Origin of the sequence: Candidatus Phyllobacterium onerii (assembly GCF_028331445.1) — a bacterium.
GTDB classification, from domain to species: Bacteria; Pseudomonadota; Alphaproteobacteria; order Rhizobiales; family Rhizobiaceae; genus Phyllobacterium; species Phyllobacterium onerii.
Genome location: NZ_JAQMHX010000018.1, coordinates 1 through 57,165 on the forward strand (window position 1 = coordinate 1; position 57,165 = coordinate 57,165).

56 protein-coding genes and 1 pseudogene (1 of these 57 only partly in view) are annotated in these 57,165 nt (G+C 56.1%); 30 read left to right on the plus strand and 27 right to left on the minus strand.

The features are described 5' to 3' along the window. From PHA01_RS25720 to PHA01_RS25735, 4 genes are all read left to right on the plus strand, one after another. The coding region (locus PHA01_RS25720) for a type I secretion system permease/ATPase (protein WP_271897418.1) at nt 1–1,150 on the plus strand (1,150 nt) is incomplete at its 5' end. After that, on the plus strand, nt 1,147–3,783 hold the full coding sequence (locus tag PHA01_RS25725; RefSeq protein WP_271899130.1) for a cadherin-like domain-containing protein: 2,637 nt from the start codon (nt 1,147–1,149) through the stop codon (nt 3,781–3,783). The genes PHA01_RS25720 and PHA01_RS25725, both read left to right, overlap by 4 nt. A gap of 37 nt (nt 3,784–3,820) precedes the next feature. Beyond that, nucleotides 3,821–5,158 (plus strand): HlyD family type I secretion periplasmic adaptor subunit, encoded by a 1,338-nt coding sequence (locus PHA01_RS25730; RefSeq protein WP_271899131.1) that lies wholly within the window; start codon nt 3,821–3,823, stop codon nt 5,156–5,158. Between the two features lie 324 nt (nt 5,159–5,482). Beyond that, a complete protein-coding gene (locus tag PHA01_RS25735; RefSeq protein WP_271899132.1) occupies nt 5,483–6,196 on the plus strand; it encodes a response regulator in 714 nt (237 codons plus the stop codon). A 558-nt stretch (nt 6,197–6,754) separates the two neighbouring features. Here PHA01_RS25735 and PHA01_RS25740 read toward each other — a convergent pair. The 3 genes from PHA01_RS25740 to PHA01_RS25750 are packed head-to-tail and all read right to left on the minus strand — an operon-like array spanning nt 6,755 to nt 8,708. Further along, entirely contained in the window at nt 6,755–7,198 is a 444-nt protein-coding gene (locus tag PHA01_RS25740; protein ID WP_271899133.1) for a DoxX family protein, read from the minus strand. Between the two features lie 53 nt (nt 7,199–7,251). After that, nucleotides 7,252–7,713 (minus strand): tetratricopeptide repeat protein, encoded by a 462-nt coding sequence (locus tag PHA01_RS25745; protein ID WP_271899134.1) that lies wholly within the window; start codon nt 7,711–7,713, stop codon nt 7,252–7,254. 20 nt (nt 7,714–7,733) lie between these two features. Next, nucleotides 7,734–8,708 carry an MBL fold metallo-hydrolase gene (locus PHA01_RS25750; protein WP_271899135.1) on the minus strand — a complete coding sequence of 325 codons (975 nt, stop codon included), beginning with the start codon at nt 8,706–8,708 and terminating at the stop codon, nt 7,734–7,736. Between the two features lie 530 nt (nt 8,709–9,238). Between PHA01_RS25750 and PHA01_RS25755 the strand changes: the two genes are divergently transcribed. From PHA01_RS25755 to PHA01_RS25785, 7 genes and pseudogenes are all read left to right on the plus strand, one after another. Further along, a complete protein-coding gene (locus PHA01_RS25755) occupies nt 9,239–9,838 on the plus strand; it encodes a sigma-70 family RNA polymerase sigma factor (protein ID WP_271899208.1) in 600 nt (199 codons plus the stop codon). A 5-nt stretch (nt 9,839–9,843) separates the two neighbouring features. Then, nucleotides 9,844–10,632, plus strand: a complete 789-nt coding sequence (locus tag PHA01_RS25760; protein ID WP_271899136.1) for an anti-sigma factor family protein — start codon at nt 9,844–9,846, stop codon at nt 10,630–10,632. A 207-nt stretch (nt 10,633–10,839) separates the two neighbouring features. After that, a pseudogene (locus tag PHA01_RS25765) lies at nt 10,840–11,118 on the plus strand (anti-sigma factor family protein); the annotation flags it as partial. A gap of 479 nt (nt 11,119–11,597) precedes the next feature. After that, complete coding sequence (locus tag PHA01_RS25770; RefSeq protein ID WP_271899138.1) at nt 11,598–12,635, plus strand: IS110 family RNA-guided transposase; 1,038 nt, start codon at nt 11,598–11,600, stop codon at nt 12,633–12,635. Between the two features lie 654 nt (nt 12,636–13,289). Beyond that, nucleotides 13,290–13,820 carry a biliverdin-producing heme oxygenase gene (locus PHA01_RS25775; RefSeq protein WP_417021038.1) on the plus strand — a complete coding sequence of 177 codons (531 nt, stop codon included), beginning with the start codon at nt 13,290–13,292 and terminating at the stop codon, nt 13,818–13,820. After that, on the plus strand, nt 13,817–15,403 hold the full coding sequence (locus tag PHA01_RS25780) for a GAF domain-containing protein (protein ID WP_271899140.1): 1,587 nt from the start codon (nt 13,817–13,819) through the stop codon (nt 15,401–15,403). The genes PHA01_RS25775 and PHA01_RS25780 overlap by 4 nt, the downstream gene beginning before the upstream one ends. Continuing rightward, a complete protein-coding gene (locus PHA01_RS25785; protein ID WP_271899141.1) occupies nt 15,372–15,947 on the plus strand; it encodes a sensor histidine kinase in 576 nt (191 codons plus the stop codon). The genes PHA01_RS25780 and PHA01_RS25785 overlap by 32 nt, the downstream gene beginning before the upstream one ends. A gap of 261 nt (nt 15,948–16,208) precedes the next feature. Here the strand turns inward: PHA01_RS25785 and PHA01_RS25790 are convergent, their stop codons facing one another. Next, nucleotides 16,209–17,105 (minus strand): LysR family transcriptional regulator, encoded by an 897-nt coding sequence (locus tag PHA01_RS25790; protein ID WP_271899142.1) that lies wholly within the window; start codon nt 17,103–17,105, stop codon nt 16,209–16,211. A 225-nt stretch (nt 17,106–17,330) separates the two neighbouring features. Here PHA01_RS25790 and PHA01_RS25795 point away from each other — a divergent pair, with 225 nt between their 5' ends. The 5 genes from PHA01_RS25795 to PHA01_RS25815 all read left to right on the plus strand — a co-directional run bounded on the left by PHA01_RS25795 (nt 17,331) and on the right by PHA01_RS25815 (nt 20,712). Continuing rightward, complete coding sequence (locus PHA01_RS25795; RefSeq protein WP_271899209.1) at nt 17,331–18,065, plus strand: SDR family NAD(P)-dependent oxidoreductase; 735 nt, start codon at nt 17,331–17,333, stop codon at nt 18,063–18,065. Between the two features lie 50 nt (nt 18,066–18,115). After that, the gene (locus PHA01_RS25800; RefSeq protein WP_271899143.1) at nt 18,116–18,868 is read left to right on the plus strand and encodes an SDR family NAD(P)-dependent oxidoreductase; all 753 of its coding nucleotides are present in this window, start codon (nt 18,116–18,118) and stop codon (nt 18,866–18,868) included. Then, nucleotides 18,846–19,502, plus strand: coding sequence for an NADPH-dependent F420 reductase (locus tag PHA01_RS25805; RefSeq protein ID WP_271899144.1), 657 nt, complete (start codon nt 18,846–18,848; stop codon nt 19,500–19,502). The genes PHA01_RS25800 and PHA01_RS25805 overlap by 23 nt, the downstream gene beginning before the upstream one ends. Before the next feature lie 62 nt (nt 19,503–19,564). Then, nucleotides 19,565–19,978 (plus strand): nuclear transport factor 2 family protein, encoded by a 414-nt coding sequence (locus PHA01_RS25810; RefSeq protein ID WP_174207567.1) that lies wholly within the window; start codon nt 19,565–19,567, stop codon nt 19,976–19,978. A 101-nt stretch (nt 19,979–20,079) separates the two neighbouring features. Continuing rightward, entirely contained in the window at nt 20,080–20,712 is a 633-nt protein-coding gene (locus PHA01_RS25815) for a class I SAM-dependent methyltransferase (RefSeq protein ID WP_271899145.1), read from the plus strand. A 207-nt stretch (nt 20,713–20,919) separates the two neighbouring features. Here the strand turns inward: PHA01_RS25815 and PHA01_RS25820 are convergent, their stop codons facing one another. Then, nucleotides 20,920–21,552 (minus strand): tyrosine-type recombinase/integrase, encoded by a 633-nt coding sequence (locus tag PHA01_RS25820; protein ID WP_271899146.1) that lies wholly within the window; start codon nt 21,550–21,552, stop codon nt 20,920–20,922. A gap of 166 nt (nt 21,553–21,718) precedes the next feature. Continuing rightward, the gene (locus PHA01_RS25825) at nt 21,719–22,612 is read right to left on the minus strand and encodes a LysR family transcriptional regulator (RefSeq protein WP_271899147.1); all 894 of its coding nucleotides are present in this window, start codon (nt 22,610–22,612) and stop codon (nt 21,719–21,721) included. 163 nt (nt 22,613–22,775) lie between these two features. Between PHA01_RS25825 and PHA01_RS25830 the strand changes: the two genes are divergently transcribed. The 3 genes from PHA01_RS25830 (at nt 22,776) to PHA01_RS25840 (ending at nt 25,675) form a co-directional block, all read left to right on the plus strand. After that, nucleotides 22,776–23,831, plus strand: a complete 1,056-nt coding sequence (locus PHA01_RS25830; RefSeq protein WP_271899148.1) for an alpha/beta hydrolase — start codon at nt 22,776–22,778, stop codon at nt 23,829–23,831. Nucleotides 23,832–23,909: 78 nt separating this feature from the next. Next, a complete protein-coding gene (locus PHA01_RS25835) occupies nt 23,910–25,139 on the plus strand; it encodes an MFS transporter (RefSeq protein ID WP_271899149.1) in 1,230 nt (409 codons plus the stop codon). A gap of 35 nt (nt 25,140–25,174) precedes the next feature. Further along, the gene (locus PHA01_RS25840) at nt 25,175–25,675 is read left to right on the plus strand and encodes a cyclophilin-like fold protein (RefSeq protein ID WP_112531630.1); all 501 of its coding nucleotides are present in this window, start codon (nt 25,175–25,177) and stop codon (nt 25,673–25,675) included. A gap of 460 nt (nt 25,676–26,135) precedes the next feature. Here PHA01_RS25840 and PHA01_RS25845 read toward each other — a convergent pair whose 3' ends face one another. From PHA01_RS25845 to PHA01_RS25880, 8 genes are read right to left on the minus strand one after another with little or no spacing between them, the layout of a single operon-like run. After that, entirely contained in the window at nt 26,136–27,263 is a 1,128-nt protein-coding gene (locus PHA01_RS25845; RefSeq protein ID WP_271899150.1) for a mandelate racemase/muconate lactonizing enzyme family protein, read from the minus strand. After that, a complete protein-coding gene (locus PHA01_RS25850) occupies nt 27,260–28,159 on the minus strand; it encodes an SMP-30/gluconolactonase/LRE family protein (RefSeq protein WP_271899151.1) in 900 nt (299 codons plus the stop codon). Before PHA01_RS25850 ends, PHA01_RS25845 begins: the two co-directional genes overlap by 4 nt. Then, on the minus strand, nt 28,156–29,175 hold the full coding sequence (locus PHA01_RS25855; protein WP_271899152.1) for an aldo/keto reductase: 1,020 nt from the start codon (nt 29,173–29,175) through the stop codon (nt 28,156–28,158). Before PHA01_RS25855 ends, PHA01_RS25850 begins: the two co-directional genes overlap by 4 nt. Beyond that, nucleotides 29,168–30,070 (minus strand): NAD(P)-dependent oxidoreductase, encoded by a 903-nt coding sequence (locus PHA01_RS25860; protein WP_417021039.1) that lies wholly within the window; start codon nt 30,068–30,070, stop codon nt 29,168–29,170. The genes PHA01_RS25855 and PHA01_RS25860 overlap by 8 nt, the downstream gene beginning before the upstream one ends. A 37-nt stretch (nt 30,071–30,107) precedes the next feature. Beyond that, nucleotides 30,108–31,331: an ABC transporter substrate-binding protein gene (locus PHA01_RS25865; protein WP_271899154.1), complete on the minus strand. Its 1,224-nt coding sequence runs from the start codon at nt 31,329–31,331 to the stop codon at nt 30,108–30,110. Between the two features lie 47 nt (nt 31,332–31,378). Then, complete coding sequence (locus PHA01_RS25870; protein ID WP_271899155.1) at nt 31,379–32,230, minus strand: ABC transporter ATP-binding protein; 852 nt, start codon at nt 32,228–32,230, stop codon at nt 31,379–31,381. Further along, entirely contained in the window at nt 32,218–32,988 is a 771-nt protein-coding gene (locus PHA01_RS25875; RefSeq protein WP_271899157.1) for an ABC transporter permease, read from the minus strand. Before PHA01_RS25875 ends, PHA01_RS25870 begins: the two co-directional genes overlap by 13 nt. Continuing rightward, nucleotides 32,988–33,812, minus strand: coding sequence for an ABC transporter permease (locus tag PHA01_RS25880; protein WP_271899158.1), 825 nt, complete (start codon nt 33,810–33,812; stop codon nt 32,988–32,990). The genes PHA01_RS25875 and PHA01_RS25880 overlap by 1 nt, the downstream gene beginning before the upstream one ends. Before the next feature lie 75 nt (nt 33,813–33,887). Here PHA01_RS25880 and PHA01_RS25885 point away from each other — a divergent pair, with 75 nt between their 5' ends. Genes PHA01_RS25885 through PHA01_RS25895 form a run of 3 tightly spaced genes read left to right on the plus strand, consistent with a single transcriptional unit; the run spans nt 33,888 to nt 36,438 of the window. After that, entirely contained in the window at nt 33,888–34,973 is a 1,086-nt protein-coding gene (locus PHA01_RS25885) for a LacI family DNA-binding transcriptional regulator (protein WP_271899159.1), read from the plus strand. Continuing rightward, nucleotides 34,970–36,139, plus strand: coding sequence for a UxaA family hydrolase (locus PHA01_RS25890; RefSeq protein ID WP_271899160.1), 1,170 nt, complete (start codon nt 34,970–34,972; stop codon nt 36,137–36,139). Before PHA01_RS25885 ends, PHA01_RS25890 begins: the two co-directional genes overlap by 4 nt. After that, entirely contained in the window at nt 36,139–36,438 is a 300-nt protein-coding gene (locus PHA01_RS25895; RefSeq protein WP_271899161.1) for a UxaA family hydrolase, read from the plus strand. Before PHA01_RS25890 ends, PHA01_RS25895 begins: the two co-directional genes overlap by 1 nt. Before the next feature lie 96 nt (nt 36,439–36,534). On the opposite strand, the gene PHA01_RS29510 is transcribed toward PHA01_RS25895, so the two are convergent. From PHA01_RS29510 to PHA01_RS25930, 8 genes are all read right to left on the minus strand, one after another. Then, the gene (locus PHA01_RS29510; RefSeq protein WP_417021042.1) at nt 36,535–36,792 is read right to left on the minus strand and encodes an isoprenylcysteine carboxylmethyltransferase family protein; all 258 of its coding nucleotides are present in this window, start codon (nt 36,790–36,792) and stop codon (nt 36,535–36,537) included. 236 nt (nt 36,793–37,028) lie between these two features. Further along, complete coding sequence (locus tag PHA01_RS25900; RefSeq protein ID WP_271899162.1) at nt 37,029–37,757, minus strand: gamma-glutamyl-gamma-aminobutyrate hydrolase family protein; 729 nt, start codon at nt 37,755–37,757, stop codon at nt 37,029–37,031. A gap of 12 nt (nt 37,758–37,769) precedes the next feature. Further along, on the minus strand, nt 37,770–38,567 hold the full coding sequence (locus tag PHA01_RS25905) for a M55 family metallopeptidase (protein WP_271899163.1): 798 nt from the start codon (nt 38,565–38,567) through the stop codon (nt 37,770–37,772). 20 nt (nt 38,568–38,587) lie between these two features. Further along, entirely contained in the window at nt 38,588–39,664 is a 1,077-nt protein-coding gene (locus tag PHA01_RS25910) for an aminotransferase class I/II-fold pyridoxal phosphate-dependent enzyme (protein ID WP_271899164.1), read from the minus strand. A 32-nt stretch (nt 39,665–39,696) separates the two neighbouring features. Next, nucleotides 39,697–41,373, minus strand: coding sequence for a serine hydrolase domain-containing protein (locus PHA01_RS25915; protein WP_271899165.1), 1,677 nt, complete (start codon nt 41,371–41,373; stop codon nt 39,697–39,699). Nucleotides 41,374–41,390: 17 nt separating this feature from the next. Further along, nucleotides 41,391–42,263: an ABC transporter permease gene (locus PHA01_RS25920; RefSeq protein WP_271899166.1), complete on the minus strand. Its 873-nt coding sequence runs from the start codon at nt 42,261–42,263 to the stop codon at nt 41,391–41,393. Further along, nucleotides 42,260–43,297: an ABC transporter permease gene (locus tag PHA01_RS25925; RefSeq protein WP_271899167.1), complete on the minus strand. Its 1,038-nt coding sequence runs from the start codon at nt 43,295–43,297 to the stop codon at nt 42,260–42,262. The genes PHA01_RS25920 and PHA01_RS25925 overlap by 4 nt, the downstream gene beginning before the upstream one ends. A 66-nt stretch (nt 43,298–43,363) precedes the next feature. Next, nucleotides 43,364–45,292 (minus strand): ABC transporter substrate-binding protein, encoded by a 1,929-nt coding sequence (locus tag PHA01_RS25930; protein ID WP_271899168.1) that lies wholly within the window; start codon nt 45,290–45,292, stop codon nt 43,364–43,366. Between the two features lie 124 nt (nt 45,293–45,416). On the opposite strand from PHA01_RS25930, the gene PHA01_RS25935 reads away from it, so the two are divergent. The 3 genes from PHA01_RS25935 (at nt 45,417) to PHA01_RS29620 (ending at nt 48,469) form a co-directional block, all read left to right on the plus strand. Continuing rightward, nucleotides 45,417–46,358 (plus strand): LysR family transcriptional regulator, encoded by a 942-nt coding sequence (locus PHA01_RS25935; RefSeq protein ID WP_271899169.1) that lies wholly within the window; start codon nt 45,417–45,419, stop codon nt 46,356–46,358. A gap of 249 nt (nt 46,359–46,607) precedes the next feature. Next, the gene (locus tag PHA01_RS29615; RefSeq protein WP_271899170.1) at nt 46,608–47,528 is read left to right on the plus strand and encodes an ABC transporter ATP-binding protein; all 921 of its coding nucleotides are present in this window, start codon (nt 46,608–46,610) and stop codon (nt 47,526–47,528) included. After that, nucleotides 47,525–48,469, plus strand: a complete 945-nt coding sequence (locus PHA01_RS29620; RefSeq protein ID WP_271899171.1) for an ABC transporter ATP-binding protein — start codon at nt 47,525–47,527, stop codon at nt 48,467–48,469. The genes PHA01_RS29615 and PHA01_RS29620 overlap by 4 nt, the downstream gene beginning before the upstream one ends. A 125-nt stretch (nt 48,470–48,594) precedes the next feature. On the opposite strand, the gene PHA01_RS25950 is transcribed toward PHA01_RS29620, so the two are convergent. Next, the gene (locus PHA01_RS25950; protein ID WP_271899172.1) at nt 48,595–49,422 is read right to left on the minus strand and encodes an Abi family protein; all 828 of its coding nucleotides are present in this window, start codon (nt 49,420–49,422) and stop codon (nt 48,595–48,597) included. Between the two features lie 337 nt (nt 49,423–49,759). Continuing rightward, nucleotides 49,760–50,857 (minus strand): hypothetical protein, encoded by a 1,098-nt coding sequence (locus tag PHA01_RS25955; protein ID WP_271899173.1) that lies wholly within the window; start codon nt 50,855–50,857, stop codon nt 49,760–49,762. 161 nt (nt 50,858–51,018) lie between these two features. Between PHA01_RS25955 and PHA01_RS29520 the strand changes: the two genes are divergently transcribed. From PHA01_RS29520 to PHA01_RS25965, 3 genes are all read left to right on the plus strand, one after another. Continuing rightward, the gene (locus PHA01_RS29520; protein ID WP_417021040.1) at nt 51,019–51,297 is read left to right on the plus strand and encodes a DUF4440 domain-containing protein; all 279 of its coding nucleotides are present in this window, start codon (nt 51,019–51,021) and stop codon (nt 51,295–51,297) included. Between the two features lie 152 nt (nt 51,298–51,449). Beyond that, a complete protein-coding gene (locus PHA01_RS25960) occupies nt 51,450–51,863 on the plus strand; it encodes a hypothetical protein (RefSeq protein ID WP_271899174.1) in 414 nt (137 codons plus the stop codon). A gap of 385 nt (nt 51,864–52,248) precedes the next feature. Further along, nucleotides 52,249–52,977 (plus strand): SDR family oxidoreductase, encoded by a 729-nt coding sequence (locus tag PHA01_RS25965; protein WP_271899175.1) that lies wholly within the window; start codon nt 52,249–52,251, stop codon nt 52,975–52,977. Here PHA01_RS25965 and PHA01_RS25970 read toward each other — a convergent pair. Next, on the minus strand, nt 52,974–53,867 hold the full coding sequence (locus PHA01_RS25970) for a LysR family transcriptional regulator (RefSeq protein WP_271899176.1): 894 nt from the start codon (nt 53,865–53,867) through the stop codon (nt 52,974–52,976). The genes PHA01_RS25965 and PHA01_RS25970 overlap by 4 nt on opposite strands. Nucleotides 53,868–54,450: 583 nt before the next feature. Between PHA01_RS25970 and PHA01_RS25975 the strand changes: the two genes are divergently transcribed. Then, nucleotides 54,451–55,206, plus strand: a complete 756-nt coding sequence (locus tag PHA01_RS25975; RefSeq protein WP_271899210.1) for a transporter — start codon at nt 54,451–54,453, stop codon at nt 55,204–55,206. 193 nt (nt 55,207–55,399) lie between these two features. After that, a complete protein-coding gene (locus PHA01_RS25980) occupies nt 55,400–55,975 on the plus strand; it encodes a YdeI/OmpD-associated family protein (RefSeq protein WP_271899177.1) in 576 nt (191 codons plus the stop codon). Nucleotides 55,976–56,142: 167 nt separating this feature from the next. Here PHA01_RS25980 and PHA01_RS25985 read toward each other — a convergent pair whose 3' ends face one another. Both PHA01_RS25985 and PHA01_RS25990 read right to left on the minus strand, forming a co-directional pair. After that, entirely contained in the window at nt 56,143–56,877 is a 735-nt protein-coding gene (locus PHA01_RS25985; RefSeq protein ID WP_271899178.1) for a DUF6065 family protein, read from the minus strand. A 70-nt stretch (nt 56,878–56,947) separates the two neighbouring features. After that, nucleotides 56,948–57,165, minus strand: partial view of an autotransporter family protein gene (locus PHA01_RS25990; RefSeq protein ID WP_271899179.1) — the 3' end only. It continues 2,176 nt past the right edge of the window; 218 of the gene's 2,394 nt are visible here — the last part of the coding sequence; its start codon lies off the right edge, out of view; it ends in the stop codon at nt 56,948–56,950.

Consider the following 57,165-nt stretch of genomic DNA (forward strand, 5'->3'; position numbering starts at 1 on the left):
CCGCAATGCCGATATTCTGAAGGCGATGGGTTTTGCCGGAAGAGCGGTCGATCGCTTCAATCAAGCCAATCAGGATCACCTCGAACTTCAAACACGCACAAACGACATCAGTGGAACATTTGGAGCGATCTCTCGCGTACTTCGCATGATCCTGCAATCTGCAGTGCTTGGTCTGGGTGCGTGGCTCACGATCCAGGGTGAGTTGTCCGCTGGCGCAATTATCGCCGCATCGGTTGCTTCAGCCCGTGCTCTCGCGCCCGTCGATCTCGCAATTGGTAACTGGAAGAGCGTCGTCGCTGCGCGCACGGCATTTGGTAGGCTCAAGGAAACCGTCGTAGCGTTGTCTTCTATTGAGGCACCGATGGATCTGCCGGCTCCTGTTGGATCGTTGAAGGTAGAAAAGATCACGGTAGCCGCGCCAGGGTCCGGCCGAGTGCTTCTGAGCGATGTCAGCTTTGAGATCAATGCGGGTCAGGCGCTCGGCATTATCGGACCGAGCGGCGGTGGCAAGACGACACTTGCGCGTGCCCTGACCGGCATCTGGCCGACGTTACGCGGTAGCGTGCGACTGGATGATGCAGAACTGACGCAGTGGTCGGACAGCAAGCTCGGCCAATACATGGGCTATCTTCCGCAGGATGTGGCATTGCTGGATGCAACGGTCGAAGAGAATATCTCGCGGCTTGAGCCCAAGGTGGACGCACGGGCGATCGTCGAGGCGGCCCAGATCACCGGGATTCATGAGATGATCGTGCGCATGCCGGATGGCTATCGCACTGCGCTCGGTCCGCAGGGCGCCTCACTTTCCGCTGGCCAACGCCAGCGCATCGGCTTGGCACGTGCCCTTTACCGTAACCCTTTCATCGTCGTGATGGACGAGCCGAATTCCAATCTCGATGGTGAAGGCGAGATGGCACTAACCCAGACGATAAAGGCGATTCGCGAACGCGGCGGTATTGCCATCGTCATCGCTCACCGGCCAAGCGCTTTAGCCGCAGTGGACATGGTCGCCGTCATCCAGAATGGCAAGATGGTGGCTTTCGGACCAAAAGACGAAATTCTCAAATCGTCCGCACCCGCAGAAACAGTCAACCGACCCGCGCCTGCCGCACAAAATGCGCCGCGCGTCACATCGAGGGTTTCAGCATGATGATCGATGTCAAAGGGACCAAAACCACCAAGCCGGAAACGGACGAGTCACATGAACATTATGCCCTGAAGAACCAGGACAAACGCTCTAATGCACCACTGTTCTTTACGGTGTTTCTCACCGGGCTTGCGCTTTACTTGAAAAGCGCATTCCCGCGGCTGGGCAGTGACGAGCGGCAGGAAGAAGCCAAGTCTCAGGCGCCAGAGCAATCCGGATCGCCGGAAGTCGCTGCAGCTGGCGCTCCCGAAGTGATGACAGAGCTCGGAGAAGCAACAAGGGAGAAGTCCGGCTCGGGTGGCCGCTTGTTCGGTAGCGGAGACTGGCGCTATGAGCTTTCCGATTCCCCGATGATCGAGTTCCAAAAGCTCAACCTTCCAAACTCGGCCCTTTTGAAGAACTTCGGTGGGGTTTCGTTCTCCTTCCATGCGGCAAATGACAATGCCTGGCGCGGTGGCAGGGTATCAAATATTGGCTACGGCGGTGGCGGTGGCGGTGGCAGTAGTTCAAATTCCCAGGCTGCGCCTGGGTATGACCTCAATCCGCGCGACGATCCCGAGTCTGAGGTGGATGACGAGGACGATACGGATGAGGAGAAAGCCGTCAATCGTGCGCCACGAGTCAACGGGCCGGTCTATCTAGCGGATGTCTTTGGCTGTGCGGTCGCCCTGATCGGGCTTTCCGATCTCCTGCGCGGTGCATCTGATCCGGACGGCGATGCGCTCCGCATCGAGAACGTTAGCGTATCGTCGGGGACACTGACGCAGACGCCGAGCGGCTGGTATTTCGATGCGGCGATGCTTGGTCCGGTCACCGTTACCTATCAGATCAGCGATGGCAAGGTGTCGATCCTGCAGACGGCCCAGTTCTCCGTGCTGAAGGCACCGCCGATCATTGGCACGCAAGGCGATGATATCCTCGTCGGAACAAGCTGCGCTGACGACATTGACGGTCGCGATGGCAATGACAACATCGACAGCCGGGGCGGCAACGACACGGTCAATGGCGGCAATGGCAATGACCATATCATCACCGGCAGTGGTGATGATCTCATCTTTGCGGGAGCTGGCGACGACATCGTTCTCGCCGGCCTCGGCGACGATCAGGTCTTTGGCGGCAGCGGCAATGACCGTCTGTTCGGCGAGGAAGGTCGCGATACCATCTTCGGCGAAAGCGGCGATGATACAATCAGCGGCGGAGAGGATGACGACCTGCTGTTCGGTGGTGATGGCAATGACAACATTGCCGGTGATCTTGGCCGCGATACCATCCATGGCGACGCCGGCAATGACCGGCTGGATGGCGGCGGCGGCAACGATAATGTCTTTGGCCAGGCCGGTGCCGATGTTCTCGATGGTGGCCTCGGCGATGATTTTCTCAGCGGCGGCAGCGACCAGGACATTGTACGCGGCGGCGCTGGCAAGGATACCATTGCCGGCGATACTGATCAGGCGGACGATGTTTATGACGGCGGCGCTGACGTCGATACGCTCGATTATACCGCAGTCCTGTATGGCAGCACCATCGATCTCGATGAAGGCACTGCAACCAGTGACGAGATCGGTCACGACGCGATCTCGAACTTCGAGATCCTGCTGGCCGGGGCGGGACAGGATGACATTCAAGGCAGCGATGCGGCCGAGGAGATCCATGGCAATGGCGGCGATGATGTGATCGATGGCGGGGGTGGCGCTGACATCGTGTCGGGCGGCGAGGGCAACGATCAACTGTCGGATGGGGCAGGGGCGGACAGGGTCAGCGGCGATGCTGGCCAGGATACTATCACGGCAGCGATGGACGGGGCGGCCGATACATATGATGGCGGCACCGGCGTCGACACGCTCGACTATTCCGCCGCGCTGATGACCGTCGTCATTGATCTTGTCGCTGCCAAAGCCAGCGGCGCGGAAATTGGCAGCGACAGCGTCACCAATTTCGAAGTCATCGAGGGCGGTGCCGGCGATGATGAAATCAGGGGGAGTGGCGCCAATGAAACCCTGATCGGCAACGGCGGAAACGATGTGATATCGGACGGTGCCGGCGAAGACTGCGTATTGGCAGGCACCGGCGACGATATCGTGCAGGCTTCTGCCGATGGCAGCGATGACATTTACTGCGGCGAGGACGGGTCGGACACGCTCGACTATTCGCAGTCGGCGCAAGGCGTGCTTGTCGATCTGAACACGGGTACTGCGACAGGATTTGCGATCGGGAACGATGTGATCTCAGGCTTCGAGCAGGTGATCGGAAGTGCTGCCAATGATCAGATGAACATCGGCACAACTGCGATGATACTGGAAGGCAATGGGGGTGCCGATACCTTTCAGTTCCAGATCCCCGAAGGCAGTTCCAGTGCCGAGGTCATCCACCAGATCCTCGACTTCATGGTTGGCGATCGCATCGAGATGTCGAGGTACGAGATCTTCGAAGATGTTATCGATAGCCTGGAGGACCGCTTTGAAGACACCTACGGCGATGACGCCGACGCGCAACCGCTGCCGATCCGCGTGCGCCACGAAGGAACTGACGAACTGCAACAGACGCTGATCGAGGTCGATATGGACCGCGACGAACACTATGAAATGACGATCAATCTGACGGGTCATCACATGTTGATGATCGTCGAAAATCCTTGAGTGAACACGTCATCTTGACGCGAACGGGAGTGAAGAAATGTTCGGCCGAAAAAAACAAAAAGACCTGGGCCCTGGATCGCAGATCGAGCCGGAAAACAGTTTCCCCGTGGGGCCCCGGGTCATTGCGGGGGTTACGCTAGGACTAATGCTTTTCGTCGGTGCGGGCGGCTGGGCGGCAACCGCACAGCTGACAGGGGCGATCATCGCACCGGGCATGGTCAAGGTCGATCAGAACCTGAAATCAATTCAGCACCGCGATGGTGGCATCATCAGCGAGATTGCGGTCAAGGAAGGTGATTTTGTCACCAAGGGCCAGATTATGCTGCGGCTTGACGATGCCGAAACCCGGGCAGAGCTTTCGATCGTCCGCACGCAGCTCGTCGAATTTATGGCGAAACAGGCGAGGCTCATGGCTGAGCGTGATAATCTCGATGCGATCATGATGTCGGCCGAACTAACCGCACGAACCAATGATTATCCACACGTGTTCTTTGGTGAGAAGCGTATGTTTGATGGCAATCGTCAGAACCGCGAGAGCCAGAAAGAACAGTTGATCCTTGGCATCGATCAATTGGGTGAGGAGATCAAGGGGCTCGAAGCGCAGCACGATGCAAAGATCGATGAGATCGCTCTGGTCAAGACTGAACACGGTAAGATCAAGGGGCTGACCGACAAGCGCCTGATCGAAACCTCTCGCAAATATGTCATAGACCGCGAAATGGCCAAGCTCTTGGGAGAACGCGGAGAGGTCGAAGCCAATATCGCCCGGGCCAAGGCCCGCATGGGTGAAATTCGCCTGCAGATCATTGCCATAGACGAGACTGCCCGTACCGAAGCACAGAGGGAGCTCTCCTCCATCGAACCCAAACTCTCCGAACTTCGGGAACGGCGAGTAGCCATGGAGGATCGGCTGGCGCGAGCCGATATCCGCGCACCGCTCTCGGGCACAGTCAACGAACTCGCGGTCCACACCATCGGCGGCGTCATAACGCCAGCTGAGAAGCTAGTGACACTCGTGCCGGCCGACGCGGCGCTCAAGATCGAGGCAAAATTATCCCCGACGGATATCGATCAGTTATACGTCGGCCAACCGGCAAAATTGCGCTTTTCGGCATTCAACACACGCACGACGCCGGAACTGCATGGCAAGATTGCCTATGTTTCCGCCGCGACCAGCAGCGATCCCTCGACCGGCCAGGTCTACTATCTGTGCGATGTGATCGTTCCCTCGGAGGAGCTTGAAAAGCTCGGCGACAGCAAGCTCATGCCTGGCATGCCAGTCGAAGTCTTTGTTTCGACGGAAGAGCGTACAGCGATTTCCTTCCTGTCCAAGCCGCTCGCCGATCAGTTCAGCCGCGCCTTCCGTGAGCAGTAAGGAAGGGGCATTAGGAAAGCATCTAAGTGCGGTGATTCACCAACGTTAAACGAACTTCAACAAATTGGGTTTGACCGCGCCACATTTTGAAACCAAAGCAGCAATCTCACTGGAGGGCCGCATCTCGTTTGCCAGGACCAATGCTTTTCACGCAGTTTAGTCTGTGCAAACGTTAAGCTATAAACTACTCTTGCAAATGGCTGTTTTTGGCCGATGAAGTATTGAAAGCCGTTGCTACGCCCCTGCGGCATGAATTTCATCCGGTTTGTTGCGATTTATTGTCGCCCAATGTAAGAGGCGAAGTTCGGGAGTGAGGCAAGGGTTATGTCGGATCAAATTGAGGTCATCGTAGTAGACGATTATCCGTTATTCCGGACCGGTATCATTCAAACTCTTAATGCTGACGAGAATATTACGGTTGTAGGCGAAGGATCATCGGCCGAGGACGCTATCCGACTCAGTTCTCGCCATGCTCCTAATATTGCACTACTGGACATTTCGATGCCAGGTGGCGGCATTGAGGCCGCCAAAAGGCTATTAAAGTTGACTAGCCCGACTAAGGTCATATTTCTTACCGAGTTGGAAGCAGAAGACAATGTATTGTCGGCCATCGACGCTGGCGCCGTGGGGTATCTTCTGAAGGGTACGAGCGCCACCGACCTTGTATCGGCGATTAAAATAGTCGCTGCCGGCGGGTCCTTCATGTCGCCAATCATTGGATTCCGTGTCGTCGCTCACCTAAGACGACCTTCGGTAGCAGACGTGCTTTCCTCCCTATCCCCCCAAGAAGAGCGTACGCTTCGCCTAGTCGCGAACGGATTAAGCAATCGGCAGATTGGTGACATCCTCGGGATCGTGGAAAAGTCTGTCAAATCGCATATGACGAATGCAATGGCAAAGCTCGGGGTTCAAAACCGCGTGGCTGCAACGATTGTTGCCCGACAAGGCTGGGGCGAATCGATGGTTAACAACGAGGTGGAAGTCAACTCTAATCATGGGGGAACAAAACGAGTAGTTCGGCTCTCCGAGCAACCTTGACAAAAGAGTCGTTGATTAGAAAGTTATCAGGGGCTACACGACAGCAAATCGCGAACGACTTCATACGCGGCGTAGGCAATTAAGAAAGCCAATGACATGGTACGCTTGCCATGCGGAACGCAATCCGGGTGAGTTTGTCAAAATGATGCTTGGCGCCCCCGCGCATCTCATCGCGGAACCGCTTCATTATCATCGTCTTGTCCATGCCGCTGTCGCCGTAGATTGCCACTGAAGGCATGCCCGCCTCGAGGATGGTCTAAGGAGCCGGCCCAAACGATCGAGAGCCAGCTTGGCTCGTGGGTAGAGAACCCAACGAAGCGATCGGATGGCTCGGATGCGCTGCTCGTCGGTTTCGGCAAAGAGCGCTACAGCGCCAGCGGTCAGGTGGGAGATCGCTTCACTCATTTCAACTCAATTCGTGTCCTCGACAAAGGGTACGGGTTTGCTGGAGTCGACGCCGCGAAGCGAGCCCCAACCGCTGTCTTCCGCTTTCGATTTCATGCCACACGTTTTCTCTGATGAGTCTTTATATTGGGAACCAAACCATGCCCCGAATATTCAAGACATCAGCAACTGGCCAAGCCATTGGGATTTGATGGACCTCGACAGGATATTGTCGAAGGAAATTCTGCCCGGACCGTGGATGGCCAAAGCCAGCATTCCGCCCGCGATGGCCAAGTCTTTTTCAAAATGCAGCAACTCGTTCTGGTCAATGAAATATGTATGAAATAGAACCGCGGTCATTATGCAAAAAATGCCAAGCGCAAGTGCTCCCAAGCGTGTGCAAAATCCAAATGCGATCAATGATCCTGCAATAATTTGCAACGCGATTGTAGCCAGAACCAGCGGCGTGCTGATCCCAGCCTTTGTCATTACCGTGATGGAGCCGTCCAAGTGCGTGGCGAGGGTAAGTCCCTCGTGCAGAAATATCCAGGCCAGCAAAAGGCGGCTGATGAGCACGGCAAGATCAATGCCGCGTATGCCTTTGAGTGGTGTGTTCACCTTCGCTACTCCTTGTGGGAAAGAAGCGCGCGGCGTTTAACCGCGCACTATCCTTAGTTAACGCCTCTCGATGCTATGTATTTTTGAAGATCGCCCAGTTCGTCGCAGCCAGCCGGGCAAAGCTGGGTCAACGAGGTGAGCTGCTCCTTGGCCTTGTCCATCTTGCCGGTATCGACATATAATTCACCAAGATATTCCCGCGCAGCCTTGTGATCGGGCTCAAGGTCCAGGGCCTTCTGATAATAGGTGAGGGACGTATCGAAATCGCCGGTTTTGCGCAGGGTAAATCCCAGCAGATTGTAGACGTCCGCCTGCTGATTGTCCTCGGCCAAACCACGTAGTTCCGACAGCGCGCTTGTGTAGTCTTTGGCGGCTATTTTTGCGCGAACGGAGGTCAGATCCGCGGTTCCTGATGTTTCCATATTGTCGACTGCAAAGGCCGGATAGTGACCTGCAGCCGATGCGATCGTCACAAGGGCTAGGCCGATAGTAGCGGCGAATTTGTTCCTGCTCATGATTATGCGCTCCTTGTTGGTTAAGATTGGATGTTAGGGGTAAAGCCGTAGGCATTGCCGTCCTTGACGAACGTGCCTGAACCTGGAAATGGAAAATGCGAGCCGCAAATGCTCATATTATCCGCTATGACTCGATCGATCAGATGATGGCGCGTTGAAACCGCTGTCGGTCCATCTTGATCATAACTTCCCTGCCATTCCGGATGGGGCGCAAGCAAAGCCGGAACGTACATCGTGTCTGCGGAGACAAGAAGTTGGTCTTTGCCTGACGTTACGAGAAAAGCGGAGTGGCCAGGCGTGTGGCCGGGCGCTTGGATAAGATGGACACCGGGAGCTACTTCAGCGCCGTCCTTGACCAGGTTCCAGTTCTTCCAGGTCGGAAAGACACTTGCAATCCTTTTACCCGCTGGCTTCCTGCCATCGGCGAGCTTGTCAACGCGGCCAGGATCAGTCCACCAATTGTATTCGGTCTCGTTGACGATGAGCTCAGCATTGCTGAAGACCGGTGCATTCGTCCCCTTTTCCATCAATCCCCAAATATGATCCGGGTGGAAATGCGAGATGACGACCGTGTCGATCTTTGTATAGTCTATACCGGCCGCTTTCATATTTGCCGGTAAGTGCGTGGCATTCGCTTGCCACTGACCGACGCCGGAACCTGCATCCATCATGATCAGCCGGTCGCCCATCTTTAAGACAACGACAGTCAACGGGATGGGCATGAATTCAGTCGTAAGGCCGGCTTTCGCGAGCGCCTCCTTTGTCTGTTCGATAGAAGCATTCTCAATGAATGTCGCATCATGCGGTTTACGCCAGATTCCATCATAGACAGCGGTCACTTCAATTGATCCGACAGTGTATTTGTGAAATCCAATCGTTGGTTCAATCTGGGCCCCGGCTGATGCCGGAAGGACAAACTCCAGCTTTCCTGCTAGCCCAAAAGCCGCCGCTGCAAGTCCTGATGCGAGTACCGTGCGGCGTGTCATATCAAACATGTGCGTTCTCCTTTATCGATTTGGCTTCTGCCAGGCGGAGAACATGAAAAGACAAGCGCCTCCGCTGATAGAGTAGATTGGGCAAGGCGATGGTTTATTCCGTAAAGCCCAACCTAAATTAATAAGTCCTTGAAATGGCTAGACTATATTTGCGGCAAACACGTTTGGCGCGTTCAATCGACCGGATTAAACAAAGCCATCGACGCGTGCATCGTTGCTGCGCGTCAAACTGTTCAATCGGGTCGCGCAGTAAAAATATTTGAAATAGGGAATATTTTAAGCGCAGATTTGATCTAGGTGTTGAGCGTCGTGGGCGAGGAGCTTTCACGGCATGAGACAATCGCCTGAAAGATGAAAAGATAGAAGCCATGCGTTCAGCACACACATCTGCATTCTATATGGAATCGCTATTCGCAAGGATTGGTACATATCTTGGAGCAAAACTGAGGCGTTCTGCTTGGACGATTCTGATCAACAACAGCAATCGCACGCGGCAGATTTCGCCAGACTTCAGGAATGAGGCGTTGGCGATGGTGTCGTCACTGGCAAGCAATCAAACCAGCTCGCGATCTGCAAACTCTGACAGATCGCTCTTGTTCCAAGATCTGATTATTCCGCATTTGGATGCCGCCTATAATTTTGCGCGCTATCTCAGCCGGGATGCAGACGCGGCGCAGGATATAGTGCAAGAGGCATTTTTGCGGGCCTATCGTAACTTCGATGGTTACCATGGCGGCGATCCCCGCTCCTGGATCTTTGCGATTGTACGAAATTGTTTCCATGCCTGGTCACACGACCTGAGACGCAAGCATCGCTTCGAGATGCCTTTGACAGATGGATTTCACGATGGCGGGCCTTCCGCGCCGTCCGTGCATGACGTTGCTTCAGAGGAGGACACTCCAGAAATTGCGCTAATGCGTACGTCTCAATCGGAGTGCGTTCGCTCCGTCATCAGTGAACTGCCCGTCGACCTGCGCGAAATCTTGGTCCTGCGCGAGCTCGAACAACTATCATACCGGCAGATTGCGGACATCATTGACTTGCCTCTAGGCACGGTCATGTCGCGCCTCGCCCGGGCCAGGCGAGCATTTGGCAAATTATGGCATAACACAAACCTGGGAGAGGAATAAGTACGATGGCCGATTCCCAAAATTGCCCCGACTGGGTTGTTATGATGCATGGTTACCTCGATGGTGAACTCGATGCGGTCCATTCCTTGAAGTTTGAGCAACACCTCGAAAGTTGCGACAATTGCTCCAAGCAATTGGAAAAAGCTCAAAGATTGCAGCAAGTCATCGGTCAGGACGGTGTGAGCTGGCGCATGCCGGCCGAGGTCCGCGAGCGGGTCCTCGCAACCGCGGCGCATCAGGCGACCTATGCATACCACAATGGAAAAACGAGCGCGTTCGCCAATTGGCTCAATTTCCTAAAGCGCTGGAGCTATATCCCATCACTTGCTGGCATAGCGGCGAGTCTTTTTCTCGTACTCTCCCTGCCGCCCCAGGAGGGATCGCTTCAGAACCAACTTGTTGCAAGTCATGTCAGGTCGCTGCTCGCCAATCATCTGACCGATGTGCAAACGTCAGATCAGCACACCGTCAAACCTTGGTTCAATGGAAAGATTGATTTTTCTCCACCGGTTGTTGATTTGGCGACACAAGGCTTTCCACTCGTAGGAGGGCGTGTGGACTATGTTGACGGAAAGGTCGTAGCAGCGCTCATATATCGCCGGCATGCCCACGTCATCAATCTGTTCATTTGGCCTTCGACAAAGCTCGATCTCAGCAGCGCTTCTTACGACGGATACAATCTTGTCAAATGGACCGACAAAGGACTGGCTTTTTGGGCGGTTTCTGATGTTGGGGCGGAGGACCTTGCATCTTTTCACCAACTGTTTTTGGGAGCTGCCGGAAAATTGAATTGATCAGGCGCGGTTTGCCAAAATGCAAGGGTAGCTGACACACATCGTCGATGTGACGACTTGTTGCCGGAAACTCCAGACCCGCCGGCAACAAGCTCAAATCAGCGCTCGATGTCATTCTTATTGGGACCATGTGGAGAAAAACAACTCTGCGATCGGGCGCGAATTCGGCGAGGGCTGGGGCGCATGCAACGAAAACGAGGCGGTACGATGAGCGAGGCGCGACTGAAAGGCTGCCCCGAATGGCGCGTGATGCTGCATGGTTTCGTCGACGGCGAATTCGATCCCGCGCATGCATCGCAGTTTAAGGATCACCTTGCCACCTGTCCGGGCTGCCGGACGGCGATGGAAGAGGTGCGGGTCGAGAGGACGGTCATGAACCAGGACAATGTGAAATGGCGCCCGCCCCAAGTATTGCGGGCTCAGGTTCTTTCGATGCACGTCTTCGAGCAGCGCCAGCAGCAGAAACCCGGCTGGCGGCGCGCGCTCGGCCTGAAGTAATTGAGCCTTGTGGCTTCGGTTGCAGCGCTTGCGGCAATCAGTTGTCGTGGCCAGCGCCGATAGTAAAGCGAGGCCGCTGAGGCAATGGCGGCGCCGAGCCCAACAACCCAGTATTCAATGTGCTCGTCCTTGTACAGGAACGACATTATCAAAACAACGGGTTGGTGCTGCCTACACTAAGGAGCATGGGTTCGATTCCCATCAAGGCGGGCATTTGAAGTGAGATTTCCAATGAGCCATGGATATACATCATGTACCCGTCACTGCGGCAACTGAACTAATGCCATCAATGACCGAGATGGGGCCGACGGCAGACTGTCCGTTACCAAGACACCCGATGCGAAAAGCGGACATCCACCACTCGGGACCGGGGTCTGGGATTTACCCAAAGCATGTGTAATCGGGCGGTCCCAAATGGGCGAGCTCCCACTACTATCCCGGCGTAGCCGAGATGAAGGGAGATGACGATGTTTTATGCTGCTTTGGACGTGTCGCTGCGCTCAGTGGCGATCTGCATTATTGACCAGGATGGGAAGGTTCGGCTCGAGCGAGCCGTTTCATCCGACGTGCCGGACCTGGTTCACTGCCTGCGCGAGTTTGGCGAACCGATCCATCAGATAGGGCTGGAAGCTGGCACGCTCACTCAACATCTGACCTATGGCCTAACGGAAGCAGGTTTCGATGTAGTGTGCATGGAGGCTCGGCAGGTCAATGCCGCTCTTTCGGCCATGCGGAACAAGACCGACAAAAACGACGCTCGCGGCATCGCCCAACTGCTGCGATCGGGTTGGTACAGTCGGGTGCATGTGAAGAGCGTCGAAAGCCATTACATCCGTGCACTACTCACCAGCCGCAAGGTCATGCAGCGGAAATGCATCGACCTTGAAAACGAAATCCGCGGGCTTCTGAAGGTCTTCGGCGTTAAACTGCCGATGCGTCTGGGGGGTAGTGCATTCGATGCGGCCGTCCGAGACACGATCGAAAGCGATCCGGCACTTAGCCATGCGCTCCTGCCGATGTTGCAGGCCAGGCAGATGCTCCTGGAAACCTTTCTTGAACTCGATCGACGTGTCCGAAGAGCGGCGCACCAAGACTCCGTCACTACGCGGTTCATGGGTGTTCCAGGTGTCGGATACGTGACGGCTTTGAGCTTCAAGGCCGCAGTTGACGATCCCACCCGCTTCAAAAGCTCGCGCACTGTCGGCGCTCACTTCGGGCTGACGCCGCGACGCTTCCAGTCCGGCGAGAAGGACAATCCCGGCCGGATCTCCCATGCCGGCGACGCCGACGTGCGGGCGACGCTCTATGCAGCCGCCAACGCGATGCTGATGCGGTCGATTGCCTGGAGCAGCCTGAAGGCATGGGGCGTGCGGCTGATGAAGACCAAGGGACGGGACGAGCCATCGTCGCTGTCGCCCGCAAGATTGCCGTCGTGCTTCATCGGATGTGGATCGACGGCACAGAGTTCCGGTTCGGATCGGAGGCATCTGCATGATATGACATAGCCTTCGAACTCGATCCTGGCCGGATCGTCCACGCGGACGACGGGATGGATGAAGCCGTTAATGTCTGCTGCGCTTCGAGCGCGTCCCAAAGCGAGGCTCTCCAGACCCTGATCCCATGCATGCATGCAGCGGCTCCGAACGCAAGGGAGCCAATAGACTGCGAAGAGAAGCGTGACCCGCGTGAACGACCAGGCTACCGACGATCAGAAAAGAGCTTGACCCAAATGCCCGATTAGAGAAGCAGACGTCAATGCGTAGCCCCCGAACAGATCTATAACGCGTGGGGAATGCAGTGTAGATGGGGCTGCCGCCATCCTCCTCGAATATTGCTATCGCCAACGGGTCAAAGGGTATAGGCTTGTTCGGAAGCCGTTTGTACCTCCATGAGTTCGACATGTTTCATCCCACACGTTTGGGACGGCTTATTTTCTCAGCGCATTGATCTGCATGGCCCGTTCGGTGAGGACGCTCCGATGTCCCGTTTTGCGCGCAGAAGTTTCATTAGTTTAGCATCGCCAAGTCTGCCCGCGTGCCACCGGAACGCGGCTTGAATATCAAGGGAATGGTTTGTCCGAAACCCGAAACTACATGTTGCCACCTCATGATGATCCGCAGCAGACGCGGCGGATGCGATTGCGGTTGGAGACGCATCAGGTGCACCGCCAACTTGACATAGCGGTGAATGCAGCTGGGTTCCTGGGGCAGGTTGATCTTTATCGCCGCTATCTTGCCGCGACATGGCACGCTTGGCAGCCCCTGGAGGTGATACTCGATGCAAGCGATGCAGCGCGGCATTATCCGTTGTGGCCTCAGCGTCGCCTTCTGTCATCCCTCGCTGCGGACATGGCAGATCTCGACGTCACAGTGCCTGTCACGGCAGCGCGTCGGGGAAAGCTATCAGTTTGGGACACAGCCTCGGTGATGGGAACGTTATACGTGCTCGAGGGATCGGCTCTGGGTGCACGGATCTTGGCGGGCCGATTGAGGAATATTGGGATGACCGCTGATTTTGGTGCTCGGCACATTGCCGTCCAAACTGGAAACCCCAAAGCCTGGAAGTCATTTCTGAAAATTTTGGAGGCCACTGCCATGACCTCCCTTGAGGAAGATCGCTGTATCAGCGCCGCTCAGGCAGCTTTCAATGTCTTCGAGTTTCATTACAGCCGCGCCGATCGCAAGCTATGAATGACGTCAATGACAACGTGGATCTGACTTCATGCGACCGTGAGCCTATTCACATCCCCGGTTCAATCCAACCGCATGGGGTTTTACTGGTAGCCGAACGCGAATCCTTGGAAATAGTGGGAGCGGCAGGCGACGTCGAGGGTAGGCTTTGGCCGGAGTGGTCGGAGAAAACCCTGAATGACCTTTCCCGACAAGATATTCGCGCTGTTCTTGACAATGAATCGAACACAAATTCCATAGTGCTTGATCCTGTGCGTGGGATTTCAGAAATCTTCGAAGCGGTAGCTCACCGAAGCGTTGACAAACTCATTGTGGAGTTGGAGCCAGCAGAGATCGACGCGTGCTCAACTGCATTTATACTCGCCGATCTCGACAGCTGGAGCTCCGCCTTCGAACGTTCATTCAATCTGCGCGAGCTTTGCCAGAACGCTGCCACGGCGTTTCGCCATCTGACTGGCTTTGACAGGGTCATGATATACCAGTTTCTCGATAACGGCACCGGGGTCGTGGTCGCGGAAGACAAAGCCGCGGCGCTCGGAACCTTTCTCAACCACCATTTCCCCGCCACCGACATCCCCAAGCAGGCCAGAGCTCTCTACATTCGTAACCGAGTCCGCGTCATTCCGGATGTTTCCTACGATCCGGCACCGCTTCGATCAAATAAGATCGAACTTGCAGAGCTTGATCTCAGCGATGTGAACTTGCGCAGTGTTTCACCCGTGCACATCCAGTATTTGAAGAATATGCAGGTGCAGGCTTCAGCTTCCCTCTCCATCGTACGTGATGGCGTGCTTTGGGGTTTGATTGCCTGCCATCATCGGTCACCAAGACATTTGTCGCTTTCAAAACGTATTGCTTGCCGCGCGCTTGCCGGCGGGCTGGCGCGTCAAATCAGGGCGAAGGATGAAGCGGAGACCTATAGAGAGCGAATCCATTTGCGTACCTCGGAAGACGCCATGCTGCGTCGTATGGCGATCGCGGATCCGCTCGACACCGTATTCTCGGAATATGGGGGCGACTTTGGCGAAATGCTGGGGGCTGATGGTTTTGTCGCCAGCACGGACGGGCAGATCTACAGTGCCGGCAATGTTCCGGACCAAGCGGATGTCGAGGCGCTCCTGGACTGGGCAACAACCAAATCGGCACACCAGCCATTTTCGACGGCAGAGCTGAGCAAGCATTATCCACCGGCGTCACGTTTCAGCAAGGAGGCCAGTGGCATTCTGTCGGTCACGGTGCCTGGTGACAGGCGCATAGCCCTGATGTGGTTTCGTATGGAAGAAATCCAGATGCTCAATTGGGCCGGAAACCCACATAAAGACGCGGCTCTGCCACCGCATCAGTTTCTAACCCCACGAGCTTCGTTCGAAAAATGGGTCGAAGAAGTTCGTGGGAAATCGAGACCGTGGACACTGAATGAAATGGAATCCGCGCGGCGGCTCTCCCACGCGGTGCTGGAAGTCGTGCAGAGGCGGCAGATCGAGGCACTGAACCGGGAGCTTGGGCAAGCTCTGGCTCAGAAGGATAGGTTGCTTGCAAAAGGATTTTCTGATGCGGGAGGTAGACCACCGCGTTCAGAATAGCCTCCAGATGGTTTCGTCGTTTCTGGGAATGCAGGCACGGATGATTGAAGACCAAACTACCGTAGACCACATCAACGAAGCGCGCAGCCGGCTTGCCGCTGTCGCCTTGGTTCATCGCCGTCTCTATTCGGACGATCACGCAAAGGCCGTTGATCTGGCGCGTTATCTGGGCGAACTCTGCCGGGAGATCCTATCATCCATCGACACGGGGTGGCAAGAGCAGCTCAATATCGATCTTACACCCGTGTTGATGGTCGCCGACCGAGCCATCAATGTGGGGCTGGTCTTCGCCGAGCTGATCATGAACGCCAATAAGTACGCCTATGGTGGATTACCCGGACCATTGTCTATTGTCCTGGAGCAACATCAAGGCAGCTTCAGGCTGATCGTATCCGACCACGGCTCTGGCAAGAGGGAACCAGGAAGCGGCTTCGGTACCAAGATGCTGAACTCGATTGTCACTAGCCTTGGCGGCGGAATGGAAGAAGGAGACAATCTTCCTGGTCTAAGGGTAGTCGTCACGGCTCCAATCGTCCAGGGATGAAGATCACCATCTGGGATCTGACGCGGCGTCAACACCGGTGACGTGTGACACCGAGCGCGGACAGAGGTGAATGGCCGCTTGGCGGCGCGAAGCGGTCAGTCGCGCCACAATCGCCAAACGCCAGCTTCGGGGCCGGGAGCGGACCGTCCACTATGCGTTTCGATTTCACGGAGAGCGGCCACTCCGCGGCCTGTCCCCCTTGGGAATGCCAATCTCCAACAGCAATTTCCCTAGCCCATTTTTGGCGTTTGGCATGGGACGTTAGCCACGCGATATGGACCGCCCGGCGAGGAGCGGAGCGTACGCGGCGAGTCGGTGGGATATGAACTCTGTGAAAAGCCGCACGCGCTTCGTCTTGCGTGTCTCCCCCTGCGTGAGAAGCCAGATCGTCGCAGGTGATTTCAGATCGATGCCCGGAACTCTCGCCAGCAAGTGATCGGCATCTCCGACGAAACAGGGCAGTTTGGTCATGCCGATCCCTTGCCTTGCCGCAGCGATCTGCGCGTCGGCGTCCGGCGTCCTGAACGGAACCCCTGTGGCGCGAAACTCCCCTTGGTCGACCCAGTTCGGAACAGCCTGACCGCCGATGACGATGGGCCGGATTGGATCCGGCACACCCGCACGCCAAGCGGCCAGTCTATCGCGGGACATATAAACACCCGCGAGCAGATCCGGACCTTTCAGGCCATGAAGATTGAGCGGCAGGGTCTTGCGATCGGAGACCATCCGGATTGCCACATCCGCCTCCCGATTGGTCAGATTCGCGACCTCGCCGGTCGATACGATCTCCATCTCGATGTCCGGATGCAGACGCGCAAAATCTGCGATATCCGGCATGAGCAGGTGTGTCGCAAGGAACGGGGGCAGCGTCACCCGTAGAAGCCCGCGTACGCTCTGATCGCGTCCGAAGACGCGCGTCTCCAGTTGGTGCGACGAGGCTTCCATCTGGTTCGCGAACTCGAGAACCTCCTCGCCCGCGGCCGTCAGGCGGTAGCCCGAAGGCAGCTTTTCGAACATCTGCGCCCCGAGGTGCTCCTCGAGCTGCGCAATGCGTCGCAGCACGGTCGAGTGGTTGACTCCCAGGCTCTTGGCGGCAGCCCGCACTGAGCCGCCACGTGCGGCGGCAAGGAAGTAGCGAACGTCATCCCAGTCGATCATGGTCCATTCCCGCGCCGCATGGGGCGGCCTCCAAAGACCAGTCTACCCTACTGGGCCGGATTGCGCATGACCGTCGCTGCGTTCGATCACGTAAGTGGATCGTTTTCGCACCACGGATGCGCGCGATTGCGCACTCACCGCCTGGCGCCGCCGACCCCATATCGAGGCTGTCGGAGGATGTCTCCGCAATCGATGACCCGAGACGCGACACAAGGAATGCATGACATGACCAGATTGAATGGAAAGACAGCCGTGATCACGGGCGGCGCCACCGGTATCGGCCTCGCCGCTGCAAGGCGCTTCATCGAGGAGGGTGCCTTCGTCTTCATCTACGGCCGTCGGCAGCAAGCACTCGATGCGGCTGTGGCCGAGCTTGGACCTAACGCCCGCGGGGTGAAGGGCTCGGTCTCGGATGAGGCCGATCTTGATCGGCTCTACGCGGCGGTGAAAGCAGAGCGCGGAAGCCTCGACATCGTTTTCGCCAATGCCGGGGCCGGAAGTCCGCTTCCTCTCGGCCAGATCACCGCCAAGCACATCGACGACACTTTCGACACCAACGTGAAGGGCACGATCTTCACGGTCCAGAAGGCGCTACCACTGATGGGCCCGGGCGGTTCGATCATCCTGACGGGATCAAGCGCCGGGACCACCGGTGCCCCGGCATTCACTGCCTACAGCGCCAGCAAGGCAGCCGTGCGCAATCTCGCACGGACCTGGGCGGAGGATCTGAAGGGTACCGGTATCCGGGTCAACGTGTTGTCGCCCGGCGCGACGGCGACCGAACTCGCGAAGGAAGCGCTCGGAGAGGAGGGCCAAAAGGCCTACGGCGCGATGACCCCGCTCCGGCGCATGGCCGCTCCGGCGGAGATCGCGGCCGCCGCCGCCTTCCTCGCGTCGGACGACAGCAGCTTCATGACCGCCAGCGAAGTCGCCGTCGACGGCGGCCTGGCTCAACTCTGACCCCGGCGCGGCTCCGTGCCTAACTCACACACAACGTAGGACAAAAAATTATGAAAGCACTCGAAGGTAAAATCGCAGTCATCACGGGCGGAAGCAGCGGGATCGGCTTGGCCACAGCCAAGCGTTTCGTGGAAGAAGGTGCGCAGGTCGTGATCATTGGGCGACGCGAGAAAGCCTTACAAGAGGCCGCGACGCTTATCGGGAAAAACGTGACAACAGTCGTGGGTGACGTCTCGCGCTTGGAAGATCTGGACCGGCTCTACGCCACCGTGAAGGAGAAACATGGTCACATCGACATTCTCTTCGCAAACGCGGGCGCAGGTACAGTCGCGCCGCTCGCGGCAGCGACTGAGGCCCATTTTGACCAAACCTTCGATGTGAACGTGAAGGGCCTGTTCTTTACGGTGCAGAAGGCCCTTCCCATCTTCAAAGACGGCGGATCGATCATTCTGAACTCTTCGGTCTCGAACGTGATGGGGCTGCCAGCGTTTAGCGCCTACGCAGCAAGCAAGGCGGCTGTTCGCAGCTTCTCGCGGTCTTGGACCCAAGAGCTGAAGGACCGCGATATCCGCGTCAATACGATGAGCCCCGGCGCGATCGAGACTCCCGCCTTGGCGACAACGACCGGCCTCACCGCTGAGCAAGCCGAGGAGGCGGTCGCCCAGTTTGCTGCACAGATCCCAATGGGTCGCAGGGGCAAGCCAGAGGAAATCGCGGCTGCGCTCATGTTCCTCGCTTCCGATGAAAGCTCCTACATCACCGGTATAGATCTCGCCGTCGATGGTGGTTGGGCGCAGGTCTGACCCAACCTTAACACAGGATCGGAGAAGCAGTATGAGCTACTCAATCATCGGCTTCGGCAATATCGGCCAAGCTCTGGCCAAGGCCTTTTCCCGCAAGGGCATCGAAGTATCTGTTGCAACCACGCGGGATCCGGAAAGCTTTGCGGCTGAAGCGGCCGCGATCGGGCCGAAGGTCATTGCTAAAACCCTAGCGGAAGCCGTCAAGGCGGACATCATCTTCTTGGCGGTCCGTTTCGAGTCGCATCCAGATGTCGCAAAGGCGCTCGCCACCTGGCAGGGGAAGACCATCGTCGATGTGACCAATGCCTACGGTGTGCCCCCTGAGCAACTGGGAGGACAGCCGTCTTCCCAGGCCGTCGCGCAGGCTTTTTCTGGCGCAAGGCTGGTCAAGGGCTTCAACCATCTGCTCGCTGCCACCCTTGGCCAAGATCCGGCCGTGCAGGGCAGCAGGAGAGTCGTGTTCCTGGCGAGCGACGATGACGACGCTGCGGCGGAGATTGGTACGCTCGCGGAAAATCTGGGCTTCGCGCCGATCAAGCTTGGCGGGCTGTCGGAAGGCGGGCTGCTGGTCCAGGCGCGCGGAAAGAGCTGGGGTCATCTGATCTTCAAGGATCTGGTCAAGTTCGACGGATAAAACGAGGCCATGTACGGATCGGATCGAGCGCGATTCGATCACAGCGAAATGGAGATATTCCCATGAGTATTGAAAAAAACATCCAGACCGTGAAGGACTTCTTCGCCGCGATAGGCCGCGGCGACAGAGAGGCTCTGTTGGCGCTGGTTGCCGAAGACATCAAGTGGATCATTCCGGGCGAGGACTGGCCGCTGGCCGGCACCTACCGGGGGCACGCGGGACTAGCAGATTTGCTGGATACGGCATCCAGGTCGATGGAAACCTCCACGGAACCCCGGGAGTTTGTCGCACAAGGAGACCGGGTTCTCGTCGTGGGCTTCGCCAGCGGGAAGGTCAAAGCCACGAACAAGCCGTTCGAGGACGACTGGATCTTCGCCATCACGGTCCGGGACGGCAGACTGACCAGCATCCAGGAATACATCGACACGCAAGCGTTAGCACGCGCCGCGCAGATGGACGCGTCCGGGCCCGTATAGCGCAGGCCTTCTGCAACCATCGGCTTTCGCCGAAGGTGAATGAGCGGATCGCCGTCTCGCGTGCCGCGCTCGTCGAATACCCAACCGTAAAGGAGATTCCGATGTACGACCAATCCAAACTATCCGAGTTGATCCGGTTCGCGCGCATTGATGCGGGTGCCACCGTCATCGACGTTTATCCAGGCGCCGGCGACTGGACGCGCCTGTTCTCCGACGTCGTTGGACCCGAAGGTCGAGTCACCAGCTTCGTGCCGGCCGAAGTCGCGCACTTCAAGAACGATCCGGTCGGCCTCATGCGAACCATCGCACAAGAGCCAGGCCGGGAAAACGTCGAAGCCGTCTCAGCGGACCTCGTGGCAATGCCGGAGATCACGCAGCCAGCGGATGTCCTGTGGCTACACCTGTTCTACCACGATCTCCACACCGCGCTGATGCAAGCCAGGGGCGCGACGGCGGCTAACTTCAATCGAGCTGTCTACGAGCGGCTGAAGCCCGGTGGGTTCTACGTCATTGTCGATCACGCCGCCGCCGCCGGAGCCGGCACAGGTGATGCCCAGTCATTGCATCGCATCGACCCTGCCTCCGTGCGCGAGGAGGTGGAGGCTGCCGGCTTCGTACTGGATGCCGAAAGCACCCTGCTCGAGAACAGGAACGATCCACACGCGATCAAGGTCTTCGATCCCTTGATCAAGGGCGAGACCGATCGCTTCGCATATCGGTTCGTGAAGCCCTGACAGAGGCCGGCGCCAACCTCAAGTCGACCTCCCAAGGATGCCAGGATACTGCTCAACTGCGCCAGTCTGCAGCAACGTCAGCTTTCGGAACTCGCTGGGGAGCCTGCAAAGGTCAAACTTGAGGGCGCAAAGCCGCTTGATCGCAATCTTTGGAATTGAGAAATTTTCGTCAACACGTGCAGCCCCACTTTGCGAGGCTGCACGCGCTCAGATTTCAGTGTGCTCAGCTAGTTCCAGCGCATCCTCAATGTCCACGCCAAGATACTTGACCGTATTTTCGATCTTGGTATGCCCCAACAGGATTTGGATCGCGCGAAGATTGCCTGTCGCCTTGTAAATCATTGCGGCCTTCGTGCGCCGAAGCGAGTGCGTGCCGTAATCTTCGCGCCGCAGCCCAATTGCGGTCACCCATTCATCGACCAATCGGGCATACTGGCGAGTACTCAGATGATCGGTGTGGTCGACTCGACTGGGAAAAGCGTAGTCGTCGATTGTTCCACCTCGCCGTTCAAGCCATGCAAGCAAACTTGACCTCACCTCCGCCGTGATTTCGAACTGAACCGGACGGCCGGTCTTTTGCTGGACGACGATGGCTCGAGTTCGAATTTGCGTTCCTGTCACGAGACTCCCGATTTTCATTTTCACGAGATCGCAGCCCCGCAGTTTGCTGTCGATTGCGAGGTCAAACAACGCACGATCTCTCGTGCGCCCCTCCCTATCAAGGAAGAAGCGGATCGTCCAAATCTGGCGCTGTTTCAGCGGCTTCTTGACACCGACCTTTCGGCCGACGTTCCACGCCGGACGGCCCAGGGCGGTAGGATCGTATTGTGCAATACCCATTTCAATTCTCCTTCGGCCAACATTGGCCGTTAGGAGAACGCATGGGCGCAAGTATTGAAGGGGCCGATAGCGGACAAGCAGCTTCGGGACCGGTATCCTCAAAGGCGGTCCGTCAGGTCAGTGCAAGCATCGTCGTGAGTTGGCCCCACGCGGGTACTCGCAATTTTCAGCCGCGGAAGCGAAGTGCCTCAAGCACGACTACGAAGGCGGGAGCGTGCTGCCTGCTGCTCGGATAGTACAGGTGATAGCCTGGGAACGGTTCGCACCAATCCTCCAGCACTCGCACCAGCCGTTTCTTTGTCAGGTCATCCTGCACCATATCATCGGGCAGATATGCCACGCCCAAACCATCCAGAGCAGCGCGCCTTGCAAGCTCAAGACTGCTCACCGCCAGTTGGCCCTCGACACGGACGTTGATTTCGCGTCCGCGCTTTTCGAACTCCCATGGGAAATATCCACCGCGCGTTACACGGCGCAAGTTGATGCAGCGGTGGCCGGTTAGCTCTTCAGGATGCTTGAGCGCTGGCCGCTCTTTGAAATAACCCGGAGATGCAACAATGGCCTGGCGCATCGCGGGACCGATCCGAACGGCAATCATGTCCTTCTCGACGTACTCGCCGACGCGAACACCGGCATCGAAACGCTCGCTCACAATGTTTGCTAAGCCCTCGTCAGAGACCAACTCGACCGTGATGTCGGGATAGTTAAGCATGACCTTGGACAAGCGCGGCCACATCACCGTATCCGCCGCATGTTGCGTTGCCGTGATCCGAACGATGCCGGACGGCTTGTCCCTTAGCTCGGTCAGCGCGGACAGGCTGCCTTCGATACCCGCGAAATGCGGCTCGATGCTCCGAAGCAGACGCTCTCCAGCTTCTGTGGGCGCCACACTTCGGGTGGTGCGACTGAGCAGACGCAAGCCAAGCCGCTCTTCCAGCGTCCTGATTGTCTTGCTGAGGGCCGGTTGGGAGACGCCCAGCCGGACTGCCGCCCGTGTGAAACTGCCTTCCTGTGCGACAGCGATGAAGGCCATCAGATCGCTGACGTTCTCTCGCACCATTCATAACTCCTGATTATAAGCTTATGATCCATATAGCGCCTTATCGTATGAGTTTGCATCCCTTAAGTTTTGAGGTGTGAAGAGCGCTGGTCCCGACTGAGACTTACTCCAAGGCGGCCATCAGCCTCTCCAATGACTTGTTCGAATAAGGAAAGGAACGAACATGAAGGAATTGGCTTTGGGGCTCGCACTTATGCTCGGATCGGTATCCGGCTTAGCGATCGGCACTTCCCCCGCGCTCGCCCAGGACCTGTCCAACGGCGCTGACAACTTTTACAGGAGCGACCGCGTGGTCGTCGAAAAGATCACCTTCGAGAATAAGTTCGGCATGAAGGTCGTCGGCAATCTGTTCACGCCCCAGGGCCTCGACAGGAGCGCCCAGACTCCGGCGATCGTCGTAGGCCACCCGATGGGCGCCACGAAGGAGCAGAGCGCCAACCTCTATGCGACCAAGCTGGCAGAGCAGGGCTTTGTTACGCTGTCGTTCGATCTCTCCTTCTGGGGCGAGAGCGAGGGCCAACCGCGCAATACCGTCGCTCCCGAAATCTATGCGGATGATTTCAGCGCAGCCGTCGACTTCCTGAGCACGCAGCCCTTCGTCAACAAGGACAATATCGGCGTGCTCGGCATTTGCGGGAGCGGCAGCTTCGCCCTCAGCGCAGCGCAGATCGATCCGCGCATGAAAGCGATCGCCACCGTCAGCATGTATGACATGGGTGCCGCCAATCGCGACGGCCTTCGGAAGGGCGTGTCCGTCGAACAGCGAAAGGAAATGCTGAAGGTCGCCGCACAGCAGCGCCTCGCAGAGTACCAGGGCGCCGAAATCAAACTGACCGGCGGCACGGTTGATGAACTGAAGGCAGACTCCAATGCGATCGAGCGTGAGTTCTACGATTTTTATCGCACGCCGCGCGGGGAGTTCACGCCGAAAGGACAGACGCCGCTCCAGACCACGCATCCGACCCTGAGCAGCAACGCCGCTTTCATGAACTTCTATCCGTTCGCCCAGATCGAGACGATCTCGCCGCGTCCGTTGCTGTTCATCGCCGGCGAGCAGGCTCACTCGATCGAGTTCAGCGAAAACGCCTACGAGCGTGCTTCTGAACCGAAGGAGCTCGTGATCATCCCGGGTGCCGGTCACGTCGATCTCTATGACCGTGTCAACCTGATCCCGTTCGACAAGCTGACCGCCTTCTTCCGGGGAAACCTGAGCTCTTAACGAACATACAACCGGACGATACGCCTCGCGGGCCCTCCGCTTGCCTGGCGTGTTGTTCGACCAATACAGAGGCATGAAATGACCCACGCAACCGCGGTAGCGACTACCGAAAGCGCCCCAGACTCGGCGTCATGGAGCGCTGTCCTCGCCCTTAGCTTGTGCGTTGCGACACTCATCGCTTCGGAATTCATGCCCGTCAGCTTGCTGACGCCAATCGCCTCCGACCTGTATCTGACCGAAGGTCAGGTGGGGCAGGCCATCGCGATCTCCGGTATATTCGCTGTCGCCACCAGCCTCTTCGTCGCTGCATTCACGTCGAAGCTTGACCGGCGACAATTGTTGTTGTGGCTCACAGCTTTGATGCTCATTTCGGGCGTTGTGACCGCGTTCGCGCCCAACTATGCGGTCCTGATGGCGGGGCGTGCTTTTGTCGGCGTCGTAATCGGCGGCTTCTGGTCGATGTCAGCGGCGACAGTCATGCGCCTCGTGCCGGCTGCAGACGTGCCCCGTGGCCTCGCGATCCTCAACGGCGGCAATGCACTAGCAGCAACGATTGCTGCGCCGCTCGGCAGTTTCCTTGGACAGTATATCGGTTGGCGCGGCGCCTTCTTCAGCGTGGTGCCGCTCGCTGCAATCACCTTTGTGTGGCTCCTTGCAACGTTGCCGTCCATGCCCAGCCGGACGCGTGCGAACCCGCTGGCGGCGTTTCAAGTCCTACGCCGACCAGGCGTGCCGATCGGCATGGCGGCCGTCGCACTTTTCTTCATGGGCCAATTCGCGCTCTTCACCTACCTGCGGCCATTCCTGGAAACCGTGACACTCGTCAACGTTTCCGGCTTATCGCTCCTGTTGTTGGCAATGGGCGTCTCCGGTTTGCTCGGAACCTTCCTTATCGGCTCTCTCCTGCATACGCGCCTCTACCAAGCGTTGATCGCCATGCCTGTGATGATGGCGGCGCTCGCGATTGGCCTGGTCGTATACGGATCGTCGTTAGGTACCACTGCCGGGTTGCTGGCACTTTGGGGCCTTATCGGCACCGCCGCGCCAGTCGGCTGGTGGAGCTGGTTAAGCGAAGCACTGCCGGACGATGCAGAAGCGGGAGGAGGCCTGATGGTGGCTGTCGTGCAACTCGCCATCACAGCCGGCGCAGCCTCCGGCGGTCTGCTGTTTGACAATGGCGGTTATCAGATCGCATTCGGATTCGGCGCGATCGTGCTTTTCACCTGCGCTATCGCGGCTGTGGTGCTGGCGCGTCACGACAGATCACGCACGGCCACGCCAATGTCTTCAGGGAAGCATCTATCATGAGCAAAAGACAAAGCCAGTTTGGCGATGCAGCCACAATGTCCGTAAGCGAAACCTTGTCTGCGCCCGGTGCGCACGGTTTTTCTCCGCTCCGCCGCTCTATCCTTGGAGCGATACTGGTCACCGCCACCATGCCCTGGCTGGCGTTCGCCCAACAAAAAAACGATCCGGCAAGTCAGGAGCCAACCGACATGAAAATTCGAATGATGTTCAACGGTCAGAGCCTGACGGCAAGGCTTTACGACAACCCGTCGGCGCGCGATTTCGCATCCATGCTACCCCTAGAACTGACCATCGAAAATTATGCCGGCAACGAGAAGATCGCTTATCTCCCCCGTAAGCTGACGGAGGACGCGAGTGGTCCATTCGGCAACGAGGCGCCAGGCGACCTCTGCTACTTCTCGCCGTGGGGCAATCTTGCGATGTTCTACGCCGGCTACAGCTATTCCGGTGGGCTGATCCGGCTCGGCCGCTTCGACGATTTCGAGCCGTTGCTTGTGCGCGGGACGTTTCCCCTGACCATCGAACGGATCGTCTGAACGCATTGTCTGGGCGAGAAGGAATGTACCAAATAGCGAAGATTCGAAACTGAGCTTCCTCCAAGTCGAGGCCGCGCGATGACCACGACGCAGGTTGATGAGCATAAAACTTATAACAGAAGGTGGCGCACGATGAGCTGCGGTGTCCGCTTATAGGGACGGACGGAGCCCCCATAAATGACCGATTTGAAGGCGCAAAGCAGTCGTGGTTCCTTGGTGGCTTTCATTCCTGTTTTGCCAAATCATATAAATATCCGAAACGAGAGGGGACAACTAGGGGGGCAGTCCGTATCTTTTTTCAAGCCTACCATGAAATAGGCACGAGGCTTATCGGCATCTAGCCGTACCCGATTCTGAACACCGTCAAATTCGGTGCCGTTCCACGATGCGCAGCATGAGTGATGCTTAGTGCACGGATCGATGAGGTTTAACGGGTGGGAGACGCATTTATCGGCAGCGACTACGGTGACACGGCCAAGGATTGGAGTTTGGTGGGAGATAAAGCAACTCCGCAACCTAAAACTGAAGGGAGTGCAGCTCTGCCCGAGGCGACCGGCGGAAGTCCGGGTTCCAGCAACAACTCGTCAAACAGCGGCGTCTCGTCAAATTGCATTTCGAGAAGATCAGGCTTTTCTAGCATGGCAATGAATTGCAGGCTGACTGCATGGCATATAGGCCCCGAAGGATTGTGCAGGGAAAGCTGGACCGAGTGCTTTTCTGCAAGCTCGGCGATTGCCAGCATTTCCTCAATGCCTCCCGCATATTTCACATCGGGCATTATGACATCGTAGATTTCCGCCTCTATGAAGGGGGCAAAGCCCGCACAGCGGACCATCTCCTCGCATCCGGCCAGCAGTACACCCCGTTTGTTCGCTCGGCTTCGAAGGGATCGCAGCTCTTTCAGATGGTCTTCGGTCTCGGTCAACGGGCACTCCACCCAGTGAAGACCAAGCTCTGCAGCTGCATCTACGACGTAGCGGGCGGTGTCGGGACTGAAGCGCCAATGGCAATCCACCATGAGACGGCGGTCACCGATGAGTTCGCGGACGGCACGAACACGCGCCAGTCCGGCGCCGATTGCCGTGCGCGCTTCTGCAAGCCTTGCGTCTTTGACCGTAACCTCGTCAAAAGGTGCGATCTTCACGGCTTCATGACCGGCGCTCAGTGCATCTGTGGCACTTGCGGCAAATCCGGCTGGCGAACGGTCGAGAGTACGGCGGTTGATATTGGCATATACGCCCGCATGCGTCCGGCTCTGGCTTCCAGCCGTGGCTGCAATCGATAAGCCCTGCCGTTTACCACTGATGTCCCAGGAGGCCTGATCAAGCGCCGAGGCGATTGCTGCTTCGGTGAGTGATGGAAGCTCCATTCGCTGTATCGTTTGACGTAAGGTTGCTTCCGGCATGCCAATCAGTGAATCGGCTATCCCGGGAAAGCTTGCCGCAAGGGCCCGCTCTCGTCCCTGCGCCGTTGCTTCGCCAATCCCGCTCAGGCCCGAGGACATTTTGAGTTCGACGAAGGCCCATTGGGTCTTCGGGGTAATTCGTGCAATCGTGAGGGAAGCGGCAGCGATCCGGTCGGGCGTCATGATAGCTCCTTCTGCCGGAAGCGGAAGGCCGGCTCCGGCAAGCCGGGGACCTGTGCCCGCATTTTGAAGAGATGACCAGCAAACGGCTGCCGCACCAGTTCCTGTGGTTCGAGACGTTGGTTTGCCGTGGTGATGTAGAGGGTGTGCAGGTCGTCGTCGCCAAAAGTGCACGCGGTCGGCTGGGTAACGGGCATCTCGATCACGTCGACGACGCGCCCTTCCGGACTGAGCCTTACCACCTGTCCTGCCCCGTAACGCGTATTCCAGATATAGCCCTCTGCATCGACGGCTGAACCGTCCGCGCCGCCTGCAATGCCATGCCCGATCGGCGCAAGTGTTTCTCCCAATTCACCGGTCTCGCAATCGAACTCGTAACGGCGTATGTGCCCTTCGGCGGTGTCGGCAAAATAAATCGTTCCACCGTCGGGGCTCCAGCATAGACTGTTGGGCACCCGAATATCCCGGAGCACTTCCATGGGCGTGAGATCATTGCCAACGACGTATAGTGCCCCGCTAATCGCAGCGCCATAGTCGCGCATGCTGCCGACCCAGAGTCTCCCGGCGGGATCACAGCGGGCCTCATTCAGGCGGTTGCCACTGTTCACCGGCTCGATAGCGGCGAGCTGTGTGAGCGTCTCACTGTCCGGATCGAAATGCGCAATGGTATGCCGCAGCGCTACAACAACACCTCCGCTCGCTGCAGGTACTACGCCCGTGCAAAAATCCGGCATGGGCCAGGTCCGGTGTTCCCGGCTGGCTGGCCTGAAGCGATTGAGCGAGGGTGCACGCAGATCGACCCAATAGAGCGCCCGCTCGGCATTACTCCAGAACGGCGTTTCGCCCAGTGTATTCGCGCAGGGCAAAACGACATCTTCGCCGCTGAGTCTCCTTTTCACCGGATGTGCACCGGCGTATCGGCGCGGATGAGGCCCTCCGATTTCAACTCAGCCCAGCAATCCGCAGGGATGGCCGTTGTGGTCATTGCCACGTTCGCCTTGACTTCGGCAGGCGAGCTGCTGCCGGCTGCGACACTCGAGACGACCGGGTGACCAAGCGCGAACTGCAAAGCCGCTGCCGCAAGGGGCACATGGTGACGATCGCACACGGCCTCGATGCTGCGGGTGCGATCCAATATGTCCTGTGGTGCATCCGCGTAGAAATATTTCGCTCCCGCTTTGGCGCCGGTGGCAAGAATACCGGAATTGAACGGCGCGGCCGAAATGATTGAAATGCCTTTCCGTTCGCAGAGCGGGAACAGTTCATCAAGGGGCGTTTGTTCGAGCAGCGTGTACCGGCCCGCCAGCATGAAGCAATCGAAATCACCTGCCTCGGCAAACCGGACGAGAATCTCGTTGTCGTTGACGCCGACGCCTATTGCCTTGATCACGCCTGAGCTGCGCAGCTTTTCGAGCGCAAGATACCCTCCGTTCATGACCTCGCTGAAGCGCTGATCGACGTGATCGCCATGCCACTTGCGGTTCACGTCGTGGATATACACGATGTCGATGGAAGGTAGGCCAAGCCGCTGATAACTGTCTTCGATCGAGCGCATCACCCCGTCGTAACTGTAGTCATAGACAACCTCGAAATCGAGGGGATCGACATACATGCTCTCTTGCTTGTGATCGCGCACGGGCTTCAACAGCCTACCCACCTTTGTCGATAGAATGGTGTCAGTCCGTCGCTTGCGTAGAGCCGTGCCAAGACGACGTTCCGCAAGGCCCATGCCGTAGAATGGCGCAACATCGAAATAGGTCACGCCTGCGTCAAGCGCGGCTTCGACCGTCGCAGCAGCCTCCTCATCGGACAGAGATTTGTATATGCCGCCCAGGGGCGCAGCGCCAAAGCCAAAAACGGAAAGCGAGGGACCGGTTTTGCCGACTGGCCTGGAGGATAGGGCGGTCTCAGGCATTCGGCTTCGCCCGCACCTGGATGCCCGCCTGTTCCTCGCGAAGACGGAGCACAGATGTTACGTCGAGTTCGGAAAAGCCCGACTGTGCCGCCTTTGTCAGAACGTCGAAGGCTGCCGTACCAACCGGGGTATCGACTTCGAGAGCTCGGGCCATGGTCAGTGCAAGCCGTTGGTCCTTCTGTCCGAGCTTCACCATGAAACCGGGGGAAAAATCACCGGCCAGTCCCTTCTTGGGAAGAGCAATGGCAAGCTGATTGTTCCAGGCCATGGTTGTCTTCATAACGTCTGTCATCAGCTCGAGAGTAAGTCCTGCCTTGGCGCCCATCACGAGGGCCTCGCTTGTCGCCGACAATATCGTTGCGGCGAGGAAGTTGTTGGTCAGCTTCAGCGCCTCACCCATTCCGAGATCTCCGCAATAGAAGAAGTCAGTGCCCATGCGGGCGAGCACCGGACGGACACGTTCGACAAGATCGGACGGCCCGCCGACCATGAGTGTGAGCGTGCCAGCCACGGCATGATCAGCGGTCTTGCCAACCGGGCTGTCGACCATCCCGATACCCGAATCCGCCAGGGCGGTCCCGATCCGGCGTGTCACTGCCGGATCGATCGTGCTCATGTCGATAAGTATCGAGCCACGCTTCATCGAATGGATGAGACCAGCCTCGCCAAGGACGGCTTCTTCCACATCAGGTCCATCGGGGAGCATCGTGATGACAATGTCGCAACCCTCCCCGAGATCCGTCAATGACTTTGCCGCGGTTCCGCCGGCTGCCACATGGCTTTCAAGTGCGGCGGGGTTGAGATCGAATGCCTTGACCGCATAACCTTGCTTGAGGATGTTGCGCGCCATAGGCCCGCCCATCGTGCCGAGGCCCAGAAAACCGATCTTGTCCATTTCTTCTTCCTTCTTCAGATGCTTGGAATTTTGGGTTTCAGTGCTGCTTCCACCGGTCGCTCTCCCAGATCGGTGCGCCGCGTACGTCTCCGGCATCCGATTTTGCGAACGTCGCTTCGTCGGGCTTGGATCCGGTCATTTCATAAGCCTTCTTGAGCAGCGGCGCCGCCTTCTGAATATTTGTCAAAACCGGATCCCATTCCAGTTCCTGTGGGATCAATCCACCGGCAACCATGAATTTGGAGGTCTGGATGATGGCGCCGATATCGCCCTCCGTCGGCCATATCCATCCGCGGCCGAAGATCACATCGTCTTTGACGACCTTGGAACCGAGGTCGGCGGGCAGCTCCCAGTATTTCTTCACGAGGTCGGATACGGCGCCCGTTTCCATGGCTTTCAGGGCTGTCACCGCTTCCTGCTGCGCAGCGGCAAATGCGACTACAAGATCGGGATTTTCATCGATCACGGCGTTTCGGCCCATCCAGAACGACCTGTGGAGGTAGTAACCATCTGGGTAGAATGCAGACTTCTTCACCGATTCAAGGAGATGGCCCGCACCTTGGCCAGCTGGTCCCTTGTAATGGTCCTCTGTATAACCGAAGGAATTGACGATACCGACCGTACCGAGATCCTTCTGTGCCTTGAGGAATGCGGGATAGATCACCACGGCCGCATCGAGACCGGTGGGAATCGTCGCTGCTTGAGCCTGCGTCGGGATATTGATCAGCTTGATATCGAAATCCTTTGGATTTCCGGAACCAAGTTCATTGAGAAGTATTTGCGAAAGCGCGTTGTATGGGTCGCCGCCGAGCAACGTGCCGATAGTCTTGCCCTTGAGATCCTCGATGGTACGGATAGGGGAGTCCGGGCGGGTTGCGATCACGAACCGGAAATGGCCCTCGCCGACGTTCAGGATACTCCAGGGTTGCTGCGCTGCCAGACCGCGGATGATGGGCGTGTTGCCCCACATGCCAAGATCCAGATTGCCGCTGACGAAAGCCTCCACCATCGGTTGAGCAGAAGGATAGTCGCGCCAGTCTATTGTGAGATCGATCCCGAGGTCCTTGGCCTTCTTTTCAAATGTCTTGTTGTCGATCATGTATTGCGTGATCGGAGAGTTCCCCGCTGCCCAAGGCTGGCGCCCGACGGCTATTTTCGCCTCGGCAGCACGGGCTATGTATGGCGCCGCGAGAGTTGCAGCGCCAATTGCCGCTGTTGTCGCCATGAAGCGGCGGCGGGTCATGCTGATCTTCAATGCCATGTCGTTCTCTCCCTTTTTTGGCACGTGCTCCCGTGCCGTCCCTGCATCTATGCTTGTTTGATGCCTGCCTTGCCGATCGTGGCCTCGTAGGCGTCGTGCCGTATGAGCTGCCAGATCTCGTCGACGAGCTTCTGGAAATCCGTGGTCAACCGAACGCCCTCATTTCGCGGGCGCGGCAGGCCGATAGGCTTTTCCATCTTGATCTGACCGGGATGATTGCTCATGACGGCGACGCGGTCGGCGAGGAAAACCGCCTCGTCGATGCCATGCGTGATGAAAACCACGGTCTTGCGCTTGTCGCGCGGCAGCTCCTCGCCCCAGATGCGCAATAGTTCTTCCTGAAGAATGAGTCGGGTCTGGGCATCGAGCGCCGCAAAGGGCTCATCCATGAGAAGGACGTCGGGCTCGTTGGCTAGAGCTCTGGCAAAGGCGCAACGCTGCCGCATTCCCCCCGACAGCTCATGCGGATATTTATCCTCGGAGCCATTGAGCGAAACAAGCTCGATATAGTGGTCTACAAGCTCTCGTCGCGCCGCAGTAGAAAGCGGTGCCCTGTCACGGAAACGCGGCCCGAACTCGATATTCTCGCGCACGGTTTTCCAGGGGAATAACGCGTAGTCCTGAAATACCACGCCGCGTTCGCGGCCAGGGCCGTGGATCGCGTTGCCATCCATGGAAATGGTGCCGCTTGACGGCTTCGTCAGGCCCGCAATCATGCTGAGGATTGTGCTTTTGCCGCAACCGGAAGGTCCGACGATGCAAAGAAATTCGCCCTGTTGGATATTGAGGGAGACGTCCGACACCGCAAGCGTCGTTTGACCCGTCCTTGGCGTGATGTATTGTTTGGTTATCGCGATCAGCGATATTTTGGCCTTTGTGGGGATAGCTACTGTTTCCATGGAAGGAGCCTCTTTTCAACGGCACGCAGGCCACGGTCAATTACGAGGGCGACGACTCCGACGGCAATCATGCAGACAATAATGCCGCTGAGGTCGACGCTGTATGCATAGAAAACGAACATCATCTGGCCAATGCCGCCGGAGCCGGCATCACCGGTCTTGGCACCCACTGCCAGTTCCGCCGCAATGATGGATGACCAGGCCAATCCAAGACCGAGACGTGCACCGACGAAGATATTGGGAAGAGCACCGGGAAGGATCACGTTCCTTATAATGGCGGGCAGGCCGACGCCCAGGGTCCGCGCCGCTCTCGGCAACGATGGATCAATGGAACGCACGCCTTGAATCGTATTGATCAGAATAGGGAAAAAGGCTGCGTATCCGACAATGAAGGCCGCTGCAGAAGTGCCTGTACCGAACCAGAGAATCGCCAGTGGCAGCAGCGCTATCGGCGCTATCGGACGGAAGCTCTCCATGAGCGGGTCCAGATTGCGGCCGATGCTAGGCGAAACAGCCATGAGAAAGCCGATCAGGATGGCACAGACCGCCGCAGACACAAAGCCGGTGAGGACGCGACCGAGACTCAAGATCATGGCGAGCGGCAATTGGCCCGTCGAGATCAGCGACCAGGCCGTCGAGACCACGCTGCCCGGAGTCGGCGTACGCGGTCCCGGTTGAAGGGTGGATACGCCGGCCTGCCAAAGAATGAGCAAGGCAAGCGGTAAAACGAACGGCAGGAAACGCCGCGAGAGAGCCATCAGATCACCTCCCGTGAAATGTTTGCCCATGGCGTGATGGCCGTCTGCAGTGCCCGCAGCAGCTTGTCGAAGAGATAGCCGAAGAGGCCTATGAGGAAGACGAAAGCAAGGACACTTGGCGTCATCAGCAGTTCCCGGTACCACTCGACGGCAAACCCTAGTCCAGACGGCGCGCCGATAAGCTCCGCCGCCACCATTGCCGTCCACGCCGCACCGGCGCCGAGCCGGAGGCCAACCAGGATATTCGGCAGCGAGGCCGGCAGCACCACGTTCAAGATGATGGATGACCGGCCGACGCCGAGTACCTTCGCAGCCTGGATGAGCCTTTCGTCGACAGATCGGACGCCAATCAGCGTGTTGATCACGATCGGGAAGAACGCGCCGTAGAACATTATGGCGGTGGGCAGGGTTTCGCCGACGCCGAGAATAAACATGCCGAGGGGAATCCAGGCTATACCGGATATAGGCCGGAGGAGCTCGATAAGCGGATCGACAAGGGCATATAGGATGCGGCTCATTCCCATGAGCAGTCCCAGTGGAATGCCGATGAGCGCTGCCCCCGCAAAGCCCATGGCCAGCCGCTGCAGGCTGGAGGCGGCGTTCGATGCGACCTCGCCACTGGCAATGAGCGAGAATAGAGACTGAACCACCGCGACAGGGCTCGGCAGCAGAACAGGATTTCCGATCCACCACGCCCCGGCGTACCAGATCAAAGCAAATATACCCATGCTCCGCAGATAGATCAGCATCGTTGATACAGCGGACGGCACGCCAGACGCTCGAGGACTACTGGTGCGGTCAGCTGTCTTCTCCTCCAAAGACACGCGCTCACTCCCTTTTTCACAAAAATGGTACCGGTACCATTGGACAATGTCAAGCGAGCGTATTACTAATGGTGTATGGACAGCGAGCAAGATTCTTCTAAAAAATCGAAGAGGATAGGAATTCGCGACGTTGCGCAAATTGCGGGCGTCGCGCCTATGACGGTTTCGCGGACATTATCCTTTCCGCATCTGGTTTCTCCGGAAACGCGGGAGAAGGTTGCCGCCGCGGTTAGGGCGACCGGCTACATACCCAATCGGCTGGCCAGCAGCCTTGCCTCCAACCAAACGCGCACAATCGGTGCTATCATCCCGACCCTGCGAAACTCGATTGCCGCCTCGTTCACCGACGGTCTGCGCGACACGCTGCGCCGGAACGGATATCACGTCCTGCTCGGAAACAGTGAGTTTGAGCCGGAGGACGAAGAGGCGCTCGTGACAGAATTTCTGTCGCGGCGCGTCGATGGCATTTATCTGACCGGCTCGACCCATACCGAGCGCACACGCCAGATGTTGCGTGAGAATGGCGTGCCGACGGTGGAAATTGCCAGCCTGCCGCAGGATCCGGTCGATATGGCGGTAGGCTTTTCCAATTATGACGCGGCCTATGCTGTCACCCGTATGTTTGCCAAGCAAGGCTATGCCAAAGTGGCACTGTTCACGACCTTCACCAAGAACAATGAACGCCAGCAGGAGCGCCAGAAAGGCTATTGGGCGGCAGTCGAGGAATTCGGACTGGACTCCGATCCCCGACTGGTCAGCGAGGTGGCAATGGATCTCAAGGCAGCAGCACAAAACCTGATTGCACTGCTGGAGCGCAGACCCGATGTCGAAGCGCTTTTTTGTACGGGTGATTTCATCGCGGCCGGTGCACTGCTCGAAGCGCAACGACGTGGCATTCGCGTCCCCGAGGATTTGGCAATTGCCGGGTTCGACGGTCTGGAAATTGCCGACAATCTCAATCCTTCGCTCACCACAGTACAGATTCCCCGACACGAGATTGGCGTGCTTGCTGGGCAGATGCTCCTCGACCGTATCAACGGCTTGCCGGTCGGAGGTCGCGTCGTCGACCTCGGCTTCGAAATCATATGCCGGGAGTCCACAGCAAAGAACCTCCCGCGTGAGCTGACCTTTACATCTCTCCAGACCGAGGTGCATGAATGAAGACAGACGGTTCCTTTTTCCTTGGGTTTCCGCGGCCCCGCGGGCGGGCAGGGGTGCGCAACGACCTGCTCGTTCTCGGTATTAACGGCCTTGTTGCGCGCACCGCGGCCCGCATATCGGCGGGACTTCCAGGCAGCAAGCTGGTGGCGAGTCCCTATGGGCGCGGTCAGCTCGGACCGGACAAGGACATGCACACAGCGCAACTCGTCGGTCTGGGCTCGCATCCCAATGTCGGCGCGACCCTTTTGGTCGCCGCAGACCGACCCACAGCCGAAGATATCGCGCGGGCAATCGCGGAACGTTCGGCAAAACCCGTCGAAATCGTTGCATGGGATGATGTCGCAGAAGATGCATTGGCGCTGACCGATCGCGGTATTCGCGCCGGAGGATTGCTGACGCGAAAGCTCTCCGCGGAACGCCGGGTTGAGGTGCCGGTTAGCGACCTTTTCATCGGAGTGGAGTGCGGTCACTCCGATGCAACATCCGGCCTTTTCAGCAATCCGCTTGCAGGCGCCGTGGCCGATCGTCTCATTGCTCTTGGCGGCACGTCGGTCATTGGCGAGACCCTGGAATGGTTGGGTGCCGAGCATGTGCTTGCGACGCGAGCGGCCAATTCCGCTATCAGCCGGGCTATAATCGCGGCGGTCGAAAATCGGGAGAAATCGGTCTCCGCCCTTGGCGTAGACCTTCTTTACAACAATCCCGGTTATGAAAACGTGCGCGGTGGCCTGTCCACGATTGAAGAGAAAAGCCTCGGCGCCATAGCCAAAGCGGGTTCAACCCCTATCAAGTCGGTACTCCAGTTCGCCGAGCCCCCTGCCATGCCCGGCCAGCACGTTATGGACGGGCCTGGTTTCTCGCCGGAATCGATGACCGGTTTTGCTGCGGCGGGCACGCAGTTGACGCTTTTTACCACTGGTGAGGGGAACAGCTTCTGCAGCCTGCTGGCACCGACGATCAAAATCAGTGCGCATCCACATGCGCCGCAAAGGATGGAACAGATCGATTTTGATGCAAGTGCACTTTGGCGCGCTGAAGCGTGGCTGCCGGATATGGCGGAACGTCTGCTGGAACGGTTGATCGAAGTGGCGTCGGGCCTTGCCACATGGGGTGAGATCTACGGCGAGGGCAACGAATCCTTCTCGCGGTTCGGAGGATCCTTCTGATGTCCGCACAAGAAAAATTCTCCACCGCGTGGAACGCGGTCGTCATCGATAATCAAGACAACATCGCGGTCGCGCTCGATGAACTCAGCGGCAACGCGCGGGTTAAACGGGGAGATGAGGAATTCTCTGTGGAGCTGCACGAAAACATCCCGTCCGGTCACAAACTGGCAATTCGCTCGATAGCAAAAGGTCAGCCAGTATTAAAGTACGGGCAGCAAATTGGTACTGCTGTTAGCGACATCGCGGTCGGCACGCACGTGCATGTTCACAATTTGAAAAGTGGCAGAGCGAGCCTGTAGATCCGAGTGCGCACGAATCGATTTTCGTCCAGGTCTTTACGGTTTTGCAAGCCTAAGTGGTGCTGACCTGAAAAATCATCGGAATACTAACGAGCATCAATAGTGGGGGAAGTGGACGCGCATGGCTTTTTCCTCCCGACTAATTCGAACCAAAAGCGGGACCAGATAGAGAGTCATGCCTACGACGAGTGTCCAAAACGCATGTAGCGCGACTGCAAAACCGATCAGCTCCGGAAGGATGTTCAGGTAATAATTCGGATGCCTGACCAAACGAAACAGCAGGGACGTAACCAGGACGTGGTTTCGAGCGATGATGAGTTTGACTGTCCATAGTGGAACAAGGCTCACAATCACAACTATCAGGAATATTGCACCAACAAGATAGATGGCCAGTCCGAGCAAAGTGATTTGGTCTATACTGTAGTCAGAGAACGCGTATTCGGTGATCGCACACAGATAAACGCAACATGCGCGACAGCCAGAATGTTTGAGTTGGCCTTGCCAATTTCTGTGCCTCCGGTAGCTTTCAATTTCCGCTCGTTGCTAATCAGCCTATTTTTGGCATTTTCAAAGAGAGTTATTGGTGCAGATCAAGAGGCAGCAGCCTTTACAAAAGCCCGCAAGATCATCCTATCAAATTCATTATCTAGATATTCCGGATGCCATTGCACACCGAGGCAAAATCTTGCCGGCACATATTCAATTCCCTCAATTACGCCGTCAGGTGCGACTGCGTTTATTCGGCAGTTTGTACCAACAGATTTGACTGACTGGTGGTGAGAACTATTCGCCCGTGTCGTCGCAGTCCCGACCAATTGCGCGAGCAGAGTTCCCTCGCAGACAATGATATCGTGGTTCGCTCGAACTCGTCCGCCGCCATTTTCGGTGTCTACAGTCGAGCTATGCTGCAGGGCGTCTTTAATTTCATCGGGAATGTGTTGCACCAAAGTTCCGCCTGTTATCACTGCCAGTAATTGCTCGCCACCGCATATGCCGAGAAGGGGGATATCACGTTCAAGGGCGCCCGCAATTAGTGCCGCCTCAAATTCGGTTCTGGCAGGTTTCAGGCGAATGGCGTCACTTCTGATTTCTTCATTGAACATGTTTGGCGGTACGTCAAACGCACCACCCGTCACAACGATGCCATGGCAGAGATTCAGGTAAGCCGCCACGTGATCAGTGAGGTGAGGCAAAGCAAGGGGAACAGCGCCGTATGCTGCGAGACTGGACATGTAATTCTGACGTAGCGCGTACCAGGGATAATCGGAGTAACCGCCACCATACTCGCTATCCAATGTTACGCCGATGACTGGTTTCATTCTCGGCTCACCTCACATAATGAACCGGACGGCTCGTTGTATTTCAAAGAAATTATCAGCTTGAAAGCGTAATGTGCGTGGCGCGGGATGTTCGATTCCAGGATACCAGCTGGCGCGATATGCTTCCACCGGATTGGTAAACTCGACGATGAGTTCAAAGCGCTCGGCCAGCTTTGGCAAGCAAGCGGATAGATTGCCAGCGAGAGCAGCTTCAACGCCTTGGCGTATCGCTTTGACGGATCCTTTTGGTGACAGGGAAGAGGTTGCCGGACCAAATCCCTCGCTTGTAGCAACAGTGCTTATTTGCGGGATCATATCACGTGCTTCCTGGCACATGCCTGCATCGCCTGAAAGGAAGACGGAAGGCACGCCGTACCGTGCGGCGCACAATGCATTCAGCGTATATTCCGATGCAACTTCACCGTTGATCAGCAGCCTTGAGATGGTTCCGGTCAGTGTGTGCGCCAGCGGATTGGAGTCGGTTCCAGCTTTGTTGTGATAGCCGGTATAAAGCGCAGCCGAAAAACTCGAATCTATCCCGAACATCATAAGATCGGGGTGGCCACTCCATCCACGGATAATTCGCACATAGTCGGGCAACTCAGAAAGAATAAGATTTCGGGCGCTGGAATGCGCATCCTTTACAACGATTTCGGTCGCACCCGCGGCCTTTGCTCCCTCGCATGCTGCGACTAGCTCATTCGTCATGTATTCTCGAAACTCAGCATATTCTTCGTGGGTTTTTCGGGCTTCATCCCAAGCTGTGATGCCAGCAGTTCCTTCGATATCAGCGCTGATGAATACTTTCATGCTTCGGTCTTTCTCTGGTTTTACAGAAATTCTGCGATGGAGGATAAAAGCCGGTTAATTTGCTCGCTCGTATGTTCCGAAAACACTGCTAGCCGCAATGTCGGAACATCTGGAGCGTCGGAGTATCCGAAGGCCTTTGTGACTTTTACGATAATGTCGCGCTGTTCCAGTTGAGCGCGCAATTTGTGGAAATCGACGTCACCTTGTACAGTAACAATCGGGACGGGATTTTCAGCTACAGCAAAACCAAGCTTGCGAAGCCCGCACCGCATATGCGCAACATTTTCCACGAGCCTTTCACGCATGCCCGGATTGTTTTCGAGGACCTCCATCGCGGCAATAGCAGCAGCGGCACTACCAGGCGGTATTGGCGAGGCACCACGCATAATCATCGCATTTGCCATTATCTTCTTCGACAGTGCTTCATCGCCGGGAATGATGCCGCCCAATGCACCGAATGCCTTGCTCAAAGTTCCCGCAAGGAAATTACCGTCGTTTTCAAGCCCGAAATATTGAAGCGAACCTCGCCCGGTTGAGCCGATGGCTCCCATGCCATGTGAATCGTCGATCGCCAACAGCGATCCGTGGTATTTATCCAGATGGCGCCGATACTCTTGAAGTGGAGCAAGAGCACCGGATGAAGGGAAAACACCGTCAGTCACCACAACGGGACGCTGTCCGGGTTTAACCTCACCGGCCAGCACTTCGGATAGATGGTCGGGATCAAGGTGTCGAAAGCTATGGACGGGTTTACCCAGCGTCGGTGTCGCATCTTTTCCACTGTAATGAATTGCAGCATCGATGATGACTATATCGAAGTCATCGCGGAGCCCTTGAAGCATAGCCATAGGGCTCGAATAACCGGAGATGAGACTGACGACCTGTTCAACATTGAACCAGTTGCGCAATTTTTCCTGTAGTTCGGAATAGACCTCAACATGCGCCAGAGTCCCCGGACCCATGCCGTACCGACGTGTCGCCGCACAGGCAGCCTCGATCACTTTAGGATGGCCGTGGAGGCAGAAATAGCTTGTCCCACAAAAATAATCAACGTCACGGCCATTGATGCGCATACGCGCACCAAGCGGTGATTCCATCCTGATCGGATTTTCTACCATCATTGTTCCGGCTAGCTTGCCGCCTCAATGTGCGGCTGGCGACGTTCGAGAAACATCGGTCCGACCCGGATGCCACGGCGTCCTCGCTCGTCGACGGCATCGAGTTCAAGTATTTCTTCTTCGTACAAGAGGCCGCGCATTCGAAAACGTTTGCCGTCTACCGGTTCGCATTTATGCGTGCAAAAGTATTCTATTAGACACTTCAGCTCACCATGACTGTAAGTAAGATAGGTAACATTGAAATCAGGCCCGTATTCGCCCAGATAAGGCGCGAGTTCCGGCGGGATTTTTTCGGTCGGCGGTGTTTCGATACGAGACCAGTCTGCATCTTTCCATACAAGCTTCCCGGGTTTGGGAAATGACAGGTTCATATGGGGGTAATCCGCGCCACGCCCATAAATACGCCCATCGACAACGAAGTCTGATCCGGCAACCGGCCTGATTTGAAGCGGCACACCTTCTCCCATAAGAAACAAACGGTTGCCCTTGGCTTTGACTTCCACGACCTCGCCACTCAGTTCATGGCGGTAGTTTCCCGGCAGACTGGCAAGCTGATCTTCCGTGATGGGCGGTGCCGACTGTTCCCGTTCCAAAGCCGGCCCCATCCGCCGCGAAGCGAGGGCGATGCGAAGCCCGTCTGTTCCAAGCCGCGATGCTATCTGATTGGTAAAGTCGAGGGTTGAGAATATGAGCACGCCGACCCCTGCCGATGGCAGAAGTATCATTTGAGACGCATAGCCATAGACTGCTCCGCCATGCCCTACAGATGTCCAGCCATCGACATCGCCAATGCCGAAGCACAGACCATATCCGTCCAAAGCCTTGTCGTGGCCGGCAGGACGTTTTCCAATAGGCGTCCACATCTCGCGAAGCGAAGCTGGTGTGATGATTGACCTTCCATCGGGAAGGAAGCCACCGCACAGCAGGCAACGCGCATACTTGGCCATATCAGCGGTGGTCGAGAAAATATTGCCCGCCGGTGACCCGCCGAGATTGAAAACCGGAGCAGGGCTGTCACCCTCCAGCGTCCACATATAGGCATGCGCAAGACGCTCACGCACACCTTGCCCCATTCCGGCTGACGTATCGGTCATCTCCAGCGGAGCAAGCACATTCTCTGTGATATATTCGGAATAGGTCTTGCGCGTAACCTTCTCGATCACCTGTCCGACCACGGCAATACCCGCGTTGGAGTAGTGCATTATTCCTGCGCTTGGATCTTGCTTAAGCGTTGAGGTTGCAAGTTCGGCGACGGTTTCAGCCAAGGGCGGGCGGTTAGCGTCGAGGTAGTGGCCGCTCTTGGGCTCGCGTACCATTCCTGCAGTATGACTCATCAGTTTCCGCAGGCTTATCTGCGATCCGTATGGACCACTCTCGCGGCCGATAAAAGGATTGAGGGGTTGAAATCCCGAGAGGTATTCAGACACATCGACGTCGAGATCCAGCACGCCTTTTTCCACCAATTGCATTATGGCAAGAGACGTGAACGTCTTGGTGATCGAACCTATGCGGAAACACGTGTCTTGCCGCATCTCGAAAGCGCCGTCATGACGCTGGATATGACCTTCAGCCAGCAACCCATCCTGATCTACAAGGGCGTAGGAGATCGAGGGGATTTGTTTATCCTCGACCTCGTGGCGAATAAAATCCTCGAACAGGGAAATATCGCCAGTTGAAAGTGACTTCATTGATTGCCTCCTTGTGATCAATGGGAGTGACGCGGGTCGAGAATGTCTCGCAGGGCGTCACCTACTAAATTCCACGACAGAACGAACAGGAAAATTGCAGCGCCCGGAAACGCCAGCGTGTACCAGTACTGGAAGGGATTGCCGGGCTGACCGATGATCCAATTGCGCGAATAGGAAATAAACTGTCCCCAATCGGCGTAACCTTCTTCCGTGCCGACACCAAGAAAGCTGAGCGCTGAAGCTGACAACACCATGGAGCCAGTTGCCATCGTGGCGAGAACCATAACCGGAAAGAATGCGTTGGGGAGTATGTGCAACAGGATTAGTCGCAGGTCGCTCGCACCGTAGCTGCGAGCGGCATGAATATAGTCCATTTCGCGTATCCGAAGGATTTCGCTTCGGATAATCCGCGCATAGCCCATCCAGCCGAATGTCGTGAGCGCAATTGTGACGGGGATAATGCCTTTGCCCAGTAGCGCGGTCAAAACCATAGCAGCGATCAGAAATGGCACTGCCATAAACACATCGACAATACGCATCAGAATTTCATCAAGCACACCGCCGTAATAAGCAGCGATGGCACCTACCGTTGCGCCGATGAGAACAGAGATCGAGACAACCCCGAGTCCGATCTTAAATGCTGTTCGGGTTCCCCAGACAACAGCGTAGTAAATGTCGTACTGACCCTCTGTCGTGCCGAATATTGCCTCAGGTGAAGGTGGTTGAGGCGTAGCCAGAAAGCCTGCGCGCGGCGTGTCATAGGGCGTCATCTGAAACTCCTGCGTGGGAGCAATGACAGGGGCAAAAATGGCGATGAGTGCGAAGGCGATCAGTAGCAAAACACCGATCAGCGAGATCGGATTTCGTGCAAGGTAACGAAGTGCTTTCATCGCGTCTTCACCCTTGGATCGAGGAGAGGATAGATCAGATCGACAACCAGGTTGAGAACGACGAGCACCACCGCGAAGTACAACCCGAATCCAAGAATTGCCGGGAAATCGAGATTGGCAGCCGACTTGGCGGCAAACTGGCCAAGGCCCGAATAATCGAAAATGGTCTCAGTGATAACGACCCCGCCCATCATGTAGGCAAGTTCCATGCCTGCAATTGTGACCACTGGCAGGAGTGCGTTACGCCGGGCGTGTTTAAGCTCGACAACTCTTCGGCGCAGGCCCTTGGCGCGCGCAGTTCGCACATAGTCCTGACGCAGTGTCTCGAGCATTGAAGTACGCATCACGCGCGTCATGTTCGCAAGGTTTACATAGATGAGCGTAATGACCGGAGCTGCAAGATGGCGCAACGAATCGAAGAATACCGGCAAGTTCCCGTTCAACAATGAGTCGATCGTATTGGCACCGGTGTACCGTACAAAATCCCGCGAAGTAACAACGGCCTGCGCCCACTGGCTCAAGCGTCCTGGTGGAAACCAATCCAGTACCGAATAAAAGATCAGAAGCATCAGCAGCCCGAACACGTAAACGGGGAACGACCAGCCGAAAATCGTGAAGAACCGGATCAGGTGATCTTGCCAGCGATTGAGATAGATGCCAGCGCGTGATCCGAGATAAATCGCCAAAAGCAGACCCGGAACAAACGCGATAAATACAAGCTCCAGCGTTGCAGGAAGTAGTGACGTCAGTGCTGTCCCGACAGGTTGCCGCGCAGTTTCCGACCATCCCAGATTGCCGGTCAGAATGTTGCCTATCCAACGTCCATACTGCAGGTAAAAAGGATCGTTGAGCCCATATTGCTCGATGAGGCGGCGAATACTGTCTTGTCCGCCCTTCAGAAAGTCAGGCGACGGCGCATATGCTGCCAGGCGCTGTGTTGGTGTCAGAGACATTTGCAGTCCGAAAATCATCAGAGACAATGCAAACATGACGACAGGCAGCATCAGAAGGCGTCGAAAGGCATAGTTCAGCACATTGAATTCTCCCGTTGGGATGAACGAGCAAGCCGGAAAGTTCGACTTTCCGGCCTGCAGAACCTGTTACTCAGCGTTCTTCTTGATCGGGTAAAAGTCCCATGCTCCGTAGAGGATCATATTGTTGACATAGCCTTCGACGTTGCTGCGGGTGACGATGTAGCCAAAGTCTTCCCACAGAAACTGTGTGGTCGCATAGTCGTAAGACATTTTCTGCAGCTTTGCGTAGATGGGTTCGCGGACTGCGGGATCACTGGAAGCCCATGCTTCATCAAGCAATGGCTTGAATTTCTCCGTCATCAGATCGCGATAGCCTTGGCCCACCATCCCTCCTACAAGTCCTGTAGGCGACAGATAGTATGAGGCTGCACCCAAAGGCCCACCCGGATCGGAATAGTCCGGTCCCCAGCCCATATAGGTCAGGGCTGATGCAGGCTTTGCACGGTTGTTCAGTTTGTCGGAGATCGATGCCCAAGGCAGTGACTGAATTTGCAGGCGGAACTTTGGATTAATGCGCTGGAGGCCTTGCTGCAGGGCCGAAAGGGCGGCTGTCCCTTGCGGTGTGCCTTCCTGCACGTAGGCAGTCATGGTGAAACCAGTTTCCCATAGCTTGCCGTCGAAAGCTTTCTTGAAATGCTCCGCTGCCTTCTTGGGATCATAACTATAAACGGGCGAATCCGGGCGATATCCCATGATGCCACGAACCGTGGGGCCTCTCGACTGCACAGTTTTTCCCAGCAGAACCTGTTTCAACAACGCGTCATAATTCTGGGCATAGTTGAAACCTTTGCGGACATCAATATCAGCAAAGAAGTCTGGTGGAATGCCTTTGCCGTCAAGTTTGCCGCTTCCGATTGCAGGATTATCTGTTTCATCCACCGGCCAGCCGAAGAAGATGCCTCGCCCAAATACCTTTGGAAGACCGTCGACAACTTTCACGCCGTCAGTCTTCGCAAGTTCATCAAGAAATTCGATTGGCGCGGTCACATAGTCTGCATCGCCTGAAAGCAATTGGAGCCGACGAGTTGTCCACTCTGGGACCGTGCGCATGACAACCCGCTCAAGCGACGCAGGTCCCATGAAATAGTTTTCGAACCGCTTGAGCGTGATGCGTCGATCCGCGCGATTCCACTCCTCCAACATAAAGGGTCCAGTGCCGTTTTCGACGTCAAACAGCGGATCATCGCCAAGTTCGGGCCGGTAATATTTCATCCATGTATCGCCGGAACCATCCCAGCCACCAACGGAAGCGACCCACTCCTTGTCAACAATGGATGTGCCGAACGGTAGAGCCATTACTCCCAGTGTTGCGGGGAAAGCCTTTGGCAGCTTGAAGACTACCTTGTCTCCTTCCACCGTGATCTGCGATGCCAGCTGATCATAGACTTTACGTAGGAGTTCGGGGGTCGCATCACCAATCTCGGCGATCTTGCCTTCTGTTTCCACCCATTTGGTAATGTCAGTATACTTACCGGCGGTCACCACCTCCGTGATGGCGTTGGACATCCAGGACTGCCCCATCAGAATAGCGCGCAGAAAAGAATACCGCACGTCATCAGGCGTAATCTCACCATAACCGGGCTCAATTGCTGATTTTTGCTCTGCTGTCAGGTCGTCAAAGTACTCCCAGCTTATCTTGCCGTCAGATCCTTTTATCCCAACCTTATGCGTATGAATGTCTTTGCGGATGGGAAATGTATAACTGACAGAGCCGTCTTCAGCTTGCTTGATAAGGCCGTTTTCAAGGCTGGGCACTTCGGTAGATATGGCTGGAACAAACTCCGAAATTTCGGAGCCTTTATAATTCAATAGCCGACTATAAACGTTCAACACGCCATAAGAGCTTGGCGTGTTGGCAATATAGGCTGGATCGAATGATTGAATATCATCGGGCCAGAGGAACACGAAAGTTCCGGGGTTCTTCGTCTGTGCGGTTGCGGGAGCCACGGCAAAACCTAGAGCAATGCTTATGGCTACGGCGAGTGTTCGTTTCATCGATAGTTCCCTTTCAGCTGGAGGCACGTGTTCTTTTGTTTTTGGTTGAGGCTAAAGGTACCCTTGCATAGCTGTCCAATGTGCAGATAGGATAGGTCATGCAAAAAACGCATGAGGCTGTGTAGTGGAATTGGAGTGGCTCGAAGATTTCCTTGAAATTGTTGCAACGCGAAATTTTTCGACAGCAGCGACTGCTCGCAACATCTCCCAACCGGCGTTTAGTCGCCGGATAAAGTCGCTGGAGAACTGGGTTGGCACGGACCTTGTAGATCGGAGCACCTATCCCGTCCATCTGACTGACGCGGGTAATATGTTTTTGCCGAGATGCCAAGAGCTTATTCGCGATACCTATAGGTTGCGTACTGATTGCCGTAATGTCGCGGGTGCGAGTTCTCAGCTGATCACTTTTTCCGCCCTGCATACGCTTGCCATCTACTTTTTCCCGACTTGGATCAGTTCGTTCCCAGTGCCCAAGCTTCCGCTTCGGAGCAGCATGGATGCGGCGGATTTTCTGGAATGCATTGAGAATCTATCGTCTAGCCGGTGTGACTTCACGATTACATATGATCACCCGGATGGTCCACCGGTTCTGAAAACCGGGCCATTTGAGTCGTTGCAGGTTGGTACCGACAGGCTCATTTTGGTCTCGGGCTCTGACGATACCGGCAAACCCATATTCGATGTTGACGGAACCAGCGACACCGAAATTCCCTATCTTGCTTACTCTTGGAGCGATGGTTATCTGGGGAAACTCATCTCACTGATAAGAGCCCGTTGGCGTCGTCCATTGAACCTCACCACAGTCTATCAGTCGTCGCTTGCCGAAAGCCTCAAGCATATGGCGGTTGCAGGCCGAGGGGTTGCATGGTTGCCTCAAAGTTCCGTTCGTAAATCCATCATGCAAGGAGAACTCGTGCAAATCGGCGGGCAGCAAATGACGCTCGAAATGGAAGTGCGAATCTTCCGGCGGGCCGGTGCCATGCATCGTGAGAATGAGGCGTTATGGAAACTGATCGCCCAGAATGTTGAAAAACGCTTTGCACGGGATGCAACAATCACGCGATAGCTGCAAATCCGGCGGCCATGCAAAATCCGATATCGCCATGTGAAAATCGCATAATGTTCTAAGAACGCAGGGTTAGTGGGCGGGGGGACTTCGAGCTGATGCCCGAACGTGTTTTCTGACAGCATAATCCTAGTACAACGTAAGTCTCTTAACCCGCATTTCAATTTACCACTATTGACAAGATGACCGCTTGTTAGGTTCGATAGCATTCGCAATTTGTTCCTTTCCACGAGAGTATCGCTACTACCCATGGTGAACGCTGCATCCCCGATCCTTCATCACGATGTCATTCTGGCCGTCGAAAATCTTGAAGTCTGCTTTGCCTCAAAACTTCCAAAACCCATACCCGTCGTAAGCGGGGTTTCGTTTGCAATTTCACGAGGCGAAACCTTGGCGCTGGTGGGAGAGTCGGGTTCCGGCAAGTCTGTGACAGCAATGACAGTCATGCGGTTGACTGAGCATGAAGGGGCTAAAATTACGGGCGGGCGGGTGCTTATGCGGCTCAAAGACGGTCAAGTTACCGATCTGGCAAAGCTCAATAGCCGGCGAATAGAAGATTTGCGCGGGTTTGAAATATCAATCGTATTTCAGGATCCAATGTCGAGCTTAAATCCTGTTTTCACAGTAGGCGATCAGATCGCTGAAGCAGTCATTCGGCACCAGAAGAAGTCTGCACGGCAAGCACGCGAGATTGCTCTTGGAGTTCTGAAGCTAGTCCGCGTCCCTGATGCCGCCAAGCGTTTGGACCAGTATCCACACCAGCTTTCCGGCGGTATGAGGCAGCGGGTGATGATAGCTATCGCTTTGGCGTGTAGACCATCCTTGATGATTTTGGACGAACCAACGACAGCGCTTGATGTAACGATTCAAGCGCAAATTCTCGATCTTGTCCGCGCATTGCAAAAAGAAATTGGCATGTCTGTTTTGTTCATAACGCACGACATGGGCGTGGTTGCAGAAGTGGCCGATCGCATTTGTGTCATGCTCAAAGGAAAAATTGTCGAGACCGGCTCTGTTTACGAAATTTTTGAGTCGCCAAAACACCCGTATACGCAAGCCCTGATTTCCGCAGTACCGCGTCTGGGAAGCATGGCAGAGACAGATGCTCCGGAGAAGTTCCCGCTGGTGATCTTCGAGCCTGCGCAAAAATTGTTGGACGAGATCCGATGAGCGGCATTGGCACTGATGCACAAAGCAAGCCCTTGGTTGAGGTGCGGAATCTCGTGACGAGGTTCGATCTGAAGGCAGGCGTTTTAGGCCGTCCTTCAGGACGTGTGCATGCGGTAGAAAATGTTTCGCTGGATATACTTCCGGGCGAGACGCTGGCCTTGGTGGGAGAGTCCGGTTGCGGCAAGTCGACGGTGGCACGCAGCATCATGCAATTGGACCGGGCTGTGTCCGGTTCGGTCCGGTTCGATGGTAGCGAAATGATCGGTGCCTCGAGGAAGACGATGGCGCTTTTCAGGCGCCAAGCACAGATGATCTTTCAGGATCCTTTTTCATCGCTCAATCCCCGCATGACGATTGCTCAAGCACTGATGGATCCTATGAAGGTGCATCGGATGGGGTCGTCAAAACAGTTGCTTGCTCGCGCGGCAGAATTGTTGGCGAAGGTTGAGCTATCCCCGGAATATCTTGATCGCTACCCTCACGCTTTCTCGGGAGGGCAACGCCAAAGGATTTGCATTGCGCGCGCTCTCGCTCTTGATCCGAAACTGATTATTGCAGACGAGGCTGTAGCGTCTCTCGACGTTACAATTCAAGCGCAGGTCATCAATCTGCTCATGGACCTGCAAAGGGAGTTTCATCTGACGCTTCTATTCATCAGCCACGACATGGCCGTCGTGGAACGCATCGCGCACAGGGTTGCGGTTATGTATCTCGGCGAAATCGTTGAGATCGGCGATCGCCGCTCGGTTTTCAATAATCCGCAACATCCCTATACACGCAAGCTTCTGTCTACTGTTCCGATTGCTGACCCAACGCAGCGCCCCGAGTCCAGAGAGCCCATGGTTGACGAGATACCAAGCGCCGTACGACCTCTGGATTTCGTGCCGATGGAATTGCCGATGATCAAAGTGTCATCTACGCATTCAGTACGGCAGTCATAGTCTAGTAGAGGCGTTGAACCCGCGGGCTAGTTCAAGTGCCAATTCATTGTAGAGGTCTTGTCTGGGTATGTAAGCGGATCCGCAGAAGGCGCGGCAGGATGCATCTGGTGACGTCCTGATGGGTTTCACCGCCATATCGGTCTTTGGTGCCATTGGTTTGGAAAGTGAAGACGGGCAGGAGTAATCGCTGGGTACTCACCGAGCAAGGTTTGCAGTCGGTCCGACCATTGAGACATTGGTGATATCTTCTTCATAAAAATCTGTGCGACCGCCAATTGCGCATATAGGCGTCCCTGATCAGCGAAGTCATCCGCAAACTCACGCGGTGCAAACGGTTTAATCGTAAAGGTTCTATTCCAGAGCCTGGAATGATGGGCGCAGAGGTTTCGCGCGTAAGACAGGCAGTGCGGCCACGATTTCATCGCGGGTTCCGGAATACCGAATGCTCCGGCAATTTTCTTCCGTTTACTCATTTCCAGACCCTTGATCACCATAGAAACAGTGCCGAAAGAAAGGGCTTCGAACAGCATCCAGCTTGGCGGCGTCGGAGGGCTCGAATAATGTTCGTAGTAGTGAGCCACAAAGAGATCGCGCCGTTTTGGTTCGTCATGCCCTATGTCTTTCTTTGCCCGATCGAGGAAATCACCATGGTCGTACCGTGGATCGAAATGCACGAGGTTCAGATACCAATGAGGCCCATGATTCACAGCCAGAACGGTCGAAAGCGCCGCCCGCAATGCGATTTCGATGCGCTCGATCGCATCCAAGAGCAATAACCGAAGCTTTCGATCAAAGGTGTACAGGTCGACGATGTCATCGAAGCTCGGAGTGCCAACAAACAGGTGCCTGTCTTGGCCTTTTCCACCTGTCTGAAACGGCAGCATGTAACCTGAAAGTCTGTAATATCCTACGTAGCGCAGATATTCTCTAGCCAACGCTTCGTCAGCGATCATCAACCCTCGCTCACGAAGAAGCTGGATCAGCTGATCGATTGGAAGTGCTGGCTTATTGAACCGAATTCTGGGCAATTGAAAACCTCCCTGGTGCGCATTGTTAAGAGGCGTGGGAGGTGTTGTTAGGCCCAATATCGTTGTGACCTCCCTTTATGTCAAGAACTTCTTGACAACGCCGATCATTATTTGACCCGACCAAGCGATCACTTGATCTTCTATAATGCTGAGCTCGGATGAGCAGAGCGACAAGTGGTTTCGATGTTCGAAAAATCGGTTTTCATAAGGTGCCTGGCGATGGGAGGCTACCAAATTAGTTTGCGTTGCTATCATACGTGCTTTAGCGGTCTCTCTGCCGCAACCAGCATTGGTCAGGCAGGTCCTCATTCTTTTCAGCCCATTCCGCAATTTTGTTGGGCAGCAACAGCCGCACGTACTCCCACTCCTCATCGTTGCCGGATGAGCGGGAGAAGATAACGGCGATACCATCCCCCCTGCTTTGCCGATTGACGTCGAAGGGAAACGGCTGGAGGCCGTGTCGCGCCCATTCCCGGATACTTTCGATGTTATCGTCGGCAAAGAAGGAACAGAAACGTGCCATTTCCCAGCGCAGCTTGGTCAGCCTCTTCCCAGCCGAACCGATGCATTCAACCGCCTTCAGGCCCTCGCTGCGCTCCATGATATAAACCGTCTTCTCAAGCGCGTGTTCTTCGATCTCACAATCTGCAAAAGGCAGGAGCAGCTGCTCGACGATATTCAGATCTGTCAGAAATCTCACGTTTGCCCGGACGAGCGCTTCGCCGCGCAATTTGCCGAAAAAGTGTTCTCGGGCAACCGTTTTCAAAGCTGTTTCGTCATACTTGGCAGCCGGATTACTGATGAGTTCAGCCAGGGAGAGGCCGCCTCCCGCTTTACGCGGTGCGCCGCGCTTGAATGCGTTGTAAATGCCGTCAAGCTCCGTCGCGATCGGCTTCAGGTCTCCCAATATCCGCAACGTGGCCGGAACGAGATGGAGTTTGGACAACAGGAAGTCTTCCTGATGTCGTCGCGCGTCATATGCCTTCTTCTTGGACAGCGCCACATGCCTGGTTTCAGCAGAAGCACAGTCGTGCCCGATGATCGCAATGCACTGTCGCGCAAAAACGAAAACGAGCATTCCTTCGAGGAATTTCTCTTTGTGTTTGCACATGGGGCAGGGGATGTAGTCTCCCGCTGGCCGCTTCTTCCGGTCCACCGCAAACTGGTGCAGTATTTCGAAAGGTTCGTTAATGATCAGTCTGCCCCAAAACAATCCAGGAAACGTTTCTGGCGTATTGGTCTCTTTGACGTGAGCCTTGAAATCTTCAACCAGGTGATAAGGTGCCTTGCGATGCGTTTCGTGGCTCGTGTATTCTTCAGGAAATGTAAACTTTACGGCATGCTGAGCAGTCAACTTCATCGCGCATCTCTTCCCTAAGCTTTGCCATTCACTCCTCCTTGGCGGTTTCGTCTCGAATCAATTCCCAAGAACTGCTGATATACTATTCTGATTCGACTTTTTCCGTAGTCGAAATCGCCATGCTTACCCGACTGATGGTGGAAACAGGGGATAAACGGTTGATGAGTGACAATCAGGAGTGGGACATTTCGAAATTTCGGGCGCTTGAGGAGCAGCTTTTGGACTCGAGCGTCCGGCGTTCTGTCAAAACTGTGGCCAGCCTGCTCGCGGATGAGTTTATCGAGTTCGGAAGCTCTGGAGCCGTCTACAACAAGCACACTGTGATTGACGCCCCTCGAAAGAGCACCTGGACGAGAACCAGTCTGTACGCTGGGCCCATGACTTTTGGTCACAAAAGCTGTCTGACGGTCTCGTGCACGTCACCTATCGTCGCTCGATAGGTGCAATCCTGGAGGCGCAGGTCGATGAGCGGCAGTCCTCTATGACATCGCCCTCATGTGGCCGTCGGACAGGTCGCCGATCGCTCAGCGTCGTCCAAAAAATGTCGCCTTCTCTGATACTTTGTCCGTTGCTAATTTTTTAAGGAGTTCCCGTGATCCCGCCCGGCCGGCTTTCCAGTGCGCTTGCGTTCACGGTCGTCTTGCTGTTTGCAACCTTAGAACATGCACCCGGGCAAGATTGTTGCGACCCTGAGGGGCCGTTCCGGCCCGGTGAGGGCTATGCCGACAAGCCAGCCACCTGCAAGACCATCGCTGGCTGGTTGGAGCGCGCGCCGCAGGTCGACGCGCGCATCACGCTGTCGGTTCGCGGGGCGCTGTCTGCTGTCGAGTTCGACGGCGCGCTCGCCTACCTCGTGATATGCGCGGAGCCGGACGTGCGGGTAATGTGCGTGACCTACAGTACCAATGGCATGCGGCCGGGTGACGTCGTACTCTTTGCAGGCGGTTACTCACGGGTTGGCACGAAGCAGGTCATGCTGGATCCCTGTCTGGCTTCCAAGAAATAGCAGGTGCCTCCGCGTAAAAGTCCTCGTTACATTACGTTGTGAACGTTGGCCGGAATTGCTCGGGCACGCGACAAGATGTATTCATCCGCATCTTTCGCCAAATCACGCTCGTGCGAGAAGCCGGGAGATTGTGGCTGCCCTTATATCGACTGTCTCGTTGGCGTCGGCTATCAGGTGGCAGTCAATCCCTGAGCAAGACGGGCAAGCCATGCACTTTCGGCCCTTGGTGGAGAGCCCTCCGTTGTGGGAAGACGATTGCGGACCAGTCAAATGTAGCAATCGGAATCTCCGGTAGCACTATCGCGTTTATCCGTTTTCCATCCTGCCGCCGATCTGACAATCGTCAGTTATCCACATCGGACAGTGAAGGAAGGAGCTGCGAACTATGGGCATTTCAGATCAAAATATTCTTATCGTCGGCGGAGGGTCCGGGATGGGGCTGGCATTGGCGAGGTCTTGCCTCGCGGGTGGTGCGAAAGTCATTATTGTTGGACGGAACGCGGAAAAGCTCAAATCGGCAAGCAACGAGCTGGGGAACCCGGCCGCGTTGCGTATCATTTCCGCCGATATCACACAGGAACGGCAAGTGGCCGATCTCTTTCAAAAGGTCGATCGCATTGATCATATCGTCAGTACCGCCGCCGATATTGAAGGAGCATATCAGCTTTTGCATTCGCTTGATCTACTGGCGGCGGAAAGGGTAGTGGCAAGCAAGTTCTACGGACCGCTGCTGCTGGCGAAATACGGAGCACCCGTGCTGTCCGCTTCAGGATCCCTCACGTACACGTCAGGAATTGCAGCCTATCGACCTTCCGCCCGTGGATCAGTTGTGGCTGCCGTGAACGCCGCCTTGGAAGGATTGGTCCGCGCACTCGCAGTGGAACTGGCACCGATCCGTGTGAACGCGGTTTCCCCCGGTTGGGTCGACACGGCAATATGGGAGTTTGTCGCCGGGGATAGCAAAGATGCAACACTGCAGGCGATGGCTGAGCGCCTGCCTGTGGGGCGAGTGGGTCAGCCGGAAGACATCGCAGACGCCTTTTCATTCCTGATGGGCAACACGTTCACGACTGGAACGGTCTTGCATGTCGAAGGGGGACATAGGCTGATCTAGACCCGACTAAGCCCCTCATTTGCAGCTGCCAACAAAAGCTTGAGCGTTGGTGGCTGCACCCGCCGTCGCCGCCAGACCATAACCAACGAGACGGCTTTTAAAGGTCCCGGCCATGGTATCCCATTGACCTCGCCACGCTGAAGCGCATCGGCAACAGCAAGCTGCGGGACCAGACTTATACCGGCACCGCTCTTTACCAATTCGGCTATCGCCTGGATACTGCCTGCTTCCATTGCGAGTTTGGGCTGCATGATCCCGGCATCAGCGAACGCGTTGTCGAACAGTGACCGATAGACACATCCGACTTCCGTCGCCACAAAACTGGCCGAAGCGAGCTCGGCCAGCGTCCCGCTTTTCAATGCAAACTTGCCAGTTCTCGGCGTGATGAGGATCAACGGCTCGGTGGCGATCAACCGGTTTGCAAGCCGATGATCGAAATCACCTCGATCGAAACAAAAAACGGCGTCGAGCATACCTGTTTCCAGCTGCTGCATGAGATCTCCGCTGCCGGCCACTTTCAGGCGTATTGCGATCTCGGGGTATTTCCCTCGGAAATCGATCAGCCATTCGGGAAATTTCGAGCTTACGATCGTTGAAAGCGCGCCAATCGCAAGCGATCCCTGTTTCGAGCCGGCGACTGATGCAACAGCTGCACGGGCGTCGTCTGAAAGTGACAGTATCTCATCGGCATAGGCGAGCAGCGTGTGGCCGGCCGGAGTCAGCTCAAGCCCTCTCGTGGACCTGACGAACAGTTGTGCTGCCAAGTCGGCTTCAAGTGCCTGGACTTGGTCGCTGGCCGCGGATTGGGAAAGGTTAATGTCTCTCGCAGCATGGGTTATGTTTCGGTTGCGGGCGACCGCCTGGAATGTCTTGAGTAATCTGGGATGCATCTAAGCGAAGTCCGTTAAGTTCTGTGTTCTCATAACACAATTCGATTTTTCGTCCAGTTCGGGGAGCGCGAATGCGCTGGTCTTCGATGTGCCATTCCCATAGCAAAGCCAGCCCGCTGACGTTCGCGGGTCTTCGGCCACCACTCGCTTGAAACAAGGGAGAATGAGGAACGAATTTGTATCGTCGGCGGTCCAGGTGACCCTTCGCAAGCAAATCAAGGAATTGAGGGAACGGGACGAGCGCCGGATGCCAACCTGGGTTGGCTTTTCAGTCCCTTCAACTCGCGGTCATGGGCCCGATAGGGTTCGTAATTCTCTTGCTGTTTGGGTTTGTGGTAGCCTTCCGGGGTTATAGTCGTGAACCGGGGCCGCCGTGCTTTTCATTGTATCGCTATTTTTGTTGGTCGGGTCCCAGTTCCGATTTCTGCAGGATTATAAAAATGTCTTTGAGCGAGCTGGACCATCATCATTGAGTGCGATGGCGCGCACAGACTCACGATGTTACAATGCCTTGGGAGAATTAAAGATGGCTATGGTCAGGAACTGGCTTTCCATCCCGGTCGCTACGGTCACGCTGCTGGGGATGAATTGTGGCGCTTGGGCACAGGACTCAAGCGAAGACCTTGCCAAGAAACTGTCAAATCCGATCGCGTCGCTGATTAGTGTGCCGTTTCAGTTCAACTACGACAGTGGCTACGGTCCAAACGACGGCGAGAAATACTATGTCAACGTTCAGCCTGTCATTCCATTCACGCTGAACGAGAACTGGAACGTCATTTCGCGAACCATTCTGCCGATCGCCTGGCAGGACGACATTGCCGGACCATCTGGCGATCAGTTCGGTTTGGGGGATATCACCCAAAGCCTGTTCTTCTCGCCGAAGAAGCCAACCGCTTCCGGCATCATCTGGGGCGTTGGTCCAGTCTTTCTTTTGCCGACTGCTACCGACGATTTGCTTGGCGGTGAAAAGTGGGGCGCGGGGCCAACCGCCGTTGTCCTCAAACAGGATGGCCCATGGACCATTGGTGCGCTGACAAACCACATCTGGTCGTTCGCGGGTGATGATGATCGTGAGGACATAAACGCCACCTTCCTGCAGCCATTCATTTCCTACACCACACCAAAGGCCTGGACGTTTGCTCTCAACACCGAAAGCACCTACAATTGGCAGACAGAAGATTGGTCCGTCCCAATTAACTTCGTGGTATCCAAGCTGGTGAAGGTCAACAAACAGCCGATTCAACTTTCGGCTGGTGTGCGCTATTGGGCCGATAGCACCGACAATGGACCGGATGGATTCGGCGCGAGGCTAGCGGTGACATTTCTTTTCCCAAAATAAATACTCGGCATTTCCCAAGTTGCCCCATCGTAAAATGTCAACATTTGCGGCGCGAATTCAACCGTTGAAAGGAGAATGAGAGACGCCCCATGGTGCAAAGCCCACATAGCTTGTCGGCAGCGGTGGACTATGAGGGCGTTTCGTGACCGTCTTAATAAACGGTCCAACGATCACAATCGGACGAGGTTTGAATATGCCGCCAACACCTGAGAATATCCTCTCGTTCGAGACCTCGGCCGATCTTGCGTCCTGGCTGGACAAGAATCATAAGGATGCGCGCGAAATCTGGGTCCAGATTTTTAAGAAGGGGTCCGGCAAGCCGTCCGTCTCTTGGGTCGATTGCGTTGTGGAGGCTCTGGCTGTCGGCTGGATCGACGGTCAGAAAAAACCGTTTGATGACCTGTCCTATCTCCAGCGCCTCTCCCCAAGAAGTCCGACCTCGAACTGGTCGAAGAAGAACCGTGAACACGCCGAGCGTCTGATTGCGGATGGGCGCATGACACCGACCGGCCGTCGTCATGTAGATGCTGCTAAACGTGACGGTCGTTGGGAAAACGCCTATTCAGGGTCTTCTGACATGACGATCCCGCAGGACTTTATGGACGCTCTCGATACTATCCCGGCGGCGAAAGCCTTTTTTGCGACTCTCGATCGTAAAAACCTCTATCCGATCTACTATCGGCTCCACACTGCAAAGCGCCCAGAAACACGCGCAAAACGGATGCAGAGCATGCTGGAGCAACTCGCAAGGGGGGAACGATTTCACTGACCGCCTATCGTCCCCTAAGTATGCGGAAATCATCAATAACGTTGATGTATTTAAACCCGTCAGGACTCGTTCAAGCATTTGAGGCGGTCGGCTTTTTCGGGTTCTCAGTTTGACCGGACGAGTATCTTCTATAAGATGCTGTAACCCCGGAGCGCAGCGCGGAACAGTCATTCGTTTGCAAATGGCTTTAGCCGCAATCGGCTCCGATGGTCACGCGGACCCGGTGCCCCTGAAGGAGCCACGCCCCGGAAATAGGATTTCTGCCATTTGTCGCGCGCGGCCTGTGAAGCCGGATCCGCCAGCGTCGTATTGAAGGTGTTACGGCTCTCCATCCAGGACTTATACTCTCTTTCGAGCTCCGGATTCTCGGAAAGGCCCCGGATTTCCGGCATGAGGCTTTCGAGGTTTCCGCGGGCAAGGGGGAAGAGGTGGCAGAAGGGCTCATCTCTGTTGAAATACACTTTCTGATATGGGCGCGTGAATCTCCAGTTCATGGTGAACGTATACGGTGACCAGTCGGTCTCGATAATTCCCGAAAGCGGCGCTATCGCGTCTTTGGGCCGATTGATGGGGCCGGTCACAAATAGGTCCGATCCCGGCTCCGTCCGGAAAAGGCAAGGGACATGAAATGTCAGAATTCCCTCGCCGAAATGGCTGACGGCGGGCGGGATGGTGCCGGATGCTGACCTGATACGGATAGAGTCCGGGCCTTTACGGCCGTCCCAGACGGCTGAAAACGCTACTGTGCACAGGATTTCCCACCCGTGGGCATTGGCAATATTGAGGGGCAGGCAACGGTAGGCAAAGCGCTGGTCGGTGTTGTCCATCCAATCGCGCTCAACAGGTGCTGGACGAATGCGTAAGTCGTGACCGTCGATGACATAGGCGGTAAGACGCTTCATGAGGTGAAACTTGCCGTTCGAATTTCAGGTTTGGACTGGCGCACAAGCGCCAGTCACTAATTGCAATCGTCTACCAGGTGATCTTAAGGCCGATTTCGCCGCCGAAAGAATTGTTCTCCGCACCATCGATGTCGAACGAGTAGCTGACATCGCCGAAAGCGGCAACATTCTCGCTGATCTGGTAGGCTCCGCCGCCGTTGACTTCGAGCCAGGTTCCCTCGGTTTGCGTCACCAGCGGCGTCGTGTTGAAAGTTACTGTCTGATCGGCCGAGAACCCATGCCACAGGT

Bases quoted from the DNA above. Each gene is read 5' to 3' on its own strand.
- PHA01_RS25725 (WP_271899130.1), top strand. From the start codon at position 1,147: ATGATGATCGATGTCAAAGGGACCAAAACCACCAAGCCGGAAACGGAC.
- PHA01_RS25730 (WP_271899131.1), top strand. From the start codon at position 3,821: ATGTTCGGCCGAAAAAAACAAAAAGACCTGGGCCCTGGATCGCAGATC.
- PHA01_RS25735 (WP_271899132.1), top strand. From the start codon at position 5,483: ATGTCGGATCAAATTGAGGTCATCGTAGTAGACGATTATCCGTTATTC.
- PHA01_RS25745 (WP_271899134.1), bottom strand. From the start codon at position 7,713: ATGAGCAGGAACAAATTCGCCGCTACTATCGGCCTAGCCCTTGTGACG.
- PHA01_RS25750 (WP_271899135.1), bottom strand. From the start codon at position 8,708: ATGTTTGATATGACACGCCGCACGGTACTCGCATCAGGACTTGCAGCG.
- PHA01_RS25755 (WP_271899208.1), top strand. From the start codon at position 9,239: ATGGTGTCGTCACTGGCAAGCAATCAAACCAGCTCGCGATCTGCAAAC.
- PHA01_RS25760 (WP_271899136.1), top strand. From the start codon at position 9,844: ATGGCCGATTCCCAAAATTGCCCCGACTGGGTTGTTATGATGCATGGT.
- PHA01_RS25770 (WP_271899138.1), top strand. From the start codon at position 11,598: ATGTTTTATGCTGCTTTGGACGTGTCGCTGCGCTCAGTGGCGATCTGC.
- PHA01_RS25780 (WP_271899140.1), top strand. From the start codon at position 13,817: ATGAATGACGTCAATGACAACGTGGATCTGACTTCATGCGACCGTGAG.
- PHA01_RS25785 (WP_271899141.1), top strand. From the start codon at position 15,372: ATGCGGGAGGTAGACCACCGCGTTCAGAATAGCCTCCAGATGGTTTCG.
- PHA01_RS25790 (WP_271899142.1), bottom strand. From the start codon at position 17,105: ATGATCGACTGGGATGACGTTCGCTACTTCCTTGCCGCCGCACGTGGC.
- PHA01_RS25795 (WP_271899209.1), top strand. From the start codon at position 17,331: ATGACCAGATTGAATGGAAAGACAGCCGTGATCACGGGCGGCGCCACC.
- PHA01_RS25800 (WP_271899143.1), top strand. From the start codon at position 18,116: ATGAAAGCACTCGAAGGTAAAATCGCAGTCATCACGGGCGGAAGCAGC.
- PHA01_RS25805 (WP_271899144.1), top strand. From the start codon at position 18,846: ATGGTGGTTGGGCGCAGGTCTGACCCAACCTTAACACAGGATCGGAGA.
- PHA01_RS25810 (WP_174207567.1), top strand. From the start codon at position 19,565: ATGAGTATTGAAAAAAACATCCAGACCGTGAAGGACTTCTTCGCCGCG.
- PHA01_RS25815 (WP_271899145.1), top strand. From the start codon at position 20,080: ATGTACGACCAATCCAAACTATCCGAGTTGATCCGGTTCGCGCGCATT.
- PHA01_RS25820 (WP_271899146.1), bottom strand. From the start codon at position 21,552: ATGGGTATTGCACAATACGATCCTACCGCCCTGGGCCGTCCGGCGTGG.
- PHA01_RS25825 (WP_271899147.1), bottom strand. From the start codon at position 22,612: ATGGTGCGAGAGAACGTCAGCGATCTGATGGCCTTCATCGCTGTCGCA.
- PHA01_RS25830 (WP_271899148.1), top strand. From the start codon at position 22,776: ATGAAGGAATTGGCTTTGGGGCTCGCACTTATGCTCGGATCGGTATCC.
- PHA01_RS25835 (WP_271899149.1), top strand. From the start codon at position 23,910: ATGACCCACGCAACCGCGGTAGCGACTACCGAAAGCGCCCCAGACTCG.
- PHA01_RS25840 (WP_112531630.1), top strand. From the start codon at position 25,175: ATGTCCGTAAGCGAAACCTTGTCTGCGCCCGGTGCGCACGGTTTTTCT.
- PHA01_RS25845 (WP_271899150.1), bottom strand. From the start codon at position 27,263: ATGACGCCCGACCGGATCGCTGCCGCTTCCCTCACGATTGCACGAATT.
- PHA01_RS25855 (WP_271899152.1), bottom strand. From the start codon at position 29,175: ATGCCTGAGACCGCCCTATCCTCCAGGCCAGTCGGCAAAACCGGTCCC.
- PHA01_RS25860 (WP_417021039.1), bottom strand. From the start codon at position 30,070: ATGGACAAGATCGGTTTTCTGGGCCTCGGCACGATGGGCGGGCCTATG.
- PHA01_RS25865 (WP_271899154.1), bottom strand. From the start codon at position 31,331: ATGGCATTGAAGATCAGCATGACCCGCCGCCGCTTCATGGCGACAACA.
- PHA01_RS25870 (WP_271899155.1), bottom strand. From the start codon at position 32,230: ATGGAAACAGTAGCTATCCCCACAAAGGCCAAAATATCGCTGATCGCG.
- PHA01_RS25875 (WP_271899157.1), bottom strand. From the start codon at position 32,988: ATGGCTCTCTCGCGGCGTTTCCTGCCGTTCGTTTTACCGCTTGCCTTG.
- PHA01_RS25885 (WP_271899159.1), top strand. From the start codon at position 33,888: ATGGACAGCGAGCAAGATTCTTCTAAAAAATCGAAGAGGATAGGAATT.
- PHA01_RS25890 (WP_271899160.1), top strand. From the start codon at position 34,970: ATGAAGACAGACGGTTCCTTTTTCCTTGGGTTTCCGCGGCCCCGCGGG.
- PHA01_RS25895 (WP_271899161.1), top strand. From the start codon at position 36,139: ATGTCCGCACAAGAAAAATTCTCCACCGCGTGGAACGCGGTCGTCATC.
- PHA01_RS25900 (WP_271899162.1), bottom strand. From the start codon at position 37,757: ATGAAACCAGTCATCGGCGTAACATTGGATAGCGAGTATGGTGGCGGT.
- PHA01_RS25905 (WP_271899163.1), bottom strand. From the start codon at position 38,567: ATGAAAGTATTCATCAGCGCTGATATCGAAGGAACTGCTGGCATCACA.
- PHA01_RS25910 (WP_271899164.1), bottom strand. From the start codon at position 39,664: ATGGAATCACCGCTTGGTGCGCGTATGCGCATCAATGGCCGTGACGTT.
- PHA01_RS25915 (WP_271899165.1), bottom strand. From the start codon at position 41,373: ATGAAGTCACTTTCAACTGGCGATATTTCCCTGTTCGAGGATTTTATT.
- PHA01_RS25920 (WP_271899166.1), bottom strand. From the start codon at position 42,263: ATGAAAGCACTTCGTTACCTTGCACGAAATCCGATCTCGCTGATCGGT.
- PHA01_RS25930 (WP_271899168.1), bottom strand. From the start codon at position 45,292: ATGAAACGAACACTCGCCGTAGCCATAAGCATTGCTCTAGGTTTTGCC.
- PHA01_RS29615 (WP_271899170.1), top strand. From the start codon at position 46,608: ATGGTGAACGCTGCATCCCCGATCCTTCATCACGATGTCATTCTGGCC.
- PHA01_RS29620 (WP_271899171.1), top strand. From the start codon at position 47,525: ATGAGCGGCATTGGCACTGATGCACAAAGCAAGCCCTTGGTTGAGGTG.
- PHA01_RS25950 (WP_271899172.1), bottom strand. From the start codon at position 49,422: ATGATCGCTGACGAAGCGTTGGCTAGAGAATATCTGCGCTACGTAGGA.
- PHA01_RS25955 (WP_271899173.1), bottom strand. From the start codon at position 50,857: ATGAAGTTGACTGCTCAGCATGCCGTAAAGTTTACATTTCCTGAAGAA.
- PHA01_RS29520 (WP_417021040.1), top strand. From the start codon at position 51,019: ATGAGTGACAATCAGGAGTGGGACATTTCGAAATTTCGGGCGCTTGAG.
- PHA01_RS25965 (WP_271899175.1), top strand. From the start codon at position 52,249: ATGGGCATTTCAGATCAAAATATTCTTATCGTCGGCGGAGGGTCCGGG.
- PHA01_RS25970 (WP_271899176.1), bottom strand. From the start codon at position 53,867: ATGCATCCCAGATTACTCAAGACATTCCAGGCGGTCGCCCGCAACCGA.
- PHA01_RS25975 (WP_271899210.1), top strand. From the start codon at position 54,451: ATGAATTGTGGCGCTTGGGCACAGGACTCAAGCGAAGACCTTGCCAAG.
- PHA01_RS25980 (WP_271899177.1), top strand. From the start codon at position 55,400: ATGCCGCCAACACCTGAGAATATCCTCTCGTTCGAGACCTCGGCCGAT.
- PHA01_RS25985 (WP_271899178.1), bottom strand. From the start codon at position 56,877: ATGAAGCGTCTTACCGCCTATGTCATCGACGGTCACGACTTACGCATT.